The organism is Gammaproteobacteria bacterium (genome assembly GCA_015709635.1).
Classification (GTDB): Bacteria; Pseudomonadota; Gammaproteobacteria; order Burkholderiales; family Nitrosomonadaceae; genus Nitrosomonas.
The window spans coordinates 2,998,912-3,055,536 of record CP054180.1 but is presented as its reverse complement, the minus strand read 5'-3'; the positions used below and the strand labels follow the sequence as shown (position 1 = coordinate 3,055,536).

Genomic DNA, 56,625 nt, shown 5'->3' with positions numbered 1-56,625 from the left:
CCGCAAGATATTGAAGCGCGGCGCATGCGCCTGAAAATGCTGATTGGATTAGGCAAGGAACGTGGTTACCTAACCTATGCCGAAATCAATGATCACCTGCCTGATGACATGCTGGACGCCGAGCAGATCGAAGGCATTATCAGTATGATCAATGACATGGGCATATCCGTGCATGACGAAGCGCCGGATGCTGAAACATTGCTGATGTCCGATGCTGCGACAACAGTGGCTGACGAAGATGTTGCAGAAGAAGCTGAGGCTGCGCTTTCTACAGTGGACTCCGAGTTCGGACGGACAACGGATCCCGTGCGCATGTATATGCGCGAAATGGGCTCGGTCGGCTTGTTGACACGCGAAAGTGAAATTGAAATCGCAAAACGCATCGAAGGCGGTTTGCGTCATATGATTCAAGCCATTTCAGCTTGTCCTCCGATCATTGCGAAAATTGTCGATCTGGCAGCGGAAGTTGAAAAAGATATTTTACGCATCGACGAAGTGGTTGACGGATTGCTGGATGTCAATGCGCAAGAAATCACCAATGAAGAATTTTCTGAAGAATCTTTGGAGCAGGAATTAGCTTCCAGCGATCTCAGCGATGACGACGAAGATGAAGAGGGTGATGGCTCTGCTATTGCCAGTGCGGATTTATTAAAACTGAAAACAGATGCGCTGGAGCGTTTCGCGATTATTCGTGAAGTATATAGCGAAATGCAGAGTTTGCTTGAAAAAGAAGGCCCCTATCATCAAGGATACATTGAATTTCAGGATAAAATTTCTTCCGAACTGATGGGTATTCGATTCTCGGCAAAAATGGTGGAGAAACTCTGCGATACGCAGCGTGAGCTAGTAAACGATGTGCGTAACTATGAGCGCAGAATCATGGATCTCTGTGTGATAAAAGCAAAAATGCCGCGCAATCATTTCATCAAAACGTTTCCCGGTAATGAAACCAATCTTGATTGGGTAGCGCAGGAAATTGCGACTAGTAAATCCTACAGCCAAGCGCTTGAGCACTATAAGCCCGCAATTCTGGAAGAGCAGCAGAATTTGCTGGAGCTTAAAAATCGGGTTGGCATTCCGATCAAGGATTTGAAAGAAATTAATCGCAAGATGTCGACCGGCGAAGCGAAAGCGCGCCGGGCCAAGCGAGAAATGACAGAAGCCAATCTGCGCTTGGTGATTTCCATCGCCAAAAAATATACCAATCGCGGATTGCAGTTTCTCGACTTGATTCAGGAAGGCAATATTGGCCTGATGAAAGCGGTGGATAAATTTGAATACCGGCGCGGTTATAAGTTTTCAACTTATGCCACATGGTGGATACGTCAAGCAATTACCCGTTCCATTGCCGATCAAGCGCGAACCATCAGGATTCCGGTACATATGATTGAAACGATCAATAAAATGAATCGTATTTCTCGCCAAATCCTACAAGAAACCGGACAAGAACCAGAACCGGCCGTATTGGCGCAAAAAATGGAGATGCCTGAAGAAAAAATTCGCAAGATTCTTAAGATCTCCAAAGAACCGATCTCCATGGAAACCCCGATTGGCGATGATGAAGATTCACATTTGGGTGATTTCATTGAAGATGCCGCTACGATGGCACCCGCAGATGCCGCGGTTTATGCCAGCTTGCGTGGCGTCACGAAGGATATATTGGATTCCTTAACACCACGTGAGGCCAAAGTGCTGCGCATGCGTTTCGGTATTGAGATGAATACCGATCACACCTTGGAGGAGGTCGGTAAACAATTCGATGTCACCCGGGAACGCATTCGTCAGATTGAAGCCAAAGCATTGCGCAAATTGCGCCATCCGGCCCGCTCCGAACGCTTGCGCAGCTTCTTGGATACCGGAAATAATTAGAATTTTGGGTCTGTAGCTCAGTCGGTTAGAGCAGGGGACTCATAATCCCTTGGTCGTTGGTTCGAGTCCAACCAGACCCACCAAAAATCAAGAGGTTAGATTAATTTCTAGCCTCTTTTTTCTTTCTGATGTGACAAAATTGTGTCACCAAGGATATTTGAAACCAGCTCGGCATGCTGCATGAGTTGCGGTTTTGATAGGTGTGCATACCGCCTTACCATCTCTTCCGATTCCCAGCCGCCAAGTTCCTGCAATACATTCATGGGCGTACCCTGTTGAGCTAACCAGCTTGCCCAAGTATGGCGCAGGTCATGCCATCTAAAGTTTTCTATTCCTGCTCGTTTTAGTGCTAATTTCCATGCACGGGTATTTACCCATGCAATTGGATTTCCGCGAAATGTGAAAACCCTGTTATGATGCTTACCGACTTGCCGAAGCAATACTGCCATTGCAACAGAATTAAGCGGAACATGAATTGCTTTTCTTGCCTTGGCTTGATCGGGATGAATCCAAGCAACATTACGTTCAAGATCAGTCTGATTCCATTCCAGATTAAGAACATTTGATTGCCTTAATCCGGTCGATAAACCAAATATCATCATATCCTGCTGATGTTGTGGCAATTCATTTAGTAATTTCTTTACTTGCTCGGGAGTTAACCATCGAATACGGCGCTTAGGCTCTGGAAACAACCTAATCTTTGGAATTTTGTCTATCCATTCCCAGTCATGACATGCTTTCCGAAGAACTACCCGTATCAACGCCAAATAGCGGTTTGCTGTTGATGGGCTTGTATCCTTTGCCTTTGTATGTGCAATGTGGTCAATTAATTCCCGGTCAATTTCTTGCAATGGTTTATTACGTAAGAATTGCTGTAACCATCGAAGTTTTTCTTTGTCGCGTTCATGAGTAGCTTTATGCTGAGTTTCGAGCAGAAACTTACATGCGGCTTTATCCCATGTGTACTCCGGTTTTTCTCCCAATCGCTGAATGCGCCAGGATTCAGCTTTTAGCTTGTCATGGTATTCTTGCGCTTGGGTTTTGTCGGCTGTGCCAGAAGAGCATCTAATACGCCTGCCCTTCAGCGCTCTGGCGTAGGTTGTCAGGTGATGCCAGCCCGTCTGGCTGCTTGCACAATCTTGCCGCGAGCAATTTCCAGTAACCGGCTATCCACCGGATGCGCAATTGCCTTTCCTGAATTGTCGTGTCAACAATCACTCGTTTGAATTCAGCCGGTTTGACCGCCTTGGTGTGCACCGCAGTGTCAATCGTTGCCTTCAGCAGCTTCTCAACACCAGCTTCACCAATGGCGGTGCGGAAACGGCCAATCTGGGTGGCATCACACGGCAACTTCGATGTGTAATATTCCTCGCCGCTGAAATACTGCCACACCACATTCTCCGACCAGCGAACCACCAGCTCTTCGTCACTGAGGTTGAACGCATGCTTCAGATACAGCAACGATGCCATCAACCGGATCGGCAAGCGGGGCGACCCGCAGTGCTCACGCCCCACTGGCAATCGCCAATGTTGTGCCAAAAAGATCGTTGATCTCCAACACTTCACCCTGACGGTTTTTACGCTCAAAAGCAGGGACAAGTGCTGCTTCAATATCAGCCCACGGCAGTCGATTCGACAGCACTGCCAGGGGATGACGCAGATCAATTATCTGATCGAGACGCGCTCGGAAAAAATCATCGGTCGGCATTTCAGTTCCTCTTGATTCTCTCAGTGTTTTGATGCGAATAGTATAAATTCTCAGGGATCAATGCCGTCTAAAATTTGATGATTCCTGCAGTTCATGCAGGCTCTAAGTGTTTTGCAGGGATGACTATCTAGGATATTAGAAACCAGCTCGGCATGTTGCATGAGTTGCGGTTTTGATAGGTGTGCATACCGTCTCACCATCTCTTCCGATTCCCAACCACCGAGCTCCTGCAGTACATTCATGGGCGTACCCTGTTGAGCTAACCAGCTTGCCCAAGTATGGCGCAGGTCGTGCCATCTAAAGTTTTCTATTCCTGCTCGTTTTAATACTTGTTTCCATGCACGGGTATTCACCCATGCAATCGGGTTTCCTCGAAATGTGAAAACCCTGTTATGATGCTTACCGACTTGCCGAAGTAACACCGTTATCGCAACAGAATTAAGCGGAACATGAATTGCTTTTCTGGCCTTGGCTTGATCGGGATGAATCCATGCAGCCTTACGTTCAAGATCAACCTGATCCCATTCCAGATTAATAACGTTTGATTGTCTCAAGCCAGTTGATAAAGCAAATATCATCATGTCCTGCTGATGTTGTGGCAATTCATTAAGTAATCTTTTTACTTGCTCGGGAGTTAACCACCGAATACGGCGCTTAGGTTCTGGGAAAAAGCCTGATTTTTGGAATTTTGTCCATCCATTCCCAATCATGGCATGCTTTCCGCATAATTGCCCTTATCAACGCTAAATAGCGATTTGCCGTTGATGGGCTTGTACCCTTGCCTTTGCATGTGCAATGTGATCAATTAATTCGCGATCAATTTCGTGCAATTGCCTATTACGTAAGAATTGCTGTAACCATCGAAGTTTTTCTTTATCGCGCTCATGAGTAGCTTTATGCTGTGTTTCGAGTAGAAACTTACATGCAGCTTCATCCCATGTGTACTCCGGTTTTTCTCCCAATTGCTGAATGCGCCAGGATTCAGCTTTTAGCTTGTCATGGTATTCTTGCGCTTGGGTTTTGTCGGTTGTACCAGCAGAGCATCTAACACGCTCTCCTGCTGGTGTGGTGAACGCGATCCACCACGTATTACCGCGCTTGTAGAGTGGCATTGTTTACCTCCTTTTCTGAAACCACTCGCAACGCTTGTCGAGGGCTAGAATACTGTGATCTGATGTATTCAACAAGATCATCAAGAATAAATACCCAGCATTTACCCAATTTTGCGCCAGGTAATTTCCCAGACTTTGCGCGACGGCGCACCACTTCTGGGTGCATCTTGAGAAAATTGGTAGCCTCAGTGAGTAAAAGTGTTTTCATAACGCATGGGCTTGTTGGGATCATTAAAATCAAAATTTCTTTTGATATAGCCTTCTTTGGATACTTGCCATAATGGAAAGGTAAGCATAGAAATTAATGTTTGACGGCACCGGGCTGAAACCTGAATCGGCTGAAAACACAATACTGTCCATGCTTCATAAAATAAACTTGGATTAATCTGATGCGGGAGAACACCAACCCGATTGGCATCAGCAAATAGATTTGCAAGTTCACCCATTGCCCAATCAAGATCATCCGCTTCAAATTTCATCGGATTTTCCCTTTGTGCGTAAATAATGATCTGTAGCGGCAAGGCGCCGGGGAATGGCATGCCGTTTTAGCTGTTCTACAATGAGTTCTGCACTGCCTTCGCGTTGCAGCATGACATTGAGGAGTGCGCCATAAGCAGTTGATGCAACCTGCTTCAAACGCTCATAGCTAATGCGATCTTGTTCTTTGATTGTATTGATGCGAAAGACACGATCAGACACCCACGATAGGCAAGGATAGGCACCCGCAACATATTCACCCGGATGCAGTAAAACTTCCCATGGAATAACGCGATCTTTGGCATGAAGTTCAACTTCCCAGCGCACCCAAAAGCTGGAAGGATCGCCTAGTTGTTTGCCCTTTTCATAAATTCTGATGAGCTTGCCATTTTTACGATTACCAACATATACACTACGACCCGAACCATCAGGTTTAATCCAGTTTCCATGCTGTGTAAGTTTTGGCTCTCTACCGCCGTGTTTAAAATGGCCTTGCTTATAAAATTCAATGGCCATATCAATAGAATGACTACCGATGAAATCATCCACCGCACCATCCCAGCGAGTAATGCGCGCTCGGAGTTGATCTCTCAGGTAGATAACAAAAGATTGCCAATCAGAAATTAATGCGCAACCTTCACCGGGTAGAGATAGGAAAGCAGTATTGTTTTGGCCACCGTATGCAAAGAAGACACAGCCATGATCAAATTGAAAGGAATATTGCCAACCGTGAAGCCCCCGCTGCTGGTCGGTCATTCCTCCAAAAATGCCCTTAGTTGCTTCACTAAAGGATTTAAAAAATTCTAATGGATTATTATTTTCGGAATGAAAAGGGAAGGAAACATTCAGCCAGTCAGTTAAGGCCGCCTGTGATTTATTATTTTCTCCGGTGGAACTTTCCCCCCGTATTACCGTACGGGGGTCATTGACGCGCGCTTGCCCGCCCTCCGCTGCGCGTGCGTCCGGCAAGCTGCGCTCTGTTGAACTTGAATCGCATAAGAAATAATATTCTGTTTCAAATGCAGGGTTCTTTTGGTGATTAAAATTTTCAGATATAGTCTTCATGCGAAGGAAACATAGAATTTCCTTCGCATAATATCATTTAATAAGGCAATGTCAAGTTTCCTTATTTAGTCTACCTGTTTTCTATTCTCAATCTTAAATTCACCTCCAACCACTTTCCAAAAATTAGAAAATGCTTCCGCCGCTCTATATCCATTTGAACGATAACTACTAGGGCCGGTTTCTGGGAAAATATCACGTATCTTGATACCTAATATATTTTCGTAGTTACGGATTGTGCGTTTGCTATGGATGATATAAAGCACCTTCCAGCCCAAATGGTGGCCAATATGCAACATACCTAATGCCGATTCCAATTGAGTAAGATCACCTTTAAAATTGGCAATAGTTTCATCAGTTATTACTCTTAGTTGATCAATTTGTTCAACAGAGAGTTTTGCTAGTTTTTCTTCTTTTGATTTCTGTGGTCTTTCGAACATGCTGTTTCCTTTCGTAGAGATCATAAGCCAATAAGGGAATATCATAATCCTTTTTTCCACAATTGACAGCAACCCAGCAGGGCAACACAAAAAGGCAGTGATATTTATGCAGCAACTTTCAAGTGCTGCAGATCGGCATGTAGTATTCTTGTACGAATATTACCAGTGTAAGAGTTTTAATTGTTTAGCAGTATGGAATAGTCAGTTGAAACACGCTAGCAAAATGGGGATCGGCCAGCATGCCCATGAAACTGGGCATGGCCTTGCGCCGGGTCGACCGGCGCACCCGGGTAGCTGTTTCTTTCCAATGTTGGCACAGAACAGAAGCTTCACGGGAAAGATAGATATATAATGCAAGACCACAGCAGACAACTTTCAATGCAATCAAATAGCTTAAATTTATTATGATTAATGAGGAACAGCTATCAAATGCTCCAATTAAGGAAGCAATTATTGATATACAAATTGATTTAGATTCGGAACAATCCGATTTTGATCATCAATCTTTGTCTGCAAAAATATCTGGAGAATATACTAAGCAAGAACCTATATCTGAAGCCCACGTTGCTTTTGAGATCAATACCAAAGGTGAAAGTGTATTTAATAATAAAAACCTCGGCATTACTGGATATAGAGCAGAGAATTCTAAATCTGGCTATGTGGCACAATTCAGGAAAACTGGCATGACCGTAAGTAAGCTTTCGCCTTATGAGAATTGGGATAGCTTTAAGAACGAAGCTAAGCTTTTATGGTCACTGTACAAAGAAACGATACCAGACTATAAACTTTCGCGATTAGCTGTTCGATACATCAACGAAATAGATATACCATTTGCTAATGATAGCCAATCGATAAATTTTGATGATTATTTAATAAATAGTCCAAGAACTCCAAATGACATGAGTACAGTTGTCAGCGAATTCTTTAGCAGAGTGGTTATTCCATATCCCGAGTTAGGTACAAATGTCATAGTAATACAGACACTAAAAGATATAACCAATTCTCATGTCATTGTAATTCTTGATACGGACGTATTTAGAACAAATGTAGCTGGTCTATCTGAAACTGAAATGTGGGACTTTTTTGATCAACTGAGGTTTCTAAAAAACAAAGTTTTTAAAGGAAGCTTAACGAACAAAACAATGGAGCTTTTTAAATGAGTACACTTGCTATTAGTGGAAAATATGATTTTAGCTTTGATTTCAATCCAAGAACTAAGGGCATAAGCAACCCGGCGAGAGACACTGCAAATGCTGCAGCAAGTGCTCTGGCGCACTTCACTAAAACGATAGTTAATAAGGATCCAAGGGAAAAACTGAAGGAAGATCTGATAGCTGTCTTGATGGAGTGCAACCAAAATAATTGGAATGGCTATGATTCTATACCGATTAACCCTAATGCCTTGCTTCGCGCTTGGGATTATGCACGCAATTTACCCAAGGAAATACCAATTCCTGAAGTTACACCAGAACCCGATGGTGAGATGGCCTTAGAATGGTATGGTAAAGATGGAAGTGTTTTTTCTATCAGCTTCGGCGAAAGCGATACCATTAGTTATGCAGGATTGTTCTCTGATAAAACTAAGACATATGGGGTAGAACGACTTGATTCAGAAAATAAGAAAATTCTTGAGGAATTTATTACAAGAGCACTTTCAGGCAAGCGCAGTACCACTAAATAATAAACAAATTGAGTCTATATCCCCAGATGAAGAGTTGTCACGCTTCATTTTCTCGAGTAATGAATTAACTAATAGTGGAATTATTAAAGCTGCTGCATTTCTTCCAAATGCCAGTTTAAAGACATCAGTTTTTAGAAAAAGTCGAATGTCACCGGATGAATATAACAGCAAAAAAGCGGTTGTTGCAAAGGTGCGAGCTAAACCAATTAAAGCTGTAGCATTAATACGCGCATCTTCAGTTCTTGAAGCAAAGCTCCAAATAAATCCTGAAGAAACAGAGCATAGGTGGCACGCTGGTCTAATCAATTGGCCTGAAAATAAAGAGGAACGAAAGTCTATAGCACAAATCCTCGCGAATGCTGCTTACGTTGAGTAATTAATCATTCCACGTTTCTGAACATTTGTGCATTTGATTTGTGCACCATGTACTATGGTCATTTTTACTCAATAATAAAGGGTGAAATAACATGAGCCGCTTGTCTATCGATCTGACACCAGAGCAGCATCAAAAGATTAAGGCTATTGCTGCTTTACAAGGAAAATCAATTAAGGAATATGTGCTAGCTCAAATCCTGCCTACATCTTCTGATGAAGAAATAGCCTTGAATGAACTGGAAATACTTTTGGATGATCGTGTTAAATCAGCTAGAGCCGGGAAAATCAGCAAGAAATCTGTAGAAGAAATCTTTCAAGAAGCATATAGCGAAAGTACCAAGTAATGCCTGGTTACGAACTTACTGTTCTTGCTGAAGAAGATTTAAGAGCAATTGCGCGTTATACGGTTAATACGTGGGGAATTGAGCAAGCAAAACATTACGAAGCCTTGCTGCTAAAGCGATTCCAAGAGATTGCTCAAGGAAATATTACGCCAAGAGTATTTCTGAAAAACAGATCAGATCTATTGTTTACGCATTGTGAACATCATTATATTTTTTATTGGCAGCCAAAAGACAGGAAAGTACCGATTATTTTGGCAGTTTTGCACGAGAGGATGGATCTCATGCAAAGACTTAAGAATCGACTGGCGACATAATGAAGCATAACTAGGTTGTATTGAGTGAAGCTGATACAGTTTTCTACAATGACGAACAGATATTGATTGTGTCAAATTTGTGTCACGCCTGTATGAAAACTCCATAATTAAGGGTTGTGTGACAATGATTTTATATGTGGCAAGCGCTGTAAGTTATTGTTTAATATAAATAGCCACTTATAAGACTGTGTCTCATAATCCCTTGGTCGTTGGTTCGAGTCCAACCAGACCCACCACAAATCAAGAGGTTAGAGTTTTTCTCTAACCTCTTTTTTCTTAAGGTGGCTGCGGTTCTGGCCATTCATGGCGATTTGTTTCATCCTGCACAGTTTCTGCGTCATCAAGATTCAATGTGGCAACATTGTTTTGAAAGTTTCCATCAGAAGACATAATTTTTTGGCTAAGCATTATGATTTTCTCCTTTCAGAACATCATTCCAATCTTGGCCTGGTATAGGCGGAATCAGTATCTTCCCTCCAATAGATAACGCAGCCTCCCGCGCTTTTGTTTGTCCTACGCCTGATAGATCGTTATCACCGCAGATAATGATTTCACTCTCTGGCGATAGGTCTCTAATATTTTTTGCGACAGGTAACAAGTTACCGGCATCAAAGGCGATGACAACGCGTTGCCCAGAATCTTCATGAAGACTGGCGCCGGTGGCGAATCCCTCACAAATTAGAATCTTGTCTGAGAGATCGCCAATAATATGAAAACAGCCGCGCTTGCGTCCGCCTATATTGGCCTGTACAAGTTTATCATTTTTTAGGAGGTGGCACATATTCCTCGATCGGTGCTAGCAGATACTCAATATCTGGTGCCTGACCCGTCTGACCGAACAAGTATTTTCCTTTCAGATTGATGCCTTGCCAGGCTACTGGTGAAGCTCGCTTAATGGTTTCAGCTAGCTCCTGTTTGCCCTGATGCTCAAAGCTTTGCAACAGATTACTTAGAACTTTGGAGTTGAAGTAAATGATGGCATTAGCTATTAACCGAGCGCATTCGTTCCACAGCTCGATTTCTTCCTCACTACTGCCTCGGAACCGGTCACCATTGACCTGGCTAATCGCTCGGCGCAGTTGATGGTACGCCTCACCTCGATTTAGTGCCTTTTGTACATGGTTACGGAGTTCGGGATCATCGATGTAGCTCAGCAGGTACCGTCATCTGCATAAAGGTACCAAAAGTCCCACATAGTTATTTATAAGATATTGTAATTATTGAAAAATAAATGATTCCAGAACTCCCAAATTTAAGTATAAAAATGACCCAAAATTTAGGTGTCACAAAATAAGTTAATCCTTATTAAGATTCAATATGTTAGTCATTCTACAATTGGACTTTTGGTACCTTTATGCAGATGAACCCAAATGCGGCAAAATCTTTAACTTTTCGTGCTAACTGAACCGGAATATAGTCATTTTTTGATCGATTATAACCGTGTTTGACAATTGAGCTAGCTTTCAGTACATTCGAAACTAATGGAAAGGTGTTTTATTATTCCTATACCCGAGGTTTATAGTCCTCGCAAAGGAATGCATAATAAAGACCAGCGGCGGGTACTACAGCCCTGAATCGACACTAGCTTTTAAGCGCAGAAAAACTAAATGTTCAGGGAGTTTTGTAATGAATATAAAATCTATTTTTTCCAATAACGTGTTGCTATCGCTGCTAGTTTCGTTGTGCGCCACTAGTGCTTTGGCCAGCGAGAGCCGCCTTCCCGCTAGTAAAAATCCGCCGTCCTACATGGGTCTTGGTTTTTCTGAGCTTGCAAGTGCGCCGTGTAATGTAAATCCGCCGAGTTTTGGGGGCTGTGATACGGATTGCCAGATTATGAATGGAATGCGTAGCGCAGTGATGTCTGGAATCGGGATAATTCCAGAAATAGGAAAAGGATTCTCATCTTTTATAGGATTTTTTTGGGGCGCAGATGCGGGGCCCACAGTGAACGACAAGCTGAATCAGCTGGTTAAGTACGTGCAAGATGCAATTGCCCAATCTCGCTCGGATACTTTGGCATCGCTAGTGGCTAATCAGTATCAGACTTTGGGTGAAGAAACGTATATTTTGGATGGGTATATCAAATCAGGAGGCGGTGACCGCAGTGCGCTGCTAGAGAATTTACTGGGTAACTGTATTCAAATAAAATATGCTATGCAGAACCCCGGCATAACACCGCTACAAGTGCTGCCTTATATTAGTGCTGCGGGAAATATTTGCTTAACTTTGCTTAAGCGACAAGCGTATAACTATCAAGATATTACCGGCGTGACACCTAACCCTGAGACCGTTGCCCTATACAAGGAAGAGCTTAACAGTGCAGTGAAACAGTTTTCAGCGTTGGCATCCAGCGCTGAGGCTGCTGCAGTCAAGTGGCGGGTGGATAATGCCATCACACAAAGTACCACATATGGCGGGTATCCTTGTGGCTTTACTTGCAATCATCATTACGGGCAGGTCAGTGATGGCCGCTGTACCGAGGTTGGCGCAATTGTCGGCGGGATAGTCCAGTACGATGATATTTGCTGCGAGTATCCGAGCCCTGCTGGTATGACCGCCATTCGAGAATGGTATAGCGCACAACAGCAAAAAATCCTCAATGATAATCTCATAGGAAGATGGGGCTTGAATTCGGCCACTTTGTGGAGTTATATGACGGCCGACAAAATTGACGCTAAATCCAAGCCGAGCATCGTTTATGCAACGGCCGTTTCCCCTTTTATGAGCATGGGCAAGTTGTCACTGGAGCAGTACTCGTATTCCAATAATGCGGAAGAGCTTGAGGCCTTCACTGCCGCCGCTATCGCGGACGGCGATTCAGTGCGCTTGCTCAAATTAGAAGTGACCAAAGGCGATCAAATTATAGGGGTGCGGACTACTACCCAAATTGCGGGTAAGTCGTATACAAATACCGTGGGTCGTTGGGGTAGTGATACTGTCTGGCAAACCATCGATTTTACCAATAGGGCGGATACGCTGATGACTGGTTGGGATTACTCCCATGCATGTGTGCAAACGCAAAAAATTGTCAATCCACAGACGGGTGAGATTTCTGCACCAAGCAATGAGTGCAAGAGCGGCAATAGTGCGCTGGCGATGTTTCTGGCGCCGCCGATTTCTATAGATGCTACGTTTCCGTACGATAAGGAAAAAAATCCAAATAATCCCACGTTCGTTCCGCGTATTATTGGAATTTCTGGATTGTGGTCAAACCATAGCTTGCAATACATCACGCCTGTTTGGCTGTATAAGAAATACCAATAAGGCATGAGGCAGGTGGAGCATTCTGCAGCCACCACCCGCCTCGGTACATTGGGCTCACCTGCATGAAGGTACCAAAAGTCCCATAGGATGGCGTAGACCCAAGTAGCCTTTTCTAGTCAATTTACGACCGGTATCAACAATCTAGGGTTCATCTGCATAAAGGTACCAAAAGTACCATGAAATTAATCATAAGTTACTGTAACTAGTAAAGAATCAATGGTTCTCTGGCATCTAAATTTCGACATAAAAAGAGCCCAAAATCAGGAAGTCATAAAATAGCTATTTCTTATTTAAGTTCAGGCTATTAGTAATTATACTATGGTACTTTTGGTACCTTTATGCAGAATAACCCAACATTTGGCGGCTATACGTCATTTATTTGATTGGCTGGTAGTCGGCCAGATTGTAGCAACTAATCCGGCATCTTCCGTCAGAGGCCCTGCTCATCGAGTCAAGACCGGTAAAACTCCAATCTTGGATAGTGAAGATACCCGGCAATTATTGAACAGTATCGATGTCAGCAAACCTTCCGGATTAAGAGATCGAGCGCTTATTGCACTCATGGTTTATTCCTTCGCACGCTGGCGCTGCTTTAGCAATGAAAGTTGAAGATGTTTATACGCAAAACAGGAGACTCTGGGTACGTCTGCATGAAAAAAGGTGGAAAACGTCATGAAATGCCCTACCACCATAATCTCGAAGAATATTTAAGCGCCTATATTAATGAAACCAATTTGCGTGATGATCGGAAGGGTTTCTTATTTCGCACCATTGGCCGAGGAACTGGACAATTAACTTCATCCCCTTTCGTACAGGCCAATGCTCACGCCATGATACAAAGACATATTAATAAATCAGGTATCGCAACAAAAGTTGGCAATCATAGTTTTAGAGCTACCGGCATTACCGCGTACCTTAAAAATGGCGGAACTCTAGAAAAAGCGGCAATTATGGCTAACCATTCAAGTACACGAACAACACAATTATATGACCGGAGACGCGATGAAATGACGCTAGATGAAGTGGAAAGGATTATGATCTAGTGTTGTTGATGCGCCAACCGCGCGAATTATGGGAACAAATGGCGCGGGAAGTGCCGGACGCTTACCTAGCCAATATGAGCAAGAAGAAACACACAGGAAAAATCTTCATCGACTTCGTCCGAAACGACTCTCTACTACGACGATTGTTCCAGAAAGATCAGATCATTATTTATGAAGTGATGATTGCAGAGTTTGATCAAGCTTGAGATAAAATTCAAACAAGAAGAGATTGTGCTTCACTGGTTTGATGTTTCAACGCTTTAAGTAGTGACCTGATCTGGCTTTTTCGATCCAAAATAACTTGAGACAATGGCCTCTTTGAAAATGGCCGCCTGATTTGAAAAAAATACACCCCACTTTTTTATGCTCTCCATCTAGTAGGTTTTATTGGATCACTACTTTGGCACTTTGATGCAATTTAGGGTAGCTGGCGTCCATTCCATTAATTTTACACCGCTACTTATAAGATCAGAATGCAACTTGATCAAGTCTCTGAGCACCACTTTTGACAATAACTTACGTGTATGTAGATTGTAGCGCAACAACAATATTTATGTTATGTTGATAGTGGGGAATAAGAAAAAATAATTTATATATGGCCTCAAGCATAAATTTCTTTGATTTTTAATAGAAATTTTTTTAGGGTGAATTATGTTGAGTGTATTTATGAGAAAAATTGAAAGTACTTTACGTTCTCATCATTTATATAAATAGCGGTGTAAAAATATACCACTGAGGCGCACTAAATTTTGCGGCAAACGCGGAATAAAAGTGTACCAAGTCTTATGCCTGTAAGCTGATGCGATGAGCATCAAGTGAAAGGCGATGAGGATGTATACAGTGGAACTATATGTAAAGATTCGACGAGCGGTGATGGTGGAAGGCAAAAGCGAACGAGAAGTTGCGCGATATTTTGGAGTTCACCGCAAGACTGTCAAGAAGATGTGCCAATATTCGGTGTCGCCAGGTTACCGTCGCAAGAAAGAACCCATTTCCCCTAAGCTAGCTGGATTCACTGGCATCATTGATGCCATTCTGGAAGCCGACAAGCAGGTGCATGTAAAACAACGCCATACTGCGATACGGATATTGGAGCGGTTGCGTAAAGAATACGGCTTTACTGGTGGTTATACCATCGTACGCAACTATGTTAACAAGGCTGCAATTCGGCAAAAAGAAATGTTCATGCCGTTGGCACACCTACCTGGTCATGCCCAGGTAGACTTTGGTGAAGCCGATGGCTATATTGGCGGCAAACTGGTTCGCTTCCATTATTTCTGCCTTGATTTACCGCATTCGGATGGCTGTTTTGTCAGGGCTTATCCAACTGAAGATACCGAATCCTTTCTGGATGGGCACGTTGCTGCTTTTGCGTTTTTGGGTGGGGTGCCGCAATCGATCCTGTACGACAACACCAAGATTGCGGTAGCCAAGATACTTGGCGATGGCAAACGGCAACGTACCAAGGCGTTCAGCGAACTGCAAAGCCATTACTTGTTTGAAGATAAGTTTGGCCGACCGGCTAAAGGCAATGACAAGGGCAACGTTGAAGGCATGGTTGGCTACAGCCGCCGACACTTCATGGTGCCGCTACCCATTGCTGCTGACTTTGATGCTTTAAAGGGGGACCGTAAGGATTCCTTCGTAAATGAGTAACATCCCTAATTTCGTTACATCAGGAACGTCACACCGTAGTCAATCGGCTCCAAATCTCTTTCCCTAAGCTCGTAAGTGCCGAAACGATTAGCGTGATGCGTTCGATATGGACTAAACGCCGTAGCCAATTCTGGCGTTAACTTCATCCCCTCTGCTTCTAGCTCCTTGAATGCCTGTGTCATTGTATGGCAGTTGTGGAAAATCATCAGATTGGCAATCAGATGGTTGTACTTGATTATCTTCAGCTGATCCTCGCGCACATTCTCCTCGATGGTGTCCGATCCGAAATATGCCCACTGAGCAAAGTTATTAAAGCCTTCGCACTTGTTTTGCGCTGCCTGGATGACCTGGCGTAAGGCATCGTCGCTGATATAGGGGTCGTCTCAGAAAACGGATTGCAAAGTACGCTAAGCTGGTTGCAATGGTCGTAGCGGCCTGAACTTGCCCGCGCCGATCTTGGCGCTGTTGCGCCAGAGGTAATCGCCGGTCAGGTTGATGTGCTCCCAGCCCAGCGGCGATAGGTACTGCAACAGCGCATCATCGACGGCATAACCATTGCCACGCAGTCTAAGTGCCGCACGCTCCAGATAGACCGTGTTCCACAGCACGATGGCCGCCGTTACCAGGTTGAGGCCGCTGGCCCGGTAACGTTGCTGCTCAAAGCTACGGTCGCGGATTTCGCCCAAGCGGTTGAAGAACACGGCACGAGCCAGCGCGTTGCGTGCTTCGCCCTTGTTCAGACCGGCATGCACGCGGCGACGCAGTTCCACGCTTTGTAGCCAGTCCAGAATGAACAGCGTGCGCTCGATGCGGCCCAGCTCGCGCAGTGCAATTGCCAAGCCGTTCTGACGCGGGTAGCTGCCGAGCTTGCGCAGCATCAGAGAAGCAGTCACCGTGCCTTGCTTGATCGAGATAGCCAGTCGCAGGATTTCATCCCAGTGGGCGCGGACATGCTTGGTGTTGAGCGTGCCGCCGATCATCGGTTTCAGCGCCGCATAGGTAGCATCGACCTTCGGGATGTAGAGCTTTGTGTCGCCGAGGTCGCGGATGCGCGGCGCGAAACGAAAGCCGAGTAGATGCATGAGAGCGAAGACGTGATCGGTGAAGCCTGCCGTGTCAGTGTAGTGTTCCTCGATACGCAGGTCGGACTCGTGGTACAGCAAGCCGTCGAGCACGTAGGTCGAGTCGCGCACGCCAACGTTCACCACCTTGGTGTGGAATGGCGTGTACTGGTCGGAGATGTGGGTGTAGAAAGTCCGCCCTGGACTGCTGCCATACTTTGGGTTGATGTGACCTGTGCTTTCGGCTTTGCTGCCGGTTCTAAAATTCTGACCGTCGGACGATGACGTGGTGCCGTCGCCCCAGTGCTCAGCAAAGGGATGCCGGAACTGCGTATTAACCAGATCGGCCAGCGCCGTCGAGTAGGTTTCGTCACGGATATGCCAAGCTTGCAGCCAGGTGAGCTTGGCGTAGGTCGCGCCGGGGCAGGATTCGGTCATCTTGGTCAGGCCTAGGTTGATCGCGTCGGCCAGGATCGTTGTCAGCAGCAGATTCTTGTCCTTGGCCAGGTCACCCGATTTCAGGTGCGTAAAGTGGCGGGTGAAATCCGTCCACTTGTCCACCTCCAGCAGCAGCTCAGTGATCTTGACGTGCGGCAGGATCATTGCCATCTGGTCGATCAGGGCCTGTGCGGTGTCGGGTACCGCCGTATCCAGCGGCGTGATCTTCAAGCCAGACTCCGTGATGATGGCATCCGGCAAGTCGTTGGTCACCGCCATGCGGTTGACGATGGCAAGCTGCGCTTCCACCAGGCTCAGCTGGTCGTGAAGATACTGATCGCAGTCGGTGGCTACAGCCAGCGGCAATTCGCTTGCCTGCTTGAGGCTGGCGAACTTCTCGGGTGGCACCAGGTAGTCCTCGAAATCCTTGAACTGGCGCGACCCCTGCACCCAGATGTCGCCGGAACGTAGCGCGTTCTTCAACTCCGACAGCGCACACAGCTCGTAATAGCGCCGGTCGATGCCGGCGTCACTCATGACCAGCTTCTGCCAGCGTGCTTTGATGAAGCCGGTCGGCGCATCGGCAGGCACCTTACGGGCGTTGTCGGTGTTCATTCCGTTCAGCAACTCGATCGCATCGAGCATGTCCTTGGCGGCCGGCGCGGCCCGCAGTTTGAGCACGTCGAGGAATTCCGGCGCGTAGCGGCGCAATGTGGCGTAGCTTTCACCGATGCGGTGCAGGAAATCGAAGTCTTCGGGCTGGGCGAGCTTTTGCGCCTCGCTGACGCTCTCGGCGAACGCATCCCAAGACATGACGGCCTCGATGGCGGCAAACGGATCGCCGCCGCTTTGCTTGGCTTCGATCAGCGCCTGGCCGATGCGGCCAAACAGACGCACCTTGGCGTTGATCGCCTTGCCGGATGCCTGGAACTGCTGCTGATGCTTGTTCTTGGCGGCGTTGAATAGTTTTCCAAGGATGCGGTCATGCAGGTCGATGATTTCGTCGGTGACGGTAGCCATGCCCTCAATAGCGAGTGCCACCAGGGTTGCGTAGCGGCGCTGCGGTTCGAACTTGGCTAAATCGGCTGGCGTCATCTGACCACCCTCGCGGGCGATCTTGAGCAGTCGATTCTGGTGTACCAGCCGCTCGATGCCAGCAGGCAGGTCGAGCGCCTGCCATGCCTTGAGGCGCTCGATGTGTTTCAACATGTGCCGGGAGTTAGGCTTGGCCGGTGACTGACGCAGCCAGGACAGCCAGGTAGTCTTGCCGTTATCGCGCCGCTTGAGCAGGTCGTCGAAGTGACGACGATGCGCGTCCGATAGCGATTCGGCCAGAATTTCGTAGATGCGCCGGTTGGCACGGGTGATCGCCTCGGCGCAGATGCGCTCGATGACGCCAGGTGTAGGAAGGAGCACGCTCTTGCGGCGCAGACCTTCCACCAAAGCCGTGGCCAACACGATCCCTTTGTCGGTCTGCCATGCCAGTTCATCGAGGCTGTACACGCTGGGGCGATAGTGCCGCGTAGTGAAAGATTTGTAGCCAAAGACTGATTGCAATTCCAGCAGGTGTTCGCGGCGTGTCTCAGCGCGCTGGCCATAGTCCGTCCATGCTTCAGGCGGCACCCTCAACTGCGTAGCCACCAAACGCAGCAATGAGGGAAATGGTTCCTCATCCACCGCAAGCATCACGCCGGGATACCGCATGTAGCAAAGCTGCACCGCGAAGCCCAAGCGATTGGCTGGCCCGCGCCGCTGCCGGATGATGGCGAGATCGGATTCGTTTAAAGTGTAGTGACGGATCAACTCATCCTTGGTGTCCGGCAACGCCAGCAGGCGTTCGCGCTCGGCGGCGGACAGGATCGAACGGCGGGGCATCTAGTCTCCTCCTTCTTGAAAACGTAGGTTTGTGACAAGCCCGCCAAGGTAACTGGCGCGGCACGGGAAATCAATGCATTACGATTCTCGAAAATAGTTCTTGAAATTCTATTCTTGATTGCATATCATCTCAACGAGTTTCGATAAGAAAGGATGCCTATGCGACCGTCTGTTGTGCTCGACATGAAGCGAAGCGCTGTGCGCGAAGCGGTAAACCGATTTCGCACAGCGAACCCGCGCGTCTTCGGTTCGGTACTGCACGGCACCGACCGAGATGGCAGCGACCTTGATCTGCTGGTCGATGCGCTGCCCGGCGCGACGCTGTTCGACCTAGGCGGTCTGCAAGACGAGTTGGAGTCGCTGCTTGGCGTCCACGTCGATTTGCTGACCCCCGCCGACCTGCCGCCGAAGTTCCGGGCCAAGGTGCTCGCGGAGGCGCGACCGGTATGAGTGAGAACCGCTTACCAGACTACCTCGATCATATGTGGCAGGCTGCGACAGATGCGTGCAGCTTCGTGGAAGGTCTGACCAAAGATGACTTCCTGGAGGACAAACGCACCCAGCAGGCCGTCATCATGAGCCTCATCATCATCGGCGAGGCCGCGACGAAGGTGATGGACGGCTACACCGAGTTCGTCCAGGCGCATCCCGAAGTACCGTGGCGCAGCATGCGTGGCATGCGCAACCGCATCGCCCACGGCTATTTCGACATCAACCTCGATGTGGTGTGGGACACCGTGCAGACGGCGCTGCCGGAGTTGCTGAAGCAACTGCCGGCCGTGCGATGGGATCCCGCTGGCAAGGACCGAAACAACCGAGCGAACAGCAAACCATGTTGATCGGCTATGCGCGCGTCTCGACGCAAGATCAGAACCTTGAATTGCAACGCGAAACCTTGACTATGGCCGGGTGCCAGAAGGTCTTCGAGGACACGATGAGCGGCACGCGCGCCGAACGCCCCGGCTTGGCCAAAGCGTTGGAGATGCTGCGCAACGGCGATACCCTGGTGGTCTGGAAGCTGGATCGCCTGGGCCGTAGCGTCAAGCAACTGGTCGATTTGGTCAGCGAGCTGCACAAGTTGGGCGTCCAGTTCAAGAGCATCACGGACGCCATCGACACCGGCACGCCGTCAGGCAGGTTCTTCTTCCACGTCATGGCTAGTCTGGCAGAAATGGAGCGCGAGTTGACCGCTGAGCGCACTCGCGCAGGGCTGGAAGTCGCCCGCCAGCTCGGTCGCAAAGGCGGACGCAAGCCAAAGATGACCGGCAGCAAGATCGAGTCGGCCAAAAAGCTGCTGGCCAGTGGTGTTCCGCCCAAGGACGTGGCTAAGAACCTCGGCGTGTCCATTCCGACGCTATACCGCTGGGTTCCGGCTTCGACTCACGCTTAGCGTACTTTGCGATCCGTTTTCTGAGACGACCCCTGGCTGCTAAAAGCTTGATAACCGTAATACTTGAGTATGGTCTGCTGATGTTTCTGACGAGTACGATCATTGTATTCATGCAAATTAACCAATACATCTGGCAATCCCAGTTTTTGGGTAACATATCCAACATCAACCGCTCGGAATTCGTTAGCCGCAAAAAATTTTTTAGTCGCTAGAAAATAACCGCAGCTAATCAGAAACCCAACCTGATGTGCCGGCGATCGCAGGCCTGATACCATGTGAAAAAGGGTGTCAGAGAAATAAAAGTACTTTTTGCGTTGAAGGAGGTTAAATGTCGGTGGAGAATCAAAATCGTACCGTTCAACAGTATTGAGAATACGCATTCGCGGCATGGTGACCTCCTTTGCTGAGGTAAAGAAATCAAGGTAAATAATAATGTACCATTTAGTGAGTTTTTTAACTTATTTGCCATGCTGATCGGTTATGCGCGAGTATCGACGGATGATCAAAAGTCCGACTTACAGGAAGATGCTCTCAAAGCCGCAGGGTGTGAGAAAATAATTGTAGATAAGGTTAGTGGAGTTAAAACTGAACGCCTTGGTCTAACACAGCTCAGTGAATTACTACGTAGAAATGATACGAGACCTTTGCACGGCAATAATCCCAGGATAATGGCTCGAGTGATACAATTGTATTTTAAAACAATATGATTGAAGAGCTGGACATGAGTTTTTCAGACTATGATGTAACGCGCCGCACCGGGAAAGGGAATTTCTTAAAGCAGATTGATCGGTTGATCGACTGGAGCGCGATCGATCGAGCAATCGCGGTTCATTACGCACCGATATCGGATGCGGCAGGCCGGCCTGCATATTCAGGTTTGCTGCTGTTCAAGATGCTGCTGGTAGGGATCTGGCATGGCGGTTTAAGCGATGAGTCGGTGGAAGACATGGCAAACTCGAATCTGCATGTGATGCGATTTCTGGGGTTGTCGCTGGAGGATGATGTGCCGGATCACTCTGTGTTATCGCGTTTCAGAACCCGACTGACGGCAGCGGATGCTTGGGATGGATTATTAGAGCAAGTAAATCGGCAAATACACATGCACGATATCACGGTCAGGAAAGGCTGCCATGTTGATGCGAGCATTACGCAAAGTCCGCGTAAACCCAAAACCCGGCCTGCCTATAAAGTGATCAGCGACCGGGAAGAGCGGGATGATGAAGCAGATGCTCAGTCAGCGATGCGGGTTATTGAAGTGATTCATCCTGGCGTGGATAACGAAGCCCGTTGGGTCAGAAAGAGCGGCAAACCGGTATTTGGTTACAAGCAGCATACGGTAGTCGATACAACGGATTGGTCATGGCGGTAACCACTACTGCTGCAAACTGCCATGACAGCAAGCCGCTATTGACTGCTGGATAAAGCCGGTATCCGGTCAGGTGTTCGTATTCACGCTGACAAGGCGTATTGCAGCCAAAAACATCGCGATGCTTTGAAGTCGCGTGGTATTAAAAACGGCATTCAGGATAAGGCTGCAAAGAATGGCCCATTGACGCGACGGCAGCTGCAACGCAACAATCTCATCGCGAAAGCCCGGTATGTCGTAGAGCGCACCTTCGGCAGCCAGGCACGCTGGTTCAATGCCAAAATTCTGCGTTACCGCGGCCTGGCTTTGGCGCATGCCTGGCATACGCTACTGGCAATGGCTTATAACTTGAAAAGACTCCCCAGACTCTTTGCGGATCGTCGAATAATTACACAAACATAGGGATATTGTATCCTCTCAACTGGAAATAGCCGGTGTTGAGGGATATTCCTGGTTCGTGTGGCGAAAATTGAACAAAAAATCCCCGGTAACTTACAAATAAATCGGGAATTACGCTCAAAAAAATTTACGCTATTTTGCAAAGGTCTCGATACATTGGTAGTTTGGCGATTAGATCGTTTGGGTCGTTCTCTGAAAGATTTAATTGAATGGGTTAATCGTCTGGAGCAATGGGGTGTAAGCTTTTGGAGCCTTGAAGAAGCAATCGATACTCGATCAAGTAGTGGAAAATTAATCTTTCACATCTTTGCTGCTTTAGCAGAGTTTGAGCGTAATCTGATCGAAGATCGTACTCGCGCAGGGCTTGCGGCAGCACGTGCCAGGGGCCGCAAAGGCGGTCGACCTAAATCGCTAGATACCAATAAACGCCAATTGACGGTTGAACTGTATCAAGAAAAGAAGCTACCGATCAAAACAATCTGCGAAATGATGAATATCTCGAAACCGGTAACGATTCCTATCGATTTAAGCATCGTAAAAATGCCCTTGATAATTAAACTGCTCATCTCTCAACTGGTAACTTTTGGATGTTGATACCTGGTAACTTTTGTGTGTTGATTGACACCCGTATGGGACGGGGCACTTTAAAATTAGCATCCGAAGGATTCAAGCAGCCCTGGAAAATGAAGCAGGAAAATAAAAGCCCCAACTATACGACGAACTGGGATGAGCTAATTTGCGTTTTGAAATGACCAAGCGTTAGGAATTAAGAACAAAATTTGTTTGATTTTTTTGATGGTACTATTGATGGGAATATAAGTCGAGGATGGGATTCGAATGATTCCATGAAAACCAGTAAATAAGCCAGTATAAGTTTTTGTGTTTTAAATTTTACCCGCAAACTTACCCGTTTTCTGAAAAGTACCCCCTCTTTTCCTGAGTTTTTAGAGTCCATATAGAAAAAACAGCGATAATAATTGCTATTCACAAGCTTACTGATTAAAACCAGTTGAAACCGTATATATGATTCAAGAAAACAAAAGTATTTTGGGGTTCAACTAATGAAGATTGACCACAGCAGAGTTATAGAAAAAGCATGTCGCCTAATCGCAGCGCAAGATTTTTCAAGTGCTTCTCAAGTAATTACAACCGAATATCCATTTAACCCATATCAGAGAAGTGGTCGAGCTTATACCCCACGGATGATGACAAAGATTTTTGTCCGAGATGGCTTCATTGATCGTTACCGAGGCACGCGACTCATATATCCACCAGCACTTCGGCTTTTATCTCTATATCTTCCATCGGAATTTCCATACCATAAAAATGGAAAAATGACTGAGGGTCATATGGCTTACTGGGAGCTTTTCCCAACAATTGATCATGTCGTGCCTGTAGCATATGGAGGGGTAGATTCTGAGGAAAATTGGGTTTGCTGTTCTATGCTAACGAATAGTATCAAGTCAAACTGGACTCTTGAGCAACTTCAGTGGCAACTTCTTCCGTCAGGAAATATCACCGAATGGGATGGTATGATCAGCTGGTTTGTTCAACAGATCTCAAATAACTTAAGTATTTTAGAAAACACTTATATCAAACGATGGTATGGTGCTTCAAAAGAGTTTATGCATACCTATCATTCGAGTTGAAGGTAAAAAAACACACTACACCTTTCTAGCTTGCCTGCAAGTTTCTTTGTTGTCGAATCCGGTAACGTTACCGGGTTATCTGCAGTTACAGTGTAACCATTCGCCCACGGTGAGCAGCATACAAAAAAAGCCTAGGGGGGTAAGCCTAGGCTGCTTGAAATAATCGCTTGTGGGCGATTCTCACAGACAACGAAGAGAAGCAGTCAATATCCATAAGAAAAACTTATAGTTAATTGATTATTCATATCAGATTATTTATATAGCCTCTTCTGGCTCGTTATCTTGCCCTTTTCTTGCCGCTGTATCCAATGGTGCGACGTTGCACTTTTGGGGATTACCGACAGTTTGTACTGGGTGTCTACCGCCACAAAACAAAAGACTTTCTTGACAGCCTTAAGGCAGTAAAGCCAAATCATCAAACATAGCCTTGACGCGCAATTTAGCGGGGTCTGTTGATTGCACGGGTTCGGTCGTTACTTTGCCAAGCTCCAATATTTTGACAGCCGCATTCAGTCTATCTTTGGGTGCTATTGCCTTATCCGTCATGATTTCTTCAATCGTATCCAATGCCGCCGTGCCAAGATTGCGCAAACGTTCGGAATTGGCCTGCTGTATATCCTGCAAGTGACTATTCAGCACCGCCATGAATTCGTGATCTGATCGCCATGTGCTGATTGTCTTGGGCGTTACATTTAGCTGTTCCGCAACCTGTTTGCAGGTTTGCCCTGACGCAAAAAGAATTACTGCTTGCTGCTGTTTCTCGTTCATTTTATTAACATTCCTTAACAAAAAAATAGGGAAATATTCTGCATCTTGTTATTGGTTCCGCTGTCCTCTATTACTTGAAACGTGAGTTTTCACTACCACTTATGTTTTATTGAATTGCACCTCTTTCGATCAATTCCAATAGCATGAAAGGATCATACTTGTACTTTGGTATCTGCATTTCAAAGGTGTACTGATCCCTGATTGCGATAGTAACTATCACATGCTTGGGATCTGCTGCAGTGTCAACAACAAAGGCTCTTTGTGTGTCTGGGGTCTTAGCAAGAATAGCCAATACTTTTTCGCGCCGCTGCTCCCGCTGAGTTTCCAGAATATCCGCTGATTTTTTCTCAAACCTATCATTTTCAGGGGTAACAGGGGTAACAGGGGTAACAGAATTGTTAGATCCTTTATCCATGCGGGTTTCTGGTTCTGTGATTTTGTTACCCCGCTGCTTTTCTTGGGGTAACACGGGGTAACAAGAGGTAACACGTTCTTCAGTTACGATGGCGATAACTTCATCCAGCCAATTAGGATTACTCATTAGATACCCCTTCTTGTTCTGTCAGATCAATAACATAAACTTTGGTCGCCTTTCCTAATGCCGATATTCTCAGCGTCTGTGCTGCTTTGTCACTGCCCGGTGTAAGCCAGCCCCTTTCAATCAAAACCCTGTATGCGAACTTTAAATCATATCCCTTGCAAAGCTCGTTTCTAAATGCGCCGGTCTCAATTAAGTACTTAGTCATCCCTGCAAAACACTTAGAGCCTGCATGAACTGCAGGAATCATCAAATTTTAGACGGCATTGATCCCTGAGAATTTATACTATTCGCATCAAAACACTGAGAGAATCAAGAGGAACTGAAATGCCGACCGATGATTTTTTCCGAGCGCGTCTCGATCAGATAATTGATCTGCGTCATCCCCTGGCAGTGCTGTCGAATCGACTGCCGTGGGCTGATATTGAAGCAGCACTTGTCCCTGCTTTTGAGCGTAAAAACCGTCAGGGTGAAGTGTTGGAGATCAACGATCTTTTTGGCACAACATTGGCGATTGCCAGTGGGGGCGTGAGCACTGCGGGTCGCCCCCGCTTGCCGATCCGGTTGATGGCATCGTTGCTGTATCTGAAGCATGCGTTCAACCTCAGTGACGAAGAGCTGGTGGTTCGCTGGTCGGAGAATGTGGTGTGGCAGTATTTCAGCGGCGAGGAATATTACACATCGAAGTTGCCGTGTGATGCCACCCAGATTGGCCGTTTCCGCACCGCCATTGGTGAAGCTGGTGTTGAGAAGCTGCTGAAGGCAACGATTGACACTGCGGTGCACACCAAGGCGGTCAAACCGGCTGAATTCAAACGAGTGATTGTTGACACGACAATTCAGGAAAAGGCAATTGCGCATCCGGTGGATAGCCGGTTACTGGAAATTGCTCGCGGCAAGATTGTGCAAGCAGCCAGACGGGCTGGCATCACCTTGAAGCAAACCTACGCCAAAGAAGGCAAGGCGCTGCGCCGAAGGGCAGGCGGCTATGCCCACGCCAGGCAATTGCGGCGTCTGCACAAAACCGTTAAACGCCAACGCACGATCCTTGGTATCGTGCTGCGGGAGATCCAGCGCAAACTGGCAACCGTGACGACGGTCTGTGCCGCATCGCTGCAGCAATTGACCACGCTATTGGAACGGGCAGGACGGATTCATAAGCAGCAACCCAAGGACAACAACAAACTCTATGCATTGCACGCACCGGAAGCCGAATGCATCGGCAAGGGCAAAGCACGCAAACCTTACGAGTTCGGAGTTAAAGCCGGCATTGCTGTTACGCACAAAAGCGGCCTGATAGTCGGTGCCAGAACCTTTCCTGGCAATCCCTACGATGGTCATATTCTCCACCAACAGCTCGAACAAACGCACAGGCTACTCGAAGATACCGGATCAATACCGAAGCAGGTTATTGCCGATCTCGGGTTCCGGGGAGTGGATGCTGACAATCCGGCAGTGGAAATCATCCATCGCGGCAAGTACAAGTCGCTGACGAAACCGCAGCGGCGCTGGCTCAAGCGCCGGCAGGCCGTGGAACCTGCAATCGGGCATCTGAAGTCGGATCACCGAATGAATCGCTGCTGGTTACCAGGTCAGTTGGGGATGCACTGCACGCTGTGTTATGTGCGGCTGGCTACAATCTGCGCTGGCTGATGAGAGCTATACACCATTTGGGCATCAAGAATTCTTTATTGCGACTTGCGCTGCTGCAACTGATCAACACCTTTTACACAAAACGTTCGTTTGTCGGCATGACTGTGTGAATTTTGCAGGGGCGACTACTTACCCTCTTTTCTAAAACCTGAACGTATATGTACTTTGGCTAGATCCTCATTGGTTGCGTCATGGCTTGGGAATCGACTCCCGCCGTATGCTTGAATATAAGAACTAACTTGATTCAATAACGCCGTTTCCTCGTGTCCCACTGCGCCACCATATTGATCGAACCACGCATCAAAGCACGTTTTAGCTGCCTTTGTTGCGCTACCTACTGCCCAGCCAGTGATACCGTGACGCGTAGCCAATTCGCCGCCATATGCAACCAGAGCAAACCGCTCAGCAATCCGCCCGGCTTCTGGTGCGTGTTTTGCCGGTAGTTTAAAAGTTTCGATTATCTTTTTAAGTCCGCCCTTGATCTCGCTAGAAATGATTTCATAATCACCGGCAACCGCCTCAAGAAAGGCTATACCAGCAGCGCCGTAATACTGTCGCGCCAGTCCCTTTATTTTTCCTGAAAATTCCCGCCCATCAGTGCAGCCGTGCAAATCTTCGATTGCATAATGGCCTGAACCAGTATCAGCAGGTATGCTTGGTAGTCGTGCTACCTGACCGCCTTTGGCTTGCTTCCCTGCGCTCTCGATATGCCGGGATAGGTCTACTTCGCCAGAAGATAAAAGCATTGTTGCCCACGTCGCCACGCGCCGCGCTGAGGTGTCCTTGTTCATTCGTAGCCTGGCTTGACCGTTGGCTATCATGTAGGCCGCCTGCCCAGCTTCTGCCGGGTTAATTTCGCCCAAGTCATCCAATATGGTTATATTGTGATTTCGCGCTAAACAAAGAGATTCCAGCCCGTTGACAGTCGCCCGCCACTTTTTGGCAAAATACTTGGGGTGTCCCCAAACGCTCGCCGCCGGGTCAATTAACGCACTGGTTTTGCCTTTTGAAGTCTCGCCAGTAAACTGGAAACCTCCGCCAGACTCGCCAGCAAGTTCAACTAGGGCCTGTTAACACTACCTAAGTGCTTCGACGATGAGAGCGAAATGGATGAATGAGAGAAAAATGACATCCAGTTTGTCGAATCTGGAGAATATTCGACGGAATCCCTTGAGTCTGCGGAATAATCTTTCGATCTCATTGCGTTTTTTGTACATGGCGCGGTCATATTCCCAGAGCTCCAGCCGATTAGTTTTGGGTGGGACAACCGGGATATAACCGAGCTCCAATGCAAGCTGTCTGGTTTGATCACCCTCATAAGCGCGATCCATCAGCAGATGAGTAGGAGAAGAGACGGGGCCGAGTGCTAACAGGAGTTGTCGTCCTTCCGGTGCGTCATGTGTATGCCCCGGAGATAAGGAAAAAGTTATGGCTGTTCTGGTATCTGCGGCAACCAGATGAATTTTAGTGGTCCAGCCACCTCGGGATTTGCCGATGGATTGCGGGCCGTTTTTTTTAATGCACCAGTACCATCAGGGTGCACTTTGATGCTGGTGCTATCCATCGAAACGGCTTCAATCTTGATGCGAATGATTTGTTGATGCTGCAGCTGCTCAAAAACTTTTTGAAGCACGCCGCTTTTCGCCCATCGATTCATTCGAGTGTAGATGGTATGCCAATTACCGAAACGCTTGGGTAGTCCGCGCCACTTGCAACCATGCTCGGTAACATACAGAATAGCATTGAGAATTTGTAGATTGGAATGACTGACATTGCCACGCTGGCGCGGCATGCAGTGTTCGATCTGTTGATATTGAGTTTCGGTGATTTCCATCACCATATTATATCAAATAGTGTTAACAGGCCCTAATACACCAGCAAAAGCGCATGATATAGCGAACGTTATACGGCTGTTGCCTACCGCCAGCGCCGCTATGTTGTTTTGCCAGTCTTTAAGCGTTCCATTAGTGGAAAAATCAGCCGTTTCATTTCCTTGGTAAACTAGAAGCTCTTTGTCCTGAGTTCCGATCACTCGGTTATTTAGAACATACCTGCACCCGTTCCAGCCTATTTTGTCGACACAACGCGCCTTCATATCTGTCTTGTGTGTCAAAACATAATCACACAACAATTTTCTTGCTTTCTGGTTGGTCGAAATAACCAGCCCACCGCCCGCCAGAATCTTTCTGAACTCGCTCTGATCGGTAGCCTGTAACAACTCAGCAGAGCAAGCCCATTGGTGATCGTGCCCGTCATTATCTCGCCAAGATAAAAGCCGCCCCCAGTTCTGCTGTCCACTGTCACGAGTTTCAGCCAATACCATAAGCGGGTCACAAATCCATGTTTTTTTTGGTGTGCCCTCGTCCGTAGTGTCTATGTGATAAACGCCATTTCTGAAACCCTTTTTGTACTCAATAAGCTCAAAAGGGGGTTTGTTACCCCGTGTTACCTCTACGTTTTCGGCCTGGGGTAACAAATTATCAGCATCTAACTCATTGATATTAAATACTTCTTATATTTTGTTACCCGTGTTACCTGCGTTACCCCGCAAAATGGGCATTTCTGCATTTTTTTCTAATACTTTTCGATCTAAGAACGCCGCACCTTTTGCCGTGCTATCGTTTATAAATTCTCTATTCATAAGCACCCCCAATGCGTGAAGCTGCTGTTACAAGCCGTTGTCGATCTTCTTTGAGTAGCGCCGCGCCATTGGCCATATTGCAAGCTGCTGTGGCAACAATCAGTGCTTCAGACTGTATACAACGAAGCACGCTAGATGCTGGGAATGGATTTTTAATAGGTGCGGAGTGATTCGCTTCCCTTGGTGGGAATAGATCGGTTAACGATAAACCTACCGCACTGACAATTTCATAAGCGCTACACCCGGAAAAACATTTGAGTAATATTTTCCCGTCATCGGTTTGACGAATTGCCAAGCTGGGGGATTTGTCATTATGCGAAGGACAACACGCAAAATATTGACCGCGTCCGTTTGGTTTTACTTTGGTCAACTGGCTTAAAAGCAATCCAAGGTTATCTTCGTTACTGGTATAATTAGCGCTTGATTTTGTTGAATTAAAAGCACCTGCCCCGGCCTTCCATCCGGGGTTTTTCATTTGTGGGGTCATGGCTATTACTCCCCAACACGATAGTTAATCGGGTCAGCAAGCCAGCGGTGAAGTTCTGCATTACTATAAAATGTGCAACGTATGCCCATTCTTTCAGGCTTTGGCGCTCTACCTTCTAAAGATAACTGTCTGAATTTCTCGCGGCTTATCGGAAGGAATTTCTTGAATTGTGAGAACCGGCTTTTGCCGGTGGCGGGTAATGTTTCAGGTATAGGTAATTGTTGCTGTTTATTTGTCACGGTAGGCATCCTCCTTATAGAAGACGCTATTAGATACTGGCATTAAATGCCCGCAATAGGCTAATTAAAAAGATTGAAAATGACACCAAATCCTTTCTGGATAAGGCTCTAAGCTTAGGGCAAAACAGGGCAAACGGGGCAATGCCCGAATGCCTTATGATTTGATGTGCGTTAAAGCGTGACGTTTTATGGAATCAACGCCTGGAATCCTACCGCCACGACCGGTCATACCGTCTTCACCTTCATTTTTTCGTTTAGTCATTTCGATATATGTTTTTTCAGCTATTTTCTCCACGGTAAGATTAGGTTTTTCGTTGTATATTCTTTTGCCTATCTGTCTGGCATTTGCTTTCCATGTATTAGCGTTTGGATTTGTGATTTGCTTAGATTTCGATTGTTCAGGGTTTTTACGTTCCTTTACAAGGTTTTGTAAATCTTGCAATGGAATAAAGGCATTATAAGGATTAATTGTGAAATTGTCTGGAAGCCATTTATCAAGTGCTTCATCGAAAATTGCCTTAGCCAACCATGAGCCATTTTCAATTGTGAGTGGGTTGCGATTTCTGTGATCTGAGCGTATTACTTCAATAATTTTAACCGTAGAAAATTCCACCTTTTCATCACTTGATCGGATTTTTTCTTGAGGTATTTCGATATATCCCAAGAAACCATATCCATCCTCACACTTTAGTGTTTCTTTAAAGCAGGTTTGTGGATCATATTTATCAGGCTTCTTAGTAGAATCGCTTTTGTTAAATTCTTCCAATGTCATACGCTCTTTAACAATGCTGAATTTACTAAGAGGTATATCAATCCTTGCGCACAAACGTATTAATCCTTCATTTGCCCAGTCTGCGATCTTTGTTTTGTGTATTTCTTCAGTAAGTTCTGAAGACAGAAAATTTATCGCTCCTTCAAAAGTATAATAATCTCCGCTCAATACTATGCTCCTTTTCATACGCCTTAATTAAGAACCACGCCAGCAGGGTAAGGATTGCCCTGTTTTCGTTTCGTCGAACTAGGCGTGGTTTCAGCATCCTTTGAAAGAAGCCACTGTCAGGCCAGCAAAGGTATCTGGCTGTTCCCTCCGTCGAGGTAGGCAGCGGCAAATCGTTAATGCACGTTATATGTGATCGACTTCTACCTTGTCCGCTTTTTGATTCCACACTGGTGACATAAGCCAACTATCGGAACTTTTAATATCAAAACCGCAGCAGCGATCAGCGGTCCATCCGATTTTTGCAGCCAAGTTTGCTGCAGCAACAATTAAGTCTCCTTCTTTGTCACCCTGGGAAACCTGCCAACAAATACTTTCCAAAGCCGCGGCCATGTGTCCAATCTCATTCAGTGCACAATCTATCTGTTCGGCATTGGGCAAATCTTTACTCATGCAAGGATTAAGCTCTGTGGTGGTAAAATCGTTACTAGCCATAATGTGACACTCCTTATAAGTGTTGCGTTGGGTTAGGGGCTGTCATGTGTTCTGGCACTTGATAACCCCGCTTTTACCTGAATCCGTCAGGCGGCGGTTAAAACTCTTTATGCTGCCCTGAAAGGTAACACTTCCGCACCAGCTTTCAGCTTATCCAAATAATCCGCCCATTCCTGCATCATCTTTGCCCGTGGTTCAAGATATAGCGCATGGTTGTATGCCGCGCTCACTGCATCGCGTTGTGTATGTGCAAGCTGCAATTCGATATGGTCATGGTTGAGTCCTTGTTCGTGAAGGATCGTTGATGCTATCCCCCTGAAGCCGTGCCCGGTCATGCGGCTGTGATACCCCATTCGGTATAGTGCGTAAATGATGGTGTTATTGCTCATTGTTTTGCCGTCTCTGCGCTCGCTTGGGAACAGCAAAGCATTATCAGCGGCCAGCTTCCTGATTTCTTCCAATACCGCCATAGCCTGATCGGATAAGGGGACAATATGCGGGGTTTTCATCTTCATGCGTTCCGCCGGTATGCGCCATTCTCTTTTGGTCAGGTCGATTTCATCCCATCGGGCACCAATCAATTCACCAGTTCTAACGAATGTTAAGGCCATCAATTGCAGTGCAAAACGGGTAAGTGGGGTTTCGTATTCGTCAATTTTGCGGAGCAATACGGGTAATTCTTTCTCGCTCAATCGGGCGTGGTTGGTTTTCTTGGCGGGTTTCAATACATCAGAAGGCTTTATATCTGCGGCGGGGTTACGTTCTGCCAGTCCAAGCGCCACGGCATAGCGCATGACTTGCCCGCACATGGTAAGTACTCGTTTGGCAATATCCAAGGCACCGCGTGACTCAACCTTGTGGATCATCGCTATTAACTGCGCGGCTGTGATGTCATTAATCGGTTTTGCACCAATAACCGGGAATATATCCGCTTCCATGCGCCGGATCGTGTAGCCTGCGTGTCGTTCAGTCTTGTCGTGCTTCCAGTGATTCCACCATTGACGCGCTACTGATTCAAAGCTGTTCTCCGCTGCAATGGCTGCCTGTCGTTTCTGTTCTTTGCGGTTTTCTGAAGGGTCGATACCTTGCGCCAGTAATTGCTTGAAGCGGGCGTGTTCCAGTCTTGCGGCTGCTAGCGACACAGCGGGATAGAAGCCAAGGGAAAGCATATTTTCTTTATCGTGAAAGTAATAACGCATCCGCCATGCTTTCTGACCATCTGGCTGTACCCATAATGCCAGCCCCTTTCCGTCTGGTAGGTTGTAGCGCTTATCCTTGGGCTTTGCTGCCTTGATGATTGAATCAGTAAGTTTCATGCAATCCCCTGAATACCGAAGAACAAAACAAAAAACGGGTAACAAAAATACGGGTAAATTTTTACTCGCTTTTTTACCCGCTTTTCGATAATGTTACCCGTTTTACTCAGGGTTGCCAATAGTTAACTAAATTGCTGTAATATTATTTATTCTAAAGGGATTTCTTGGTGTCGCTAGGCAACGTTTGGAGCATCTTTGGCGGAGAGGATGGGATTCGAACCCATGTGCCAGGTTGCCCTGACCATCTGATTTCGAGTCAGCGCCGTTATGACCGCTTCGGTACCTCTCCTGTTGCTTAAATGACAAATCCATCTGACGTACCCAAAGTCACATGGGTGTTATAGACAATAAAAATTCACATACTTTACGCAGTTGCTGTAAGGGTGCCGCGCATTTTTTGTAGCGCTTTAGTCTCGATTTGCCGGACGCGTTCTGCGGAAACGCCCAGCTCCTCGGCCAGATCATGCAATGTTGCAGTATCTTTTTCTCTTAACCAGCGAGCTTCAATGATATGGCGGCTGCGATCGTCCAGACATGCAAGTGATTGCTGCAGCCCTTTTTCGCGTAAATGCGCGATTTGTTCATTTTCCAGAATCTGCGATGGTTCTTCACCATCGGTTAAATAACTGACTGGACTGAATGCATCGTCTTCTTCATCCGCTACGGGCTCAAGAGAAATATCCGAGCCGTTGAAACGCTTTTCCATTTCAACCACTTCTTCGGATTTGACGCCTAACTGCGTGGCCATTGCATCCACTTCTTGCGGATTCATTGTATTCAATCCTTGCTTCATGCTGCGCAGGTTGAAGAACAGTTTGCGTTGCTGCTTGGTGGTGGCTATTTTAACCAGACGCCAATTGCGCATAATGAATTCATGAATCTCCGCCTTGATCCAGTGCACAGCAAATGATACCAAACGTACACCGCGCTCCGGGTCAAAACGCTTGACTGCTTTCATGAGGCCGATATTGCCTTCCTGGATTAAGTCGGCTTGCGGAAGACCATATCCTTTGTAGCCGCGCGCTATAGCGATCACAAATCGTAAATGCGACAGAATCAATTTTTGTGCAGCCTCAATATCACCATGATTCCATAGACGCCGCGCCAAGCTGCTTTCTTCCTCTTGAGAAAGAATAGGGAAAGAATTAGCAGACTGAATATAACTTTCTAAACTTCCACCTATTGAAGGTAGTGTTAAAGCATTCGTCATTGTAATAATCTCCTTCTCGTAGATTTTTGCCTGATTTCTATCTGTCGGAACGGTAGTATTCTAGCACTCCCGCAATGAGAGTGCCAAATAATTGAAAAGTTCGTTGCGGGCGCTTCGCTTATTTTGGTTCGATTTGCCAGAGATGGCTTGCAACTGAGATACGCGCACCTAGCCATCCCAGCCAACCTGAAAATAACAGTAAGCTGATACTGTCTGCCGTAGCGAGATGCTGCAACTGCCAATCGATGCCATAAAGCCGAATCAGCGTGATGAGCTCTTCATTGAGCATGCCAATGCTCAGTGCGATGAGAAGCCATGCAGTAGCGCCTCCTGCCAGACCCTGAATCGCGCCGAAATAAAGAAAAGGACGCTGGATAAAGCTGTCAGTCGCACCGATGAGTTTGGATATCTCAATTTCATCCCGCTTGGTGAGAATTTGCAGGCGAATGGTGTTGAACATGATCGCGATAATTGCGACGCTCAATAGCGTTGCCAGCATCAGTACGGCAAAACGGCCGAGATCGAGTAACGCGTTCAAGCGCTCGATCCAAGCGGAATCGAATTGCACATGTTCGATTTCCGGCCAGTTTTGCAGGGTCAGGCGCAATTGCTCCAGAGCTTCGGTGGTATTTTCCTGAGTATGAATAACGAAAGCATCCGGCAGCGGGTTGTGCGCCAAACTTGCGGCGATATCCGTGAGTCCGGCACTTTGTTGCAATTGCTGCAGCGCGGCGTCTTTTGGAATGAACTGGATGGTTAGAATGTGCGGATTTTCCTCTAAGCGCTGATGGATTTTCTCAATGCTATCTTGAGCCGTATCCAGCTTAAGAAACAAACTCATTTGCGGGGAATCCGCCGTTTGTCCGGAAATGGTTTGCAAATTTTGCATGAGCACGTAAATGCCCGCCGGCAGGCTGAGTGCAATCCCCATTACGATGATGCTGAGCAAGCTGGTGAGCGGTGCTGAAATCAGCCGTTTGAGCGTGAGAAAAAATACCAACCCATGTTGCATCAACCATGCGCGCATCATGCCGCCAATTTTCCTTGTTTTAATGACAGAACGCGATGCTGCGTGTCTTCCAACAATGAGGCATCGTGCGTGGCGATCAACACGGTGACACCCACCTGATTGAATGAGGTGAACAAGGTCATGATATCGCGGGCGTACTCCATGTCCAGATTACCGGTCGGTTCATCGGCAATCAGAATAGCCGGGCGATGAACCACCGCGCGCGCAATGCATAACCGCTGCCTTTCTCCGCCGGACAGTGCGATCGGCATGGCTTTTTCTTTTTTTAACAAACCTACTTTATCCAATGCGGCGCGAACACGGGCGGCCACCGTATCGTGATCGAAGTTGCTGATTTGCAGTGGCAGCAAGACGTTATCAAACGCGTTACGGTCAAACAGCAGCTTGTGATCCTGAAAGATGAAGCCGATCTTGCGGCGCAGATACGGGATGGCGGCCGGTTTGAGCTGGGCGATATTCTGTCCGCTGATCGTGACGACGCCGGAAGTCGGGCGCTCGATCGCAGCGATGAGCTTTAATAACGTGCTCTTACCCGCGCCCGAGTGGCCGGTCAAAAATACCATTTCGCCGGCTGCCACCGCAAGGTCGACATTATTGAGTGCCACATAACCATCGGGATAGCGCTTGGAAACATTTTTGAAAGTGATCATATGCCCTGTGTGAGTTGTCTCGTTCAATCAAACAATGCATCGACGAATTGACGGGCGTCAAACGGTCTTAAATCATCCACTCCTTCGCCCACGCCGACAAAGCGCAACGCCGGCGGATTTTCCAGATACTGTCCGGCAATCGCAGCCACCACGCCGCCCTTGGCGGTGCCATCCAATTTGGTCAGGATCAGACCGGTGACATCCAGCGCTTCATCAAACGCTTTCACTTGTGCGATGGCATTCTGTCCGGTATTCGCATCGAGCACCAGCAGTACCTCGTGCGGTGCATCGGGCATGGCTTTGGCGATCACACGTTTCACCTTCTTGATTTCTTCCATCAAATGCAGTTGCGTAGTCAGTCGTCCGGCGGTGTCCGCCAGCACGATATCGATGCTGCGCGCTTTGGCTGAATTGACCGCATCAAAAATTATCGCAGCGGGATCGCTTTTTTTGTCCGGATCGCTATCCGGCGCAATCACGGTGACATTATTGCGTTCCCCCCAAGCCATCAACTGCTCGCGCGCTGCTGCGCGGAAAGTGTCGCCGGCAGCCAGCAATACCGATTTGCCTTGGCTCTGAAAATATTTGGCCAGTTTGCCGATCGATGTGGTTTTGCCCACGCCATTGACGCCGGTGATCATAATGACAAACGGTTTATGCGTCGTGGTATCCAGAGGCTGCGCCAGCGGTTCCAGCATGGCGATGAGCAGCTCTTTCAATGCTTCTTTCAATTGCGCCGAATCGGTTAGGGCATCGCGCTTAACCTGTTTGCGCAGATTCTCAAGTAATTGCTGCGTTGCACTGACACCGATATCGGAAGTGAGTAAAATCGTTTCCAATTCTTCGTAAAGCGCCTCATCGATCTTGCCGCCGCCAAACAAACCCGATAGCTGTTTGCTCAGATTCTGCCGGGTACGCGCCAGTCCTAGCTTGAGTTTGGCGGCAAAGCTTATCGGCTCTTCCGGTTTTGCTTCGACTTCAGCTTCGGCTTCGGCTTCGGCTTCGGCTTGTGCATTGGCGTCGGGTGAAACTGGTGCTCCGGCGGATTCCGCGGGATCCTTTTTGGATTTAAAAAAACTGAACATTCTGGTAGGCTCTTCTACTGATAACCATTGGAAATTCTCAAAGTCTAATTTTATTCTGTTTACTTACATTTTGGTTGGTAAAAATGAAACCTGATGATTGTTTTACTTTGTTTCGCCTTTTCTCTTTTTCCGCACTGTTTACCGCGGCTGTGCTGATTTCATCTTCGGCGCTCGCCAATCCGCATGAATATTTACTCGATAATGGCTTGAGACTGATTGTTAAGCAGGATCATCGCTCACCGGTCGTGGTGACGCAAATCTGGTACAAAGCAGGCAGCATTGATGAAGTAAACGGTGTTACCGGTGTGGCGCATGTGCTGGAGCACATGATGTTCAAAGGTACGAAGAAAGTTCCGGGCGGGGAATTTTCCAAGCGGATCGCGGCTGCAGGCGGACGGGAAAATGCCTTCACCAGTTACGACTACACCGCTTATTATCAGCAATTGCACAAAGACCACTTGCCGATGGCAATGGAGCTGGAAGCGGACCGCATGCGCAACCTGATTCTGACTGAGGAAGAGTTTGCAAAAGAAATCAAAGTGGTGATGGAAGAACGGCGCTTGCGCACCGATGACCAAGCGCGTTCATTGCTGTATGAGAAGATGATGGCGGTCGCGTACCAATCGCATCCGTACAAAAATCCGATTATCGGCTGGATGAATGATCTGGAAAACATGGGAGTTGAAGATGCGCAGGATTGGTACGATCGCTGGTATGCGCCCAATAACGCCATATTGATTGTCGTCGGCGATGTCGATGCCAATGAGGTGTTCAGGTTGGCGCAAAAAAACTATGGTGTTATCCCTAAGAGCTCTGCACCGCCGTTCAATGCGCGTAAACCTCAAACAGAGCCGCCGCAAACCGGCACCAAACGGATCATCGTCAAAGCACCGGCGGAACTGCCCTACCTCATGATGGGTTATCATACACCGGCGATTAGAAACGTCATGGCGGACTGGGAGCCGTATGCGCTGGAGATATTGGAGGGCGTGCTGGACGGCCACGCATCGGCCAGATTGAACAAGAATCTGGTGCGGGAAAGTCAGATCGCCAATTCGGCCAATGCGGGTTATAGCGCAATGGCGCGCGGCCCGAGCATGTTCTTTCTGAGCGCGGTACCGCGTACCGGCAAAACCGTTGCCGAGCTGGAGCAAGCGCTGCGCAAAGAAATTGAAAAAATCGTCAAAGACGGTGTTACCGAGGAAGAATTGGCACGGGTCAAGGCGCAAGTTGTCGCCGGTCATGTGTATCAGCGCGATTCCATTTTTTCCCAAGCGATGCAACTGGGCAGACTGGAAAGCACGGGATTATCCTACCGCGATATCGATGTCATCCTGGAAAAATTGAAAGCGGTAACAACAGCACAAATACGCGAGGTCGCGAAAAAATATTTCAATGACGACAGCCTGACCGTGGCAGTGCTGGATCCGCAACCGTTAGAGCAAAAGAAACCGGTGAAAGCACCGAGTGGTTTAAGACACTGAGCCGGTTAAATTCCAGTGAAGCATCGGCAGCCGCTCAAAGTGCAATAATCTGAATTTGGGCGGCTGGCTGAATAGAACTAGGGATTTGTTGAGCGTCTAGGTACTTTTATTTTTTCGGTTCGTCATGCGCATGCGCGTCATCGTCGTGTTTGTGCATATGATCCATCATGCGGTGCATTTCCTCGCGGTCAATGAAACCATCCTTATTGACATCTTTTTTGTCAAATATGGCTTCATGGTGCTTCATGAACTCTTCCTTGCTGATTTTGCCATCCTTATTCGTGTCGACAGCCGACATGTGCTCACATTGGTGACCGTGCTGATCGCCGGATTTCGCATTCCCATGACTATGACCGGATGCTTGTCCGCTTTGTGTGACATCGGCAGCCAAAGCCGTAGTTGCGTTGACTGCGAGTAAGAAGGTTGCTGCAACAGCGGCAGAAAGCACATTTCTTTTAAGGCTCATCTTGTTTCTCCTAAATGAGAGGGTGAGTGAATGAAAAATCAAAATTTTCTTCCGGCTTTTAGAAAACGGCGCTAACGGGAAAGTTCGGAAGACGATGACAGCATTTCGCGATGCAGTAAGCAAAGCATGGCGCTCACTGTTGTTTCAGGCAACGATAAAATGCTGGCGGTAATACTTCAATTCATTGATGGAATCATAAATATCCGCCAACGCTTCATGCTTGCTTTCTTTGCTGAGTCCGCCTGCGATCCCGGGTTTCCAGCGTTTGACCAATTCTTTTAAAGTGCTGACATCGAGGTTGCGGTAATGAAAGTAGGCTTCCAGTTGCGGCATCGAGCGCACCATGAAGCGCCGGTCCTGGCAGATGGAATTGCCGCACATCGGTGACACGCCCACGGGCACATGCAGTTTCAGAAATTCGATCAGTTGTGCTTCCACTTCCGCCTCGCTGAGTCGTGAAGCTTTCACCTTGCCGATCAAGCCGGATTTGGAATGCGTCGATTGATTCCATTTATCCATACCGTTCAGCACCTCATCCGATTGATGTACGACCAAAACCGGCCCTTCGGCTATGGTGTTGAGCTGCGAATCGGTGATAACCAAAGCGACTTCAATGATGCGGTCGGTATCCGGATTGAGCCCGGTCATTTCCATATCGATCCAGATGAGGTTATTGCTATCTTGTGCCATAATGATTTCTGTTTTTTTGAATGTAATGCGTTTAATTGTGTCATATCGCCATCTGTCCGTCACTTTTAAACCAACGAGGGAAATGCCGGTTTATTTTGCGATGCTCATTTAATCTCTGCGGGTTCAATTCCCCGCCCCTTGGGGCGAAAGCTGGTTGAAAAACCAGCAGATTGAAGAACGCAGTTAATACCCCGCTGCTTGCGGCGGGGTGCTTTATTGTCACGTGAAGTTGAACTTCCAAACTCAAGATAATTGATTATGCAAACATTTACATTGATTTTTCTGATTGCGCTAGTGCTTACGACATTAACCCAGATCTGGCTGGCCGCAAGGCATATCCGCTATGTGCGTGCGCATCAGGACAAGGTGCCGGAAGAGTTTTCCGGTCAGATCAGCCTGAGCGATCACCGCAAAGCAGCGGATTACACCTGTGCCAAAACACGCATGAATTATCCGGGTATCCTGTTGCATGTCGTGTTATTGCTCGCCTTTACACTGGGCGGCGGTTTAAATGCCTTGAGCGGATTCTGGGCCGGTTGGCTGGGTGATCCATTGATGCATGGCATGGCGTTGATCATCAACGCATTTTTGCTGATGAGCCTGACTGAGCTGCCGCTGAGCTATTACCGCACGTTTGTGATCGAAGAGCGATACGGTTTCAATAAAATGACGCCGGCCATGTTTTTCACCGATCTGATCAAGCAAGCCGCACTGGGTTTGTTGCTCGGCGCGCCGCTGTTGTTCTGCGTGCTGTGGTTGATGGAAAAAATGGGTGAAAGCTGGTGGTTGTATGCTTGGTTTGCCTGGATCGTTTTCAATTTATTTGTCCTGGCGATTTTTCCAACTTGGATCGCACCTTTGTTTAACAAATTTACACCACTGGAAGATGCCACGCTCAAAACACGCATTGAGCAACTGATGAGCAAATGCGGCTTCAAGGCCAGCGGCTTGTTCGTTATGGACGGCTCACGCCGTAGCAATCACGGCAATGCATATTTCACTGGCTTCGGCAAAACCAAGCGCATCGTTTTTTTTGATACGTTATTGGCGCGCCTCAATCCAAGCGAAATCGAAGCAGTGCTGGCGCACGAGTTGGGGCATTTCAAGCATCGCCATGTCATTAAGCGCATCGCGGTATCGTTTGCGATGAGTTTGGCATTTCTCTGGTTATTGGGTTATTTGATGCAGCAAGGCTGGTTCTATCAAGGCTTGGGGGTGGACGTTGCCACCGTGCCGTCGACGGCGATGGCGCTTTTATTGTTTTTTTTGGTGATGCCGGTGTTTACGTTCCTGCTGCACCCCATTTCAAGCCTTTACTCACGTAAGCACGAGTTTGAAGCCGATGCCTATGCGGCGCAAAATTCCTCTGCAGACGATCTAGTTCGTGCACTGGTCAAGTTGTATCAGGACAATGCGGCTACACTGACGCCGGATCCGCTGCATTCGGCTTTTTACGATTCTCATCCGCCCGCATCGATCCGTGTGGCGCACTTACAAAGCCAGGGGCAAGCATGAACACGGCCGTCTGCGATTTGACATCCAAGCAATGCAAACCATGCGAAGGCGGCGTGCCACCGCTTTCCGGCGCTGAGGTAACCGCTTTCCTGCAGCAAGTGGAGGGCTGGCAGCTGCAAGACAAGCGCATCAGCAAAACCTACGCGTTCAAGAATTACTATCAAACCATGGCGTTTGTGAACGCCGTGGCATGGATTTCCCATCGTGAGGATCATCATCCGGATATGCTGGTCGGTTACAATCAATGTGTAATCACATACACCACGCATGCCATCGGCGGGTTATCCGAAAATGATTTCATCTGTGCGGCAAAAATCGACAAGTTGTTTACCATTTGAGTATTCACCGGCAAGATTCAAAGCGCAAGGACGTGCCTTTAACCGGACAAGTGGTTGCCGCATTTGGCAGGCATTATTCGGTTGAAACCGTAGCAGGCGAGATCGTATCCTGTGTCATGCGCGGCAAGAAGGGCGGCGTGGCATGCGGTGATCACGTCGAGCTACAGCGGGCTGCTGCCGGGCAAGGTGTCATTGAAGCGATAAAGCCGCGCACGTCACTGTTATACCGTAGCGACGCCTTCAAGGAAAAAATCATCGCCGCCAATGTCACGCAAATCATCATCGTCGTTGCGGCCGTGCCAAGTTTCAGCGAAGAATTGATCAGCCGCTGCCTGGTAGCCGCCGAAAGTGAAAACATTGAAGTATTGATCGTACTGAACAAAGCCGATCTCGTGGAACCGGCGCAAACGGCGATGAAAACACTCTCGCTGTATCAGGAGCTTGGTTATAGCGTACTGCAATTGAGCGCGATACAGGATGTTGCGGCGCTGCGGCCTTGTTTAACAGGCCACCTCAGCGTTTTGGCCGGTCAATCCGGCATGGGTAAATCCACACTGCTCAATGCCTTGATCCCGGAAGCCCGCCGCGCCATCGCGGAAATTTCCGTGGCGCTCGACTCCGGCACACACACCACCACGCACTCGCAGCTCTATCATCTTGATGAAAACAGCGCCATCATCGATTCTCCCGGTTTCCAGGAATTCGGCTTGAATCATATCAAAGAAGAAAATCTGGCTTGGGGTTTCATCGAATTTCATCCATTCATCGGACACTGCAAATTCAGCAATTGCCGCCACCTCGAGGAACCCAGCTGTGCCGTGATGCAGGCAGTGCAGCAGGGAAAAATCGACCAGAAAAGACTGGGGTTTTATCATCGGCTGCTACGGTTGGATAGCACTGCGGGCAGGGCTTGAATCACGTCGTAGTTGGAATGATTTGGAACTCGCCGTGTCCATGACGAAGCCTATTGCAATACGTGCGCATTGTGCTTTCATGTTGCCAGTTGATACTATGTCGATTGGTGTGAGAAGGATCGGTTTAAACTGCCAAGACCGATTTAGTTTCAATCCTCGCCCGGCTTGGGAGCCGGGCGCTACTATCTGATAATCTATAAGATATGATATTTGGTTTGTTTCAATCCTCGCCCGGCTTGGGAGCCGGGCGCTACGCGCGTCAATGTTCCGGCGAGCTGCTTGGCATCAGTTTCAATCCTCGCCCGGCTTGGGAGCCGGGCGCTACACCGTTTATCCAATTGCGCTGTAACATTTGTTGAGTTTCAATCCTCGCCCGGCTTGGGAGCCGGGCGCTACTTCCGTTCCCGAATTTGTATTTAGTGTCCCCGTAGTTTCAATCCTCGCCCGGCTTGGGAGCCGGGCGCTACCCCTTACCCTCTTTTTTACCCAGGTTGGAGATTTTGTTTCAATCCTCGCCCGGCTTGGGAGCCGGGCGCTACGCGGCAAAGGCACACCGCTACCAGTGTTTTGCGGGTTTCAATCCTCGCCCGGCTTGGGAGCCGGGCGCTACTTGGGTAGGAAAGCGGGTTCCCGTTCGCGGTTTGTTTCAATCCTCGCCCGGCTTGGGAGCCGGGCGCTACACAAAACGAAATGAAAATGGGCGAGCAATTGACAGTTTCAATCCTCGCCCGGCTTGGGAGCCGGGCGCTACTCCCCGAATTCGTATTTAGCGTCCCCGCCGAGTCGTTTCAATCCTCGCCCGGCTTGGGAGCCGGGCGCTACTGATTGCTAAGGGTAGTAGCAGTAGCGGGCCCGCTGTTTCAATCCTCGCCCGGCTTGGGAGCCGGGCGCTACGTGGTTCTAAATTTTGCCTAACATTATACAAAGGTTTCAATCCTCGCCCGGCTTGGGAGCCGGGCGCTACAGTCGCGAGCGGAAGTGATATTACCGGGGGCGACGGTTTCAATCCTCGCCCGGCTTGGGAGCCGGGCGCTACCCCTTGGTATATCTCACCTCATCAACGTAACCGATGTTTCAATCCTCGCCCGGCTTGGGAGCCGGGCGCTACCCGCGGTGACTGATGTCATGGCACAACATAAGATGTTTCAATCCTCGCCCGGCTTGGGAGCCGGGCGCTACCGCAAAAATTTTACATTTACAAATTGATCGACAAGTTTCAATCCTCGCCCGGCTTGGGAGCCGGGCGCTACGGAATAATACCTTATGTTGTAATTCCGAGCGGTAAGGTTTCAATCCTCGCCCGGCTTGGGAGCCGGGCGCTACACGCTCCGACGGCGGAAAACGTTTTTACAAACCTGGGTTTCAATCCTCGCCCGGCTTGGGAGCCGGGCGCTACCCACAACCCGGCGCGCATAGAGACAAACAAAAATGTTTCAATCCTCGCCCGGCTTGGGAGCCGGGCGCTACACCTTAACCAGCACCTCTAAATCTTCATCCATAGTGTTTCAATCCTCGCCCGGCTTGGGAGCCGGGCGCTACATACCTTTACCAGCGGACAGCATTTGATAGCGATGTTTCAATCCTCGCCCGGCTTGGGAGCCGGGCGCTACCACATGATAGCGGCGCGTTATCCGCTTTATCATCGTTTCAATCCTCGCCCGGCTTGGGAGCCGGGCGCTACTGGCAGGCATTAAAATAACGGATCAAAATAGAGAGGTTTCAATCCTCGCCCGGCTTGGGAGCCGGGCGCTACCGCAAAGAAATGCGAATTATATTCAGGCGCAAAAAGTTTCAATCCTCGCCCGGCTTGGGAGCCGGGCGCTACGCGGGCCGTAGCGCTGCATGGCTACTTCCGCCAGGTTTCAATCCTCGCCCGGCTTGGGAGCCGGGCGCTACAATCAATCAGGATGCCTAAGAGCGTAGTTGCGTCGTTTCAATCCTCGCCCGGCTTGGGAGCCGGGCGCTACGCTCCGGTGATATTGGACATACTGAACCGCGCAGGTTTCAATCCTCGCCCGGCTTGGGAGCCGGGCGCTACCTGATTTCAGCTTAAACCGTATCAATGCGAATCTGTTTCAATCCTCGCCCGGCTTGGGAGCCGGGCGCTACATACCAACAAAATCAACAAAAAGTGGGAAATCATGTTTCAATCCTCGCCCGGCTTGGGAGCCGGGCGCTACATGCGTACCAAGGGCATCCCGATGCTGGGGCATGGTTTCAATCCTCGCCCGGCTTGGGAGCCGGGCGCTACGTTATGACCATCCTCAAGCGCACATCAAATTAGTTGTTTCAATCCTCGCCCGGCTTGGGAGCCGGGCGCTACGTGAGCAATCTGTCATTGACATAGACTTAACCGGGGTTTCAATCCTCGCCCGGCTTGGGAGCCGGGCGCTACATCATTTCCGCAGAAAACCAAAAGAAATTAATCGATGTTTCAATCCTCGCCCGGCTTGGGAGCCGGGCGCTACACGGTGGGAAAGGACGCCCGATGTGGCGCAAGAAGTTTCAATCCTCGCCCGGCTTGGGAGCCGGGCGCTACGCGGATGCGCTGATCTTTAGGCTCTTCGTCGATATGTTTCAATCCTCGCCCGGCTTGGGAGCCGGGCGCTACGGAGGCTCAATCCTGAAGCGTAACCTTCTACGAAGTTTCAATCCTCGCCCGGCTTGGGAGCCGGGCGCTACTGATTTTATTTTTCTGCAAATGAGTTGCTCAACCAGTTTCAATCCTCGCCCGGCTTGGGAGCCGGGCGCTACCGCCGAGAGCTTGCGTAGTGGATTTCCCATGGACAAGTTTCAATCCTCGCCCGGCTTGGGAGCCGGGCGCTACCGTAATTGCTTCAGTGTTTCCTGATGATAGGCAAGTTTCAATCCTCGCCCGGCTTGGGAGCCGGGCGCTACTTGATCATCCGGCAACCGACACACCTCAGCTAGGATGTTTCAATCCTCGCCCGGCTTGGGAGCCGGGCGCTACACGGGAACTTATGGTAAGGCGTCCAGTCCGGCTGGTTTCAATCCTCGCCCGGCTTGGGAGCCGGGCGCTACATGGACGTCAATTTAACAAATGATGATTTACAAGCGTTTCAATCCTCGCCCGGCTTGGGAGCCGGGCGCTACCGCGCTGCTGTCGAATCCTACGCAAGCCAAATATCTGTTTCAATCCTCGCCCGGCTTGGGAGCCGGGCGCTACAAGCGCCGTGGAATGCTATCAAGCAAATTTCTGTGTTTCAATCCTCGCCCGGCTTGGGAGCCGGGCGCTACCCTTTCAGCACGACCTTTGCCGCGTCGCTCGCAAATGTTTCAATCCTCGCCCGGCTTGGGAGCCGGGCGCTACATGGCGCCAGCCACATTACCGGCAACATTACCCAGTTTCAATCCTCGCCCGGCTTGGGAGCCGGGCGCTACATTTATTACCAACCCTCTTTTTAAAGATGCATTGGGTTTCAATCCTCGCCCGGCTTGGGAGCCGGGCGCTACTTAATGTCTAACCCTGAGTTAGCGTGCAGCGGAGGTTTCAATCCTCGCCCGGCTTGGGAGCCGGGCGCTACGATGTACGCTACGCGAACAACGTCGATATCGGAAGTTTCAATCCTCGCCCGGCTTGGGAGCCGGGCGCTACCCGATGGATTCGTTGTTAAGAACTGTAGTGTTTAGTTTCAATCCTCGCCCGGCTTGGGAGCCGGGCGCTACCGGTTTCGCCGTGGTAGGGTTCCAGGTCATGGCTGTTTCAATCCTCGCCCGGCTTGGGAGCCGGGCGCTACCGCAGTTCGGCTTGCAGTGCCGAGAGTTCTTCGAGTTTCAATCCTCGCCCGGCTTGGGAGCCGGGCGCTACCTCCATCACCAAAACCTACGTGAAGGACGTGACTGTTTCAATCCTCGCCCGGCTTGGGAGCCGGGCGCTACATCGATTGTGATGTTGTTACTGACGCGGTGGATGCTGTTTCAATCCTCGCCCGGCTTGGGAGCCGGGCGCTACGACTACATAACCACAGCAATTGCATCGGTCACGGGTTTCAATCCTCGCCCGGCTTGGGAGCCGGGCGCTACTCTCTATTAAGGTGCCTTGCGTGAATTCTGAATTCAGTTTCAATCCTCGCCCGGCTTGGGAGCCGGGCGCTACCCCACCAGAACTTTATTAATAATGTTAAATAAACGTTTCAATCCTCGCCCGGCTTGGGAGCCGGGCGCTACGGCATGTCCGGTATAGCAGGTTTTACGTTTTGCGGTTTCAATCCTCGCCCGGCTTGGGAGCCGGGCGCTACGCTGGCAAATAAGCAGTTCGTGCGGCAACAGTCTGTTTCAATCCTCGCCCGGCTTGGGAGCCGGGCGCTACCAGGAAATGAATGATTTTAAATCTCTGGTATTAGAGTTTCAATCCTCGCCCGGCTTGGGAGCCGGGCGCTACCGCACGTTCAACCATAATCAACCTGACTTTTCTATGTTTCAATCCTCGCCCGGCTTGGGAGCCGGGCGCTACCAGAAGTACATCGATGACGATAGTTTCGATCAAGTTTCAATCCTCGCCCGGCTTGGGAGCCGGGCGCTACGACATCATAGCCGGGGCAAATGTCACGGTATCTGCTGTTTCAATCCTCGCCCGGCTTGGGAGCCGGGCGCTACTTGCTTACGAAAAAGCAATGGCAACAGGAAGCGTGTTTCAATCCTCGCCCGGCTTGGGAGCCGGGCGCTACCCAAGCGTACGGGGTATGGGCGCAGGCAGAACGTGTTTCAATCCTCGCCCGGCTTGGGAGCCGGGCGCTACCTTCATGATTCATTTAAACATATCAACATTAAAAATGTTTCAATCCTCGCCCGGCTTGGGAGCCGGGCGCTACATGTTCATTTGCTCAGCAACCCATCTATTTTCTTGTTTCAATCCTCGCCCGGCTTGGGAGCCGGGCGCTACAAAATACATTACCGGTCAATCGATCAGGTGGAGCGTTTCAATCCTCGCCCGGCTTGGGAGCCGGGCGCTACCAGTGCAGGAATTGCATAAAATAAATGTTGGGCTGTTTCAATCCTCGCCCGGCTTGGGAGCCGGGCGCTACCTGAAAACCGGCAATTGTATGACCGAGTGGAACTGTTTCAATCCTCGCCCGGCTTGGGAGCCGGGCGCTACCTGACCTTCATTAAATATACGCTGTGAATACATTGGTTTCAATCCTCGCCCGGCTTGGGAGCCGGGCGCTACTATACCAAGCGGCTTTTGTAATATCAGACTGTAATGTTTCAATCCTCGCCCGGCTTGGGAGCCGGGCGCTACCGCCTAAATTATTGATGATAGCGGCGGTGAATAAAGTTTCAATCCTCGCCCGGCTTGGGAGCCGGGCGCTACCAGACATTCCCGCATTTTATTATCGGTACTATATGTTTCAATCCTCGCCCGGCTTGGGAGCCGGGCGCTACCGCAATAAACTTGTAGATATTTTGAACTTGGCAAAGTTTCAATCCTCGCCCGGCTTGGGAGCCGGGCGCTACATGCCACGTACACCAACGCCCCCACCAATCATCAGTTTCAATCCTCGCCCGGCTTGGGAGCCGGGCGCTACGCGACGCGGGTGCGCTTTCCGGTGGCTGGGTCAAGTTTCAATCCTCGCCCGGCTTGGGAGCCGGGCGCTACTACAGGAAGGATTTGCAAGCGTTGAATATTTCATTGTTTCAATCCTCGCCCGGCTTGGGAGCCGGGCGCTACAGTACTACTGCACCCTCATCATACAATAAGGAAATTTTAAATACACGCGCGGACTGGAGAAGGGGAGGGATTTTTGCAGATCATTACAATCATCATTTGGAAGTTATCTCTAATATTCATGGTTTTATTAATTGCGCGAACTGACCGGGATTTTGCGGTTGCTTGTGATTCGCGCATGCTAGGCAATCAATGAGCCGTCAAAATCAATAGCCTTGAATTTTCCGTATTCTTTGACATGCAAATCGACGGGTTCCGTCAGACGATAGAGTCGCAGGTTATCTTCTTTCTCGTCGATTTCCGCCAGCAATCTGCGCTCCAGTTCTTCGTATTGCATCAGGCTGACTTTGCACTCGAAAACCGATTTCTGCACACGCTGCCCGATTCCTTCGCAAATTTTGGCGACACGCCGCAATCTTCTGCGGCCTTCCTTAGTTTCGGTTGAAACATCGTAGGTAACGATAATGAGCATGGCTATTTCACCAGAAAGGGGATGTATCCGTCCATGTCACCGCGAATGGTGCGCGCCATGAAACGCGCTTGCAGTTGCGGCAATAATCCGAACGGTACTTTGGTTTCCAGCAATGGATGCGTGATTTCTTCCTGCTTGCGTTCTTGATACGCTGTTACTACGATTTTCCGCGCGTCATTTTCCAGATACACCGCGCCACCTTCGCGTAACTGCAAATCCCGATCGGTAATCTGGCCGCGATTAATCAGCGTCAGGGCCAACCGGTCGGCAAAAATGGATCGGAACTCTTCCATCAAATCCAGTGCTAATGCCGCTCTGCCGGGACGCACACTGTGCAAGAAACCCAGCTGCGGATCGAGACCGACACTTTCGAGCGCCGAGCGGCAATCGTTCATCACCATGGAATAAAGAAATGACAATAACGCATTAAAGCGGTCACGCGGCGGTCTACGGGTTCGACCCTCCATGGTGAAATGCTCACGGATATTGCGCCGCACTAAACTTGGCAATGCCGAGAAGTAAACTTTGGCAGCATCGCCTTCAACACCGCGCACCACATCCAGATCCGCAGCTACCGCCAGATTACGTATGGAACCGGCCAATGCTTCCGATGCCTGGCTAAGTATTTTTTGATCTTGTTCATCCGTCGTTTCACGCGCACCGCGCTGCAACACCTGGCGGCAATTGCGTAATTTCCCGGCAATCACCGCTTTAGCTATCGCCAGCGCGAACGGCTCCTCCGCCGCTTTACGGTGCTGCGCCTGGCGCAACAGAATATTGCCGCTGACCGCACCTTCCAGCCGGGCTTTAAACCGTCCATTCGTATCCAGCAACACCAAACCGATGCCATCATCGGCACAGCGATGCATCAATGCCGGGGAGACCATGACATTGCCAAAGCAAACGAGTGTGCCCAAGTGATGCAGCGGTACTTGGAGCTTCTTTTGCCGCTCCACGTCGATGCGCACGGTATCGTTCTCCAAGTGCGCGTAGGCATTGGGTGTCATGATGTAGAGTGTATTGAGGATCTGGTACATTCTGTATTACAATTCGTACAGCAATTTATAACATACTGAGGAATATAGCATGACCACGCTCAATATTCGATTAACCGAGCAGATTGAACAGCGGCTTACCGAAGAAGCAGCGCGTGAAAATAAAACCCGCTCTGAAATCGCACGCGATGCATTGGACTGGTATCTGTTGGAGATCGAGAAAAAGCGTTTCATGGATCAACTCTTGGAAGAAGCACGATCAGGATATGCCATCGAAAGTATCCGGCGAGAAGCGCAAGTCATTGCCGAAGAATTTCTGCCGATTGAAAACGAAATGCTGGAGAATGTTGAGGGTCGCCTATCCGGCGGTTTGCCACATACTAAGCCTCCCGAAAAATGGTGGAAGTAATCCGCCGCGGCGAGATTTGGGTTGCCAATCTGAATCCGCCGCGCGGGCAAGAAATCGGCAAGATCCGTCCGGTTCTGGTTTTTCAGGACAATGCTCTCACCGCGATCGGAACACCGATGATCATTATCCTGCCACTGACAACACAAATCTATCCCGCATTCAAGCAATGGCGGGTAACAATCACAGCTCGTCACCGTTTGCTGAAAGACTGTCAGGTCATTGTCGATCAACCGCGAACCTTGGATCGCTCCCGATTCGGGGAAGGACCTTTGGCTACACTCAGCGAAGAAGAAATAATTTCCGTTGAACGAGCCTTTCTCGGTGTATGCGGCATGTTTCATTATGCTATTCGTCCACGTTAAACAATCCGGTCAATATTTCGTGCTGGTGGGTTTTATCCGCCAGAGCTTGGGGCTGGCAGATTTCTTTCAGCGAACACTCCTTGCAGCGCGCGTCGTTAACCGGCGGCGGTAATTTTCCGGAGACCAGCAAAGCACGCACCGCCGCCACAGTTTCCTCAACCTGCTGACGCAACGAATCGGTAATGGCCACTTCACGGCGACGACGGGAAGTGTGATGATAAATCGCACCGTGCGTCACCGGCTTTCCGGTCATTTCTTCCAGACAGATCGCCTGCGCGGCTAATTGGATATCGTCATGCGCTTTTGCACGTTTCTTACCGTGCTTGTATTCCACCGGATAAATGCGCCCATCCGGGTAAAACTCGACGACATCGCATTTGCCGATCAAACCCAAACGCTCCGACCAAACCGGCAATGCCTTTTCGCTGCGCACGCCTTCAAACGATTCATAACCGGGTTCATCGACACGTTGATGCACGGCATTGCCGCGCATGGTATGGACATTTTCATCAAACGCCTGTTCGACATGAATCAATGCGCACTGCCGCGGACAATAGCTGTAATGCTGCAAAGCGGAGAGCATGATGGGATCGTCGATATCCAAGCGCTTAACCTTGTGCGGTGATTGCGTACTCTACCTGCACCAATAAAGCCCGCACATTCTGGATTTCCATCTCGCGGTCAATCGGTTCGTCCAGTTCGGTAATACCTTCTTCGTAGCGCGCTTGAACGGCGAATATCGTGTATTGAACCAGCGGCCAATACGCGCTCACCTCAATACCTTGTATTTCCAGTAAAGCCAGTAGCCTTGCCAGCTCATGCGTCATGGGATAAGTATCGCCATGAATGCATAACCATGCTTTTAATGCTTTTTCCACCGCTTGCTGGATATGAAATCCGAAAATCTCATCTGCAAATAAAGGATTTTCCAGCATGCCGACGAGCGCATCAAAATCTTTATGCGCCATCCGCAACATTGCACGCGCCCGTTCAAGGTCGGCCATGGAGTACTTTTCCCTCGCGCACAGCCCGTCCAACCACATGATTGGTTGAACTTCTCCAATGCTCGAATTCATCACGGCTATAGAGAAGCAAATCCTTGGATATTTCCAGCCCCTTTAACGCGATATACAATCGCGCCGCTTCCTTCCTACGGCTGCGCTGTGGCGAAAATGGCTCGGTTTCAACAATGAGCAGATCGACATCGGAATCCGGCCGGGCATCACCCCGTGCTCGCGAACCAAAAAGAATGATCGTTTCCGGCGAGGCCTCACGGACAATGGTATCAACCATCTGCCGCAATAAAGCTTCTTCGTTACTGGTACTGATTGAATTGGTCATTTCGGTGCTCTTTTGTCATCAAACAATTGGCGTTTCTCATCGCTATGCCTTTCTTTCCAAGGTTACACCGGATGGCAAACCGGTTTCATTAACATTAACTTGATAATCCTCGAATGACCTTGGCACAGTACTATCATCAAGTTGGATTGAATGCGAATAATAAAGGCCATCAAAACCCATTAATGATTTCAGGCTCAAGACCTTCTAATTCCTCAAGCTCAAAACTTCCGTCAGACTGAATCGATTCTCGAAGTGTTCGATGTACCTTGGCCGAAGAATATTGTCCGGATTTGCAATTGTGCTTCCACCAAATCACTTTCAGTATTTCCATACTTCCCGCTGGCCTTGCGGATGACTCGTCATTCTCAAATAACTTTGGAAGCAATTGCTTCAAAGTATCAGCATCGGCATCGCTAAATCCCGTTCGTTCAGCCAATTGCGGGTTCATACTACCGTAGAAAACGTAAATCCCATTGTCAACTCTATGTTTCATGCCCATTGTGTCAGAGCCACGCTTGCTGCCGTCCCCTTCACCGCTAACGCTCTTGGTAATCTGGGTGCTACTGACATCGATTGGCTCCACACTAAATGCAGATTGGATCGTTACGGGACCACGAATGCCAATAGATACGCCGCTATCACCTTCACTATCAGTTTCTTTTTTTGTTTTTTTGTCTGATTTGAACGCAAAGAGCTGTCCAAATGTACGAACATCAAACCATTGCTCACAAGCCAACTTCACTGTTTCGCTTGAACCAAGCTTCTTCCCAAGAGCAGCATCTGCTCTTGCTTTTAGGCTTTTAAAATCATCTGTTTTTTGATCATCGGACTGTACAAAAATACTTTGACCATTCTCCAACAATCGATTTCTGAGTTTACGTTTAATGCAAACATCAGTAATTTCTCCATGTCCGTCATAGTCCGCGCGTGGACGATTTCCGTTCAGTGGATCGCCGTTAGGGTTTGCATGTATAACTCGCAGGATAACGGCGAAGTCGATTTTGTTTTGCAATGTGCTCATGATGTTTTCCTCAATTTGTTTCGGTAATGTCTATTTCTACATTCTCGGTTTGCTCGGTTTCATGCTTGGTTCGGAGTGTTTGTCGTTGACAGTGATAACCTAGCAAAAACTCCCCAGATAATTTTTTATCTTCCATAAAGTCATTTGTCTGAAATAAATTGATAACCTCGTCAAGCTGACTTTCCATTGTGGCAAGAAATGCTGGACGCTTAGATCGTAAACGAGTTTTATATGGGCTCAATGAAAGCTCAATAGTTTTCCATGTTGAAAACGGGTGATCGGCAAAACGTTGCATCAACTTTGCAGCGCTGGTATCACGCTTCTCGCCGCCAACATACAGCGCGCGATCTTCAATGTTTTCCGCGATCGCTAAAAGACGACCATATAAGTAATCACGACTGGTTCGATTTAATTCTAATGCCATTTGATAACCCCTTTCTTTTTGATAACCCCTAAATAACGCACAGGCAATGCCAAGATATTTTTCCCACTCCCAGTATTCGAGCCCAACTCGGTTGCTTACCCTATGAGCAGTTGATTCCACGAGATCAAGAGGAATATTTTGACCATCAATGATGCAAGGCAGCAAACGCTCTATCGTTGCTTTGCGTAATTTTTCATCCAATCGGCGGCCAAACGCAGCTTCAGCAATATCCTTGGGAGCTGGCGCTCCAATAAACTTCATATCCTTGCTAAAATTCTGATGCCAAGCATATTCTTTATGCCATGCTTCAATTCGGTTCAGAAATTCTGAATGATCAAGTTCTCGGTAATAGGTAATCGCCATACGACCAGGTGTAGCTGAATCCAGCGCCATTACCACAATTTCTTTGGCAGAACCGATTTCAACCCGATACCCGGCAAGTTTCTTCGCTAAACGCTGACTAAAAGCTTGCCCTGCATCGCTTGGACCCGCATGATTCTGTTTGGCCTCTGACTCCTCCGATACAATTCCAAATAGATCAAAAGAATTCGCAAATGGGTCTGGTATTTTTTTTCCAGATACAGCCCACGCAACAATTGCTTGATCACCATTTCGGTAAGCCTGACGAGTAATCAGCCAACGCAATGCGTTGTGCGCTTTTTGTGTGACCTCGAAGCCCACACCACAAGCTTGATTGGCATCAACAAATCTCCCGCGAAATGTAAAACCGCTGGTGTCATTGGATGAAATAAATTTTGCTTTATCCGCGCCATGCCTGAGCTTGGCAGGATGTTGCTCTGCCAAGTTCAAAATTTTACCTGTGACCAAGCAAAGGCCTTGGTTATCTTTTTGACTGCTGTAGAAAGCAATCCAAGCATCCATCAAGCCTCGATCTTTCCAAGTTTCTGATAAGGGTTCACCAGGAATTTCGACCCGCCAGCGAATGACTGCACCATCGGGGGAATTGCTATTAGGCATTATGCCAAAAATAGCGGGGGCTTCTTTTTTGTCGCCGCTCCACTCCGTCAACAACTGATTCTTTTCATCGGTAAGTAAAATTTTTTCTCGTACAAGATCGCTAACCAAATGTCTCTTCTGCACATAAGCTTGAATCGCAATTATTTTTGGATGTGTGAAAGAGGAGTTCGCCCATTTGGACAAAAGAGATTGATAAATCTTATGTGGTTCTGTTGGATCGTCTGCAAACCCTGATGTAACCACACCACCAAATTTGCTGAAGTCACCCGCAAGATATTGCAGCTTGTCGCATAGCGGGTGATTAATGGGCTTGCTTCCTGACCGACCAACCGATGCTTCGGTACATGGCACAAGCGTCACGCCTTGTCCTTTGGGGATTACATTGGCGCGTAGGAAATCTCCCTCCCCATTAATGGTTACCTCAATGTGAGCTTGCTGGGAGGTATGACATATTGGCTCCAGCGAAGATTCGGTACTGAACAGATCAGCCTGACCAGCACACTGTTCATATGTGTCATAAAGTTTCTGAATCCAGCTCATGTCATATCCTCCAATGACAATGGCTCTTCTTTTTCTACATCAAGGAGGTTTTGTCCACACTCAAATTTCTTGACTGGCATTTCCCTGATGAGTTTACTAACCTTGCAATCCTCGGGGCGACTAAATCGGATCACACCATTCATCATCGTGGGTTGCCAAAAACGCGCGCGGAGATTGTTGTCGCCAGTCTCGTCGGGATAATCAAACCCATGAAACATCAGGCCATAAGCAAGCTCGCCATCGGTGTCGTAAGCTCCTTCATCCGACCCAAACTTGCAGGGTTCGACATAACCTTGGCAATCACGGGTGCCAAGGAAAATATCTTGCCGTCCACCACGTTCCAGCATTCGCTTGGCGACGATGTGATGCTTGGATTCGTTGCGGTCTTCCGCCAATTCAGGTCGATGCATATTCCATTCAAAATGCGCTTTAACCTGATATTCAACATCCGACAGAAAGGTATAAATCGCCAGAGTATTTGGCGGCGTTTCTTTTTTCTGAGGATTCCTCTCACTTGGATAAATACCCTCGAAATTTAGTGGCTTGGTGCCTTTGGTCTGTGTGCGAATACGCTTCATCACCCGAACTTCGTCAATCACCCAAATAATAGTGGGCTTCCAGTAGATCGACTTGGCAATGCCCTTAAGCGCCTCGTAAGTCGGGATATGGTAGGAGCACTTCTCGCCACCGATTTTTGTCAGCGGATCAGTAAAGAGCGCGAATCGCCCCCACACCTTGAATTCAATACTGCTTCTTCTGAAATCAGACACAATGAACCTCCATTTTCCCTTCAGGCATTAAACTCAGCCCGAAATCCTCGTTGTAGTAGCGAGCATCTGCAAGATAGAGAATATCTACACCTGTCTGTATTTCATGCAATACTCTTTCTTCTTGTAATTTTTCCAACTGATGAGGGAATACATTAACTGTATATTGCTGCGCACGACGCAAGAGTTTAAATTGTTTTTCAACCTCGAATGCGCCGCAAAGCTCACCAATCAATTCTTTTCCCTCACTCCCGTAAGGCACGATGATACCCCGTGTCGGCGCATCGATCACTTTAAATGCTTTGGCAGCTGTCATGAAGGATTGGCGTAGATAAATGTTTGGCGCTGAATCGTGCTCACGGCCATAATCCGCAACGGCTTTCAGGTTGATGGAAAGCATGTTTAATAAACTGTCATCGCGCCCGACTACCTCCCTTGAAACCGGGTAATCCATTTCATCCTTGCGCGCAAAGAAGTAATACTCAAAATACCGTTTCATGGCTTGTGGCGCGATCATGCCGCCATCGAAATTTTCGGCACCAGATTTCTGATCGTCCAACAAACGCTCAGCCACCTCTTTGCCTACTCGAATATCCATGAGCATATCCAGATTTTCATCGGCTGGGTTGACGACATGGACACGTCCCACCTCGCGGCGTTTGTTGCGGTTGCACCGGCCCGCCGCTTGCGCAATGGAATCTAGCCCTGCCGTGTAGCGGATAACTGCGCCAAAATCCACATCCACGCCAGCTTCAATCAATTGTGTGCTCACACAAAGCACGGGGGATTTATCCTCCAGTAACTTCCGAATTTCAGCCAGAATCTTTTTACGGTGCGCTGGACACATATTAGTGCTGAGATGAAACACGTGCATTCCTTGCGTTTGTCTGAGTAACGAGAACAATGCTTGCGCAGATTTCTTGGTATTCACGATTGCCAGGCAGCTACCACTCTCACTTACTTCGCGTAATGCCAATTCGGCGACCTCTTCAACTTTCCAACCGCCTGGCTTGCGTTGATTGAACACTTTGACACGCTCCAGATCGTCAAATAATTGCTTCACATCACGCATGATTTCGCTATCTTTGGTAAATTTCAAAACTCCCTTTGAAGGATCCACGCTATTCAGTAACGGTTGAGTGGCAGTACATAAAATCACACTGCTACCGCACTGTTCCACAAGAAAATTGATAGCATTGCAAAACATGTGGACAGTATTAACTGGCAGAGTCTGGATTTCATCAAAAACCAATACGGAGTTTGCCAATTGGTGCATCCGCCTTGCACCACGAGTACCTCCCCCGAAGAGTGTTTCAAGCAATTGCACCATGGTTGTATAAATCACTGGCGCATCCCAGTTTTCTGTTAGTACTTTTTCACGCGAGCCTTGCTGTTCCGATGTGAGATTTGAGTGATGTTCCAGCACGACGTTGCCTCGCAATTCACCCTCCGGCTCAAGAATTTTACGCACCACATCCGCATTCTGGTCGATGATGGAAGTGTAGGGAATAATGTAAATTATTCGCTCCATTTTGTGCTGGCGCGTATGGTGGAGTGCAAAGCGAAGGCTAGCAAGTGTTTTCCCGCCACCTGTTGGAACTGATAATGTAAAAATTCCCTTATCTCTTTGCGCTGCATCACGGCAATGATC

58 protein-coding genes, 2 tRNA genes, 7 pseudogenes and 1 CRISPR repeat array (2 of these 68 cut by a window edge) are annotated in these 56,625 nt (G+C 48.4%); of the genes and pseudogenes, 27 read left to right on the top strand and 40 right to left on the bottom strand.

What is annotated here, in order from left to right; all coding sequences use genetic code 11:
- Window positions 1–1,869, top strand: the 3' portion of a protein-coding gene (gene rpoD, locus HRU78_14545; protein QOJ24703.1) for an RNA polymerase sigma factor RpoD. The gene continues 402 nt to the left of window position 1, outside the view; the window shows 1,869 of its 2,271 coding nt (coding positions 403–2,271); the start codon falls outside the window, past its left edge; it ends in the stop codon at window positions 1,867–1,869.
- 6 nt (window positions 1,870–1,875) lie between these two features.
- A tRNA-Ile gene (locus tag HRU78_14540) sits at window positions 1,876–1,952 on the top strand.
- Between the two features lie 24 nt (window positions 1,953–1,976).
- On the opposite strand, the gene HRU78_14535 is transcribed toward HRU78_14540, so the two are convergent.
- The 8 genes and pseudogenes from HRU78_14535 to HRU78_14500 all read right to left on the bottom strand — a co-directional run bounded on the left by HRU78_14535 (window position 1,977) and on the right by HRU78_14500 (window position 6,608).
- Window positions 1,977–2,975, bottom strand: coding sequence for a site-specific integrase (locus HRU78_14535; protein QOJ25089.1), 999 nt, complete (start codon window positions 2,973–2,975; stop codon window positions 1,977–1,979).
- The gene (locus tag HRU78_14530) at window positions 2,935–3,408 is read right to left on the bottom strand and encodes a transposase (protein QOJ24702.1); all 474 of its coding nucleotides are present in this window, start codon (window positions 3,406–3,408) and stop codon (window positions 2,935–2,937) included. The genes HRU78_14535 and HRU78_14530 overlap by 41 nt, the downstream gene beginning before the upstream one ends.
- Window positions 3,374–3,577 carry a hypothetical protein gene (locus HRU78_14525; GenBank protein QOJ24701.1) on the bottom strand — a complete coding sequence of 68 codons (204 nt, stop codon included), beginning with the start codon at window positions 3,575–3,577 and terminating at the stop codon, window positions 3,374–3,376. The genes HRU78_14530 and HRU78_14525 overlap by 35 nt, the downstream gene beginning before the upstream one ends.
- Window positions 3,578–3,627: 50 nt before the next feature.
- Window positions 3,628–4,689, bottom strand: a pseudogene (locus HRU78_14520) (site-specific integrase).
- Window positions 4,667–4,897: a helix-turn-helix domain-containing protein gene (locus HRU78_14515; GenBank protein ID QOJ24700.1), complete on the bottom strand. Its 231-nt coding sequence runs from the start codon at window positions 4,895–4,897 to the stop codon at window positions 4,667–4,669. The pseudogene HRU78_14520 and the gene HRU78_14515 overlap by 23 nt, the downstream one beginning before the upstream one ends.
- Window positions 4,875–5,168 (bottom strand): hypothetical protein, encoded by a 294-nt coding sequence (locus HRU78_14510; protein ID QOJ24699.1) that lies wholly within the window; start codon window positions 5,166–5,168, stop codon window positions 4,875–4,877. The genes HRU78_14515 and HRU78_14510 overlap by 23 nt, the downstream gene beginning before the upstream one ends.
- Entirely contained in the window at window positions 5,158–6,231 is a 1,074-nt protein-coding gene (locus HRU78_14505; protein QOJ24698.1) for a replication initiation factor domain-containing protein, read from the bottom strand. The genes HRU78_14510 and HRU78_14505 overlap by 11 nt, the downstream gene beginning before the upstream one ends.
- Before the next feature lie 65 nt (window positions 6,232–6,296).
- Window positions 6,297–6,608 carry a hypothetical protein gene (locus HRU78_14500; protein QOJ25088.1) on the bottom strand — a complete coding sequence of 104 codons (312 nt, stop codon included), beginning with the start codon at window positions 6,606–6,608 and terminating at the stop codon, window positions 6,297–6,299.
- Between the two features lie 464 nt (window positions 6,609–7,072).
- Here HRU78_14500 and HRU78_14495 point away from each other — a divergent pair, with 464 nt between their 5' ends.
- From HRU78_14495 to HRU78_14475, 5 genes are all read left to right on the top strand, one after another.
- Window positions 7,073–7,828: a TIGR04255 family protein gene (locus HRU78_14495; protein QOJ24697.1), complete on the top strand. Its 756-nt coding sequence runs from the start codon at window positions 7,073–7,075 to the stop codon at window positions 7,826–7,828.
- Window positions 7,825–8,349 carry a hypothetical protein gene (locus HRU78_14490; GenBank protein ID QOJ24696.1) on the top strand — a complete coding sequence of 175 codons (525 nt, stop codon included), beginning with the start codon at window positions 7,825–7,827 and terminating at the stop codon, window positions 8,347–8,349. The genes HRU78_14495 and HRU78_14490 overlap by 4 nt, the downstream gene beginning before the upstream one ends.
- Window positions 8,273–8,725, top strand: a complete 453-nt coding sequence (locus HRU78_14485; GenBank protein ID QOJ24695.1) for a hypothetical protein — start codon at window positions 8,273–8,275, stop codon at window positions 8,723–8,725. Before HRU78_14490 ends, HRU78_14485 begins: the two co-directional genes overlap by 77 nt.
- Before the next feature lie 91 nt (window positions 8,726–8,816).
- A complete protein-coding gene (locus tag HRU78_14480) occupies window positions 8,817–9,068 on the top strand; it encodes an antitoxin (protein ID QOJ24694.1) in 252 nt (83 codons plus the stop codon).
- Entirely contained in the window at window positions 9,068–9,382 is a 315-nt protein-coding gene (locus tag HRU78_14475; GenBank protein QOJ24693.1) for a type II toxin-antitoxin system RelE/ParE family toxin, read from the top strand. The genes HRU78_14480 and HRU78_14475 overlap by 1 nt, the downstream gene beginning before the upstream one ends.
- A 400-nt stretch (window positions 9,383–9,782) precedes the next feature.
- Here the strand turns inward: HRU78_14475 and HRU78_14470 are convergent, their stop codons facing one another.
- Together HRU78_14470 and HRU78_14465 are read right to left on the bottom strand one after the other, a co-directional pair.
- Window positions 9,783–10,163 (bottom strand): toprim domain-containing protein, encoded by a 381-nt coding sequence (locus HRU78_14470; protein QOJ24692.1) that lies wholly within the window; start codon window positions 10,161–10,163, stop codon window positions 9,783–9,785.
- A pseudogene (locus HRU78_14465) lies at window positions 10,141–10,545 on the bottom strand (Tn3 family transposase). Before HRU78_14465 ends, HRU78_14470 begins: the two are co-directional and overlap by 23 nt.
- Before the next feature lie 463 nt (window positions 10,546–11,008).
- On the opposite strand from HRU78_14465, the gene HRU78_14460 reads away from it, so the two are divergent.
- The 4 genes and pseudogenes from HRU78_14460 to HRU78_14445 all read left to right on the top strand — a co-directional run bounded on the left by HRU78_14460 (window position 11,009) and on the right by HRU78_14445 (window position 15,303).
- Window positions 11,009–12,646 carry a hypothetical protein gene (locus HRU78_14460; protein ID QOJ24691.1) on the top strand — a complete coding sequence of 546 codons (1,638 nt, stop codon included), beginning with the start codon at window positions 11,009–11,011 and terminating at the stop codon, window positions 12,644–12,646.
- A 318-nt stretch (window positions 12,647–12,964) separates the two neighbouring features.
- A pseudogene (locus tag HRU78_14455) lies at window positions 12,965–13,689 on the top strand (tyrosine-type recombinase/integrase).
- Between the two features lie 2 nt (window positions 13,690–13,691).
- On the top strand, window positions 13,692–13,895 hold the full coding sequence (locus HRU78_14450; protein ID QOJ24690.1) for a hypothetical protein: 204 nt from the start codon (window positions 13,692–13,694) through the stop codon (window positions 13,893–13,895).
- 625 nt (window positions 13,896–14,520) lie between these two features.
- A pseudogene (locus HRU78_14445) lies at window positions 14,521–15,303 on the top strand (IS21 family transposase).
- Between the two features lie 56 nt (window positions 15,304–15,359).
- On the opposite strand, the gene HRU78_14440 reads toward HRU78_14445, so the two are convergent.
- Together HRU78_14440 and HRU78_14435 are read right to left on the bottom strand one after the other, a co-directional pair.
- Complete coding sequence (locus tag HRU78_14440) at window positions 15,360–15,716, bottom strand: Tn3 family transposase (protein ID QOJ25087.1); 357 nt, start codon at window positions 15,714–15,716, stop codon at window positions 15,360–15,362.
- Between the two features lie 36 nt (window positions 15,717–15,752).
- Window positions 15,753–18,719 carry a Tn3 family transposase gene (locus tag HRU78_14435; protein ID QOJ24689.1) on the bottom strand — a complete coding sequence of 989 codons (2,967 nt, stop codon included), beginning with the start codon at window positions 18,717–18,719 and terminating at the stop codon, window positions 15,753–15,755.
- Between the two features lie 159 nt (window positions 18,720–18,878).
- Here HRU78_14435 and HRU78_14430 point away from each other — a divergent pair, with 159 nt between their 5' ends.
- From HRU78_14430 to HRU78_14420, 3 genes are read left to right on the top strand one after another with little or no spacing between them, the layout of a single operon-like run.
- Entirely contained in the window at window positions 18,879–19,169 is a 291-nt protein-coding gene (locus HRU78_14430; GenBank protein ID QOJ24688.1) for a nucleotidyltransferase family protein, read from the top strand.
- On the top strand, window positions 19,166–19,558 hold the full coding sequence (locus tag HRU78_14425; protein ID QOJ24687.1) for a DUF86 domain-containing protein: 393 nt from the start codon (window positions 19,166–19,168) through the stop codon (window positions 19,556–19,558). Before HRU78_14430 ends, HRU78_14425 begins: the two co-directional genes overlap by 4 nt.
- On the top strand, window positions 19,552–20,109 hold the full coding sequence (locus HRU78_14420; protein QOJ24686.1) for a recombinase family protein: 558 nt from the start codon (window positions 19,552–19,554) through the stop codon (window positions 20,107–20,109). Before HRU78_14425 ends, HRU78_14420 begins: the two co-directional genes overlap by 7 nt.
- Here HRU78_14420 and HRU78_14415 read toward each other — a convergent pair.
- On the bottom strand, window positions 20,106–20,498 hold the full coding sequence (locus tag HRU78_14415) for a DUF4158 domain-containing protein (GenBank protein QOJ24685.1): 393 nt from the start codon (window positions 20,496–20,498) through the stop codon (window positions 20,106–20,108). The two genes, HRU78_14420 and HRU78_14415, sit on opposite strands and share 4 nt — an antisense overlap.
- Before the next feature lie 78 nt (window positions 20,499–20,576).
- On the opposite strand from HRU78_14415, the gene HRU78_14410 reads away from it, so the two are divergent.
- The 6 genes and pseudogenes from HRU78_14410 to HRU78_14385 all read left to right on the top strand — a co-directional run bounded on the left by HRU78_14410 (window position 20,577) and on the right by HRU78_14385 (window position 23,523).
- Window positions 20,577–20,816, top strand: coding sequence for a recombinase family protein (locus HRU78_14410; GenBank protein ID QOJ24684.1), 240 nt, complete (start codon window positions 20,577–20,579; stop codon window positions 20,814–20,816).
- Between the two features lie 14 nt (window positions 20,817–20,830).
- The gene (locus tag HRU78_14405; GenBank protein QOJ24683.1) at window positions 20,831–21,478 is read left to right on the top strand and encodes a transposase; all 648 of its coding nucleotides are present in this window, start codon (window positions 20,831–20,833) and stop codon (window positions 21,476–21,478) included.
- A 42-nt stretch (window positions 21,479–21,520) separates the two neighbouring features.
- Window positions 21,521–21,877, top strand: coding sequence for a transposase (locus HRU78_14400; protein QOJ25086.1), 357 nt, complete (start codon window positions 21,521–21,523; stop codon window positions 21,875–21,877).
- A gap of 42 nt (window positions 21,878–21,919) precedes the next feature.
- Window positions 21,920–22,468 carry a recombinase family protein gene (locus tag HRU78_14395; protein ID QOJ25085.1) on the top strand — a complete coding sequence of 183 codons (549 nt, stop codon included), beginning with the start codon at window positions 21,920–21,922 and terminating at the stop codon, window positions 22,466–22,468.
- 23 nt (window positions 22,469–22,491) lie between these two features.
- Window positions 22,492–22,626, top strand: a pseudogene (locus tag HRU78_14390) (DUF4113 domain-containing protein).
- Between the two features lie 309 nt (window positions 22,627–22,935).
- The gene (locus HRU78_14385) at window positions 22,936–23,523 is read left to right on the top strand and encodes an HNH endonuclease (GenBank protein QOJ24682.1); all 588 of its coding nucleotides are present in this window, start codon (window positions 22,936–22,938) and stop codon (window positions 23,521–23,523) included.
- Window positions 23,524–23,916: 393 nt separating this feature from the next.
- On the opposite strand, the gene HRU78_14380 is transcribed toward HRU78_14385, so the two are convergent.
- From HRU78_14380 to HRU78_14370, 3 genes are all read right to left on the bottom strand, one after another.
- The gene (locus HRU78_14380; GenBank protein ID QOJ24681.1) at window positions 23,917–24,291 is read right to left on the bottom strand and encodes a helix-turn-helix domain-containing protein; all 375 of its coding nucleotides are present in this window, start codon (window positions 24,289–24,291) and stop codon (window positions 23,917–23,919) included.
- 106 nt (window positions 24,292–24,397) lie between these two features.
- Window positions 24,398–24,832 carry a hypothetical protein gene (locus HRU78_14375; GenBank protein QOJ24680.1) on the bottom strand — a complete coding sequence of 145 codons (435 nt, stop codon included), beginning with the start codon at window positions 24,830–24,832 and terminating at the stop codon, window positions 24,398–24,400.
- Complete coding sequence (locus tag HRU78_14370) at window positions 24,825–25,082, bottom strand: hypothetical protein (GenBank protein QOJ24679.1); 258 nt, start codon at window positions 25,080–25,082, stop codon at window positions 24,825–24,827. The genes HRU78_14375 and HRU78_14370 overlap by 8 nt, the downstream gene beginning before the upstream one ends.
- A gap of 74 nt (window positions 25,083–25,156) precedes the next feature.
- Here HRU78_14370 and HRU78_14365 point away from each other — a divergent pair.
- Window positions 25,157–26,592, top strand: a pseudogene (locus HRU78_14365) (IS5 family transposase).
- A 15-nt stretch (window positions 26,593–26,607) separates the two neighbouring features.
- On the opposite strand, the pseudogene HRU78_14360 reads toward HRU78_14365, so the two are convergent.
- The 13 genes and pseudogenes from HRU78_14360 to ftsY all read right to left on the bottom strand — a co-directional run bounded on the left by HRU78_14360 (window position 26,608) and on the right by ftsY (window position 36,572).
- A pseudogene (locus HRU78_14360) lies at window positions 26,608–27,546 on the bottom strand (DUF927 domain-containing protein).
- Between the two features lie 12 nt (window positions 27,547–27,558).
- Window positions 27,559–28,316, bottom strand: a protein-coding gene (locus HRU78_14355; protein ID QOJ25084.1) for an IS5 family transposase whose coding sequence is annotated in 2 segments (ribosomal slippage) — window positions 27,559–28,001 and window positions 28,001–28,316 — 759 coding nt in all. Because the reading frame shifts where the segments join, the coding sequence is not laid out codon by codon here.
- A 12-nt stretch (window positions 28,317–28,328) separates the two neighbouring features.
- Window positions 28,329–28,958 (bottom strand): DUF927 domain-containing protein, encoded by a 630-nt coding sequence (locus HRU78_14350; GenBank protein ID QOJ24678.1) that lies wholly within the window; start codon window positions 28,956–28,958, stop codon window positions 28,329–28,331.
- 157 nt (window positions 28,959–29,115) lie between these two features.
- Window positions 29,116–29,598 carry a DNA primase gene (locus HRU78_14345; protein QOJ25083.1) on the bottom strand — a complete coding sequence of 161 codons (483 nt, stop codon included), beginning with the start codon at window positions 29,596–29,598 and terminating at the stop codon, window positions 29,116–29,118.
- A 17-nt stretch (window positions 29,599–29,615) separates the two neighbouring features.
- Complete coding sequence (locus HRU78_14340; GenBank protein ID QOJ24677.1) at window positions 29,616–29,858, bottom strand: transcriptional regulator; 243 nt, start codon at window positions 29,856–29,858, stop codon at window positions 29,616–29,618.
- A gap of 145 nt (window positions 29,859–30,003) precedes the next feature.
- Window positions 30,004–30,789, bottom strand: a complete 786-nt coding sequence (locus tag HRU78_14335) for a hypothetical protein (GenBank protein QOJ24676.1) — start codon at window positions 30,787–30,789, stop codon at window positions 30,004–30,006.
- Window positions 30,790–30,972: 183 nt separating this feature from the next.
- Window positions 30,973–31,281, bottom strand: a complete 309-nt coding sequence (locus HRU78_14330; protein QOJ24675.1) for a hypothetical protein — start codon at window positions 31,279–31,281, stop codon at window positions 30,973–30,975.
- Between the two features lie 107 nt (window positions 31,282–31,388).
- Window positions 31,389–32,597 (bottom strand): tyrosine-type recombinase/integrase, encoded by a 1,209-nt coding sequence (locus tag HRU78_14325; protein QOJ24674.1) that lies wholly within the window; start codon window positions 32,595–32,597, stop codon window positions 31,389–31,391.
- A gap of 196 nt (window positions 32,598–32,793) precedes the next feature.
- A tRNA-Ser gene (locus HRU78_14320) sits at window positions 32,794–32,886 on the bottom strand.
- A gap of 75 nt (window positions 32,887–32,961) precedes the next feature.
- Window positions 32,962–33,807: an RNA polymerase sigma factor RpoH gene (gene rpoH, locus HRU78_14315; protein QOJ24673.1), complete on the bottom strand. Its 846-nt coding sequence runs from the start codon at window positions 33,805–33,807 to the stop codon at window positions 32,962–32,964.
- Window positions 33,808–33,925: 118 nt separating this feature from the next.
- Window positions 33,926–34,837: an ABC transporter permease gene (locus HRU78_14310; GenBank protein ID QOJ24672.1), complete on the bottom strand. Its 912-nt coding sequence runs from the start codon at window positions 34,835–34,837 to the stop codon at window positions 33,926–33,928.
- Window positions 34,834–35,487, bottom strand: coding sequence for a cell division ATP-binding protein FtsE (gene ftsE / locus HRU78_14305; protein QOJ24671.1), 654 nt, complete (start codon window positions 35,485–35,487; stop codon window positions 34,834–34,836). The genes HRU78_14310 and ftsE overlap by 4 nt, the downstream gene beginning before the upstream one ends.
- 23 nt (window positions 35,488–35,510) lie before the next feature.
- Window positions 35,511–36,572, bottom strand: a complete 1,062-nt coding sequence (ftsY, locus tag HRU78_14300) for a signal recognition particle-docking protein FtsY (GenBank protein ID QOJ24670.1) — start codon at window positions 36,570–36,572, stop codon at window positions 35,511–35,513.
- A gap of 83 nt (window positions 36,573–36,655) precedes the next feature.
- On the opposite strand from ftsY, the gene HRU78_14295 reads away from it, so the two are divergent.
- Window positions 36,656–38,056: an insulinase family protein gene (locus tag HRU78_14295; GenBank protein QOJ24669.1), complete on the top strand. Its 1,401-nt coding sequence runs from the start codon at window positions 36,656–36,658 to the stop codon at window positions 38,054–38,056.
- Between the two features lie 106 nt (window positions 38,057–38,162).
- Here the strand turns inward: HRU78_14295 and HRU78_14290 are convergent, their stop codons facing one another.
- A complete protein-coding gene (locus HRU78_14290; protein ID QOJ24668.1) occupies window positions 38,163–38,522 on the bottom strand; it encodes an EF-hand domain-containing protein in 360 nt (119 codons plus the stop codon).
- Between the two features lie 144 nt (window positions 38,523–38,666).
- Window positions 38,667–39,212, bottom strand: a complete 546-nt coding sequence (gene orn / locus HRU78_14285) for an oligoribonuclease (GenBank protein QOJ25082.1) — start codon at window positions 39,210–39,212, stop codon at window positions 38,667–38,669.
- A gap of 258 nt (window positions 39,213–39,470) precedes the next feature.
- Here orn and HRU78_14280 point away from each other — a divergent pair, with 258 nt between their 5' ends.
- From HRU78_14280 to rsgA, 3 genes are all read left to right on the top strand, one after another.
- A complete protein-coding gene (locus HRU78_14280) occupies window positions 39,471–40,727 on the top strand; it encodes a M48 family metallopeptidase (protein QOJ24667.1) in 1,257 nt (418 codons plus the stop codon).
- Window positions 40,724–41,065, top strand: a complete 342-nt coding sequence (locus HRU78_14275) for a 4a-hydroxytetrahydrobiopterin dehydratase (GenBank protein ID QOJ24666.1) — start codon at window positions 40,724–40,726, stop codon at window positions 41,063–41,065. The genes HRU78_14280 and HRU78_14275 overlap by 4 nt, the downstream gene beginning before the upstream one ends.
- Window positions 41,066–41,181: 116 nt before the next feature.
- The gene (gene rsgA / locus HRU78_14270) at window positions 41,182–41,979 is read left to right on the top strand and encodes a ribosome small subunit-dependent GTPase A (protein ID QOJ25081.1); all 798 of its coding nucleotides are present in this window, start codon (window positions 41,182–41,184) and stop codon (window positions 41,977–41,979) included.
- Window positions 41,980–42,125: 146 nt separating this feature from the next.
- A CRISPR array of direct repeats spans window positions 42,126–47,668; the repeat unit is 37 nt; unit sequence GTTTCAATCCTCGCCCGGCTTGGGAGCCGGGCGCTAC.
- 178 nt (window positions 47,669–47,846) lie between these two features.
- On the opposite strand, the gene cas2 is transcribed toward rsgA, so the two are convergent.
- Both cas2 and cas1c read right to left on the bottom strand, forming a co-directional pair.
- Window positions 47,847–48,137: a CRISPR-associated endonuclease Cas2 gene (cas2, locus tag HRU78_14265; protein QOJ24665.1), complete on the bottom strand. Its 291-nt coding sequence runs from the start codon at window positions 48,135–48,137 to the stop codon at window positions 47,847–47,849.
- A 2-nt stretch (window positions 48,138–48,139) separates the two neighbouring features.
- The gene (cas1c, locus tag HRU78_14260; GenBank protein QOJ24664.1) at window positions 48,140–49,174 is read right to left on the bottom strand and encodes a type I-C CRISPR-associated endonuclease Cas1; all 1,035 of its coding nucleotides are present in this window, start codon (window positions 49,172–49,174) and stop codon (window positions 48,140–48,142) included.
- Window positions 49,175–49,223: 49 nt separating this feature from the next.
- On the opposite strand from cas1c, the gene HRU78_14255 reads away from it, so the two are divergent.
- Together HRU78_14255 and HRU78_14250 are read left to right on the top strand one after the other, a co-directional pair.
- Window positions 49,224–49,541 carry a ribbon-helix-helix protein, CopG family gene (locus HRU78_14255; protein ID QOJ24663.1) on the top strand — a complete coding sequence of 106 codons (318 nt, stop codon included), beginning with the start codon at window positions 49,224–49,226 and terminating at the stop codon, window positions 49,539–49,541.
- Entirely contained in the window at window positions 49,529–49,903 is a 375-nt protein-coding gene (locus tag HRU78_14250; GenBank protein ID QOJ24662.1) for a type II toxin-antitoxin system PemK/MazF family toxin, read from the top strand. Before HRU78_14255 ends, HRU78_14250 begins: the two co-directional genes overlap by 13 nt.
- Here the strand turns inward: HRU78_14250 and cas4 are convergent.
- The 7 genes from cas4 to cas3 form a co-directional block, all read right to left on the bottom strand.
- The gene (cas4, locus tag HRU78_14245) at window positions 49,887–50,486 is read right to left on the bottom strand and encodes a CRISPR-associated protein Cas4 (protein QOJ25080.1); all 600 of its coding nucleotides are present in this window, start codon (window positions 50,484–50,486) and stop codon (window positions 49,887–49,889) included. The genes HRU78_14250 and cas4 overlap by 17 nt on opposite strands.
- Before the next feature lie 25 nt (window positions 50,487–50,511).
- Window positions 50,512–50,907, bottom strand: a complete 396-nt coding sequence (locus tag HRU78_14240; protein QOJ24661.1) for a HEPN domain-containing protein — start codon at window positions 50,905–50,907, stop codon at window positions 50,512–50,514.
- Window positions 50,894–51,244, bottom strand: a complete 351-nt coding sequence (locus tag HRU78_14235; protein ID QOJ24660.1) for a nucleotidyltransferase domain-containing protein — start codon at window positions 51,242–51,244, stop codon at window positions 50,894–50,896. Before HRU78_14235 ends, HRU78_14240 begins: the two co-directional genes overlap by 14 nt.
- Window positions 51,245–51,413: 169 nt before the next feature.
- A complete protein-coding gene (cas7c, locus tag HRU78_14230; GenBank protein QOJ24659.1) occupies window positions 51,414–52,265 on the bottom strand; it encodes a type I-C CRISPR-associated protein Cas7/Csd2 in 852 nt (283 codons plus the stop codon).
- Between the two features lie 10 nt (window positions 52,266–52,275).
- Complete coding sequence (cas8c, locus tag HRU78_14225; protein QOJ24658.1) at window positions 52,276–54,207, bottom strand: type I-C CRISPR-associated protein Cas8c/Csd1; 1,932 nt, start codon at window positions 54,205–54,207, stop codon at window positions 52,276–52,278.
- On the bottom strand, window positions 54,204–54,977 hold the full coding sequence (gene cas5c, locus HRU78_14220; GenBank protein QOJ24657.1) for a type I-C CRISPR-associated protein Cas5: 774 nt from the start codon (window positions 54,975–54,977) through the stop codon (window positions 54,204–54,206). Before cas5c ends, cas8c begins: the two co-directional genes overlap by 4 nt.
- On the bottom strand, window positions 54,970–56,625 hold the 3' portion of the coding sequence (cas3, locus tag HRU78_14215) for a CRISPR-associated helicase Cas3' (protein ID QOJ24656.1). 792 nt of this gene lie beyond the right edge of the window; 1,656 of the gene's 2,448 nt are visible here — the last part of the coding sequence; its start codon lies off the right edge, out of view — the gene reads right to left on this strand; it ends in the stop codon at window positions 54,970–54,972. Before cas3 ends, cas5c begins: the two co-directional genes overlap by 8 nt.

Bases quoted from the DNA above. Each gene is read 5' to 3' on its own strand.
- HRU78_14525 (QOJ24701.1), bottom strand. From the start codon at position 3,577: ATGCCGACCGATGATTTTTTCCGAGCGCGTCTCGATCAGATAATTGAT.
- HRU78_14515 (QOJ24700.1), bottom strand. From the start codon at position 4,897: ATGAAAACACTTTTACTCACTGAGGCTACCAATTTTCTCAAGATGCAC.
- HRU78_14510 (QOJ24699.1), bottom strand. From the start codon at position 5,168: ATGAAATTTGAAGCGGATGATCTTGATTGGGCAATGGGTGAACTTGCA.
- HRU78_14505 (QOJ24698.1), bottom strand. From the start codon at position 6,231: ATGAAGACTATATCTGAAAATTTTAATCACCAAAAGAACCCTGCATTT.
- HRU78_14495 (QOJ24697.1), top strand. From the start codon at position 7,073: ATGATTAATGAGGAACAGCTATCAAATGCTCCAATTAAGGAAGCAATT.
- HRU78_14490 (QOJ24696.1), top strand. From the start codon at position 7,825: ATGAGTACACTTGCTATTAGTGGAAAATATGATTTTAGCTTTGATTTC.
- HRU78_14480 (QOJ24694.1), top strand. From the start codon at position 8,817: ATGAGCCGCTTGTCTATCGATCTGACACCAGAGCAGCATCAAAAGATT.
- HRU78_14475 (QOJ24693.1), top strand. From the start codon at position 9,068: ATGCCTGGTTACGAACTTACTGTTCTTGCTGAAGAAGATTTAAGAGCA.
- HRU78_14470 (QOJ24692.1), bottom strand. From the start codon at position 10,163: ATGTGCCACCTCCTAAAAAATGATAAACTTGTACAGGCCAATATAGGC.
- HRU78_14460 (QOJ24691.1), top strand. From the start codon at position 11,009: ATGAATATAAAATCTATTTTTTCCAATAACGTGTTGCTATCGCTGCTA.
- HRU78_14435 (QOJ24689.1), bottom strand. From the start codon at position 18,719: ATGCCCCGCCGTTCGATCCTGTCCGCCGCCGAGCGCGAACGCCTGCTG.
- HRU78_14430 (QOJ24688.1), top strand. From the start codon at position 18,879: ATGCGACCGTCTGTTGTGCTCGACATGAAGCGAAGCGCTGTGCGCGAA.
- HRU78_14425 (QOJ24687.1), top strand. From the start codon at position 19,166: ATGAGTGAGAACCGCTTACCAGACTACCTCGATCATATGTGGCAGGCT.
- HRU78_14420 (QOJ24686.1), top strand. From the start codon at position 19,552: ATGTTGATCGGCTATGCGCGCGTCTCGACGCAAGATCAGAACCTTGAA.
- HRU78_14415 (QOJ24685.1), bottom strand. From the start codon at position 20,498: ATGCCGCGAATGCGTATTCTCAATACTGTTGAACGGTACGATTTTGAT.
- HRU78_14410 (QOJ24684.1), top strand. From the start codon at position 20,577: ATGCTGATCGGTTATGCGCGAGTATCGACGGATGATCAAAAGTCCGAC.
- HRU78_14405 (QOJ24683.1), top strand. From the start codon at position 20,831: ATGAGTTTTTCAGACTATGATGTAACGCGCCGCACCGGGAAAGGGAAT.
- HRU78_14385 (QOJ24682.1), top strand. From the start codon at position 22,936: ATGAAGATTGACCACAGCAGAGTTATAGAAAAAGCATGTCGCCTAATC.
- HRU78_14380 (QOJ24681.1), bottom strand. From the start codon at position 24,291: ATGAACGAGAAACAGCAGCAAGCAGTAATTCTTTTTGCGTCAGGGCAA.
- HRU78_14375 (QOJ24680.1), bottom strand. From the start codon at position 24,832: ATGAGTAATCCTAATTGGCTGGATGAAGTTATCGCCATCGTAACTGAA.
- HRU78_14345 (QOJ25083.1), bottom strand. From the start codon at position 29,598: ATGAAAAACCCCGGATGGAAGGCCGGGGCAGGTGCTTTTAATTCAACA.
- HRU78_14340 (QOJ24677.1), bottom strand. From the start codon at position 29,858: ATGCCTACCGTGACAAATAAACAGCAACAATTACCTATACCTGAAACA.
- HRU78_14330 (QOJ24675.1), bottom strand. From the start codon at position 31,281: ATGGCTAGTAACGATTTTACCACCACAGAGCTTAATCCTTGCATGAGT.
- HRU78_14325 (QOJ24674.1), bottom strand. From the start codon at position 32,597: ATGAAACTTACTGATTCAATCATCAAGGCAGCAAAGCCCAAGGATAAG.
- rpoH (QOJ24673.1), bottom strand. From the start codon at position 33,807: ATGACGAATGCTTTAACACTACCTTCAATAGGTGGAAGTTTAGAAAGT.
- HRU78_14310 (QOJ24672.1), bottom strand. From the start codon at position 34,837: ATGATGCGCGCATGGTTGATGCAACATGGGTTGGTATTTTTTCTCACG.
- ftsE (QOJ24671.1), bottom strand. From the start codon at position 35,487: ATGATCACTTTCAAAAATGTTTCCAAGCGCTATCCCGATGGTTATGTG.
- ftsY (QOJ24670.1), bottom strand. From the start codon at position 36,572: ATGTTCAGTTTTTTTAAATCCAAAAAGGATCCCGCGGAATCCGCCGGA.
- HRU78_14295 (QOJ24669.1), top strand. From the start codon at position 36,656: ATGAAACCTGATGATTGTTTTACTTTGTTTCGCCTTTTCTCTTTTTCC.
- HRU78_14290 (QOJ24668.1), bottom strand. From the start codon at position 38,522: ATGAGCCTTAAAAGAAATGTGCTTTCTGCCGCTGTTGCAGCAACCTTC.
- orn (QOJ25082.1), bottom strand. From the start codon at position 39,212: ATGGCACAAGATAGCAATAACCTCATCTGGATCGATATGGAAATGACC.
- HRU78_14280 (QOJ24667.1), top strand. From the start codon at position 39,471: ATGCAAACATTTACATTGATTTTTCTGATTGCGCTAGTGCTTACGACA.
- HRU78_14275 (QOJ24666.1), top strand. From the start codon at position 40,724: ATGAACACGGCCGTCTGCGATTTGACATCCAAGCAATGCAAACCATGC.
- rsgA (QOJ25081.1), top strand. From the start codon at position 41,182: ATGCGCGGCAAGAAGGGCGGCGTGGCATGCGGTGATCACGTCGAGCTA.
- cas2 (QOJ24665.1), bottom strand. From the start codon at position 48,137: ATGCTCATTATCGTTACCTACGATGTTTCAACCGAAACTAAGGAAGGC.
- cas1c (QOJ24664.1), bottom strand. From the start codon at position 49,174: ATGTACCAGATCCTCAATACACTCTACATCATGACACCCAATGCCTAC.
- HRU78_14255 (QOJ24663.1), top strand. From the start codon at position 49,224: ATGACCACGCTCAATATTCGATTAACCGAGCAGATTGAACAGCGGCTT.
- HRU78_14250 (QOJ24662.1), top strand. From the start codon at position 49,529: ATGGTGGAAGTAATCCGCCGCGGCGAGATTTGGGTTGCCAATCTGAAT.
- cas4 (QOJ25080.1), bottom strand. From the start codon at position 50,486: ATGCTCTCCGCTTTGCAGCATTACAGCTATTGTCCGCGGCAGTGCGCA.
- HRU78_14240 (QOJ24661.1), bottom strand. From the start codon at position 50,907: ATGGCCGACCTTGAACGGGCGCGTGCAATGTTGCGGATGGCGCATAAA.
- HRU78_14235 (QOJ24660.1), bottom strand. From the start codon at position 51,244: ATGACCAATTCAATCAGTACCAGTAACGAAGAAGCTTTATTGCGGCAG.
- cas7c (QOJ24659.1), bottom strand. From the start codon at position 52,265: ATGAGCACATTGCAAAACAAAATCGACTTCGCCGTTATCCTGCGAGTT.
- cas8c (QOJ24658.1), bottom strand. From the start codon at position 54,207: ATGAGCTGGATTCAGAAACTTTATGACACATATGAACAGTGTGCTGGT.